Annotated in this window: 56 protein-coding genes and 1 pseudogene (2 of these 57 only partly in view); 27 read left to right on the top strand and 30 right to left on the bottom strand. The window is 59.2% G+C overall.

What is annotated here, in order from left to right; all coding sequences use genetic code 11:
* From AAE029_RS28080 to AAE029_RS28065, 4 genes are all read left to right on the top strand, one after another.
* A protein-coding gene (locus AAE029_RS28080) for a carbohydrate ABC transporter permease (protein WP_371076196.1) crosses the window boundary here: on the top strand, positions 1 to 118 show its final stretch. Its footprint begins 692 nt before the window's first position; 118 of the gene's 810 nt are visible here — the last part of the coding sequence; the start codon falls outside the window, past its left edge; the stop codon is at positions 116 to 118.
* A 23-nt stretch (positions 119 to 141) separates the two neighbouring features.
* Entirely contained in the window at positions 142 to 888 is a 747-nt protein-coding gene (locus AAE029_RS28075) for a glycerophosphodiester phosphodiesterase family protein (protein ID WP_371076195.1), read from the top strand.
* Positions 888 to 1,919, top strand: coding sequence for an ABC transporter ATP-binding protein (locus AAE029_RS28070; RefSeq protein WP_371076194.1), 1,032 nt, complete (start codon positions 888 to 890; stop codon positions 1,917 to 1,919). Before AAE029_RS28075 ends, AAE029_RS28070 begins: the two co-directional genes overlap by 1 nt.
* Positions 1,920 to 1,995: 76 nt before the next feature.
* Positions 1,996 to 2,883, top strand: coding sequence for a MurR/RpiR family transcriptional regulator (locus AAE029_RS28065; protein ID WP_371076193.1), 888 nt, complete (start codon positions 1,996 to 1,998; stop codon positions 2,881 to 2,883).
* Positions 2,884 to 2,909: 26 nt separating this feature from the next.
* Here the strand turns inward: AAE029_RS28065 and AAE029_RS28060 are convergent, their stop codons facing one another.
* The 10 genes from AAE029_RS28060 to AAE029_RS28015 form a co-directional block, all read right to left on the bottom strand.
* Positions 2,910 to 3,581 carry a Crp/Fnr family transcriptional regulator gene (locus AAE029_RS28060; protein ID WP_371076192.1) on the bottom strand — a complete coding sequence of 224 codons (672 nt, stop codon included), beginning with the start codon at positions 3,579 to 3,581 and terminating at the stop codon, positions 2,910 to 2,912.
* Between the two features lie 912 nt (positions 3,582 to 4,493).
* Entirely contained in the window at positions 4,494 to 5,375 is an 882-nt protein-coding gene (locus AAE029_RS28055) for an alpha/beta fold hydrolase (protein WP_371076191.1), read from the bottom strand.
* A gap of 521 nt (positions 5,376 to 5,896) precedes the next feature.
* Entirely contained in the window at positions 5,897 to 6,481 is a 585-nt protein-coding gene (locus tag AAE029_RS28050; protein WP_371076190.1) for a rhodanese-like domain-containing protein, read from the bottom strand.
* Positions 6,482 to 6,491: 10 nt separating this feature from the next.
* Entirely contained in the window at positions 6,492 to 7,307 is an 816-nt protein-coding gene (locus AAE029_RS28045) for a quinoprotein dehydrogenase-associated SoxYZ-like carrier (RefSeq protein ID WP_371076234.1), read from the bottom strand.
* 30 nt (positions 7,308 to 7,337) lie between these two features.
* Positions 7,338 to 8,240, bottom strand: a complete 903-nt coding sequence (locus AAE029_RS28040; protein WP_371076189.1) for a quinoprotein relay system zinc metallohydrolase 2 — start codon at positions 8,238 to 8,240, stop codon at positions 7,338 to 7,340.
* Positions 8,241 to 8,415: 175 nt separating this feature from the next.
* A complete protein-coding gene (locus tag AAE029_RS28035) occupies positions 8,416 to 9,459 on the bottom strand; it encodes an L-idonate 5-dehydrogenase (RefSeq protein WP_371076188.1) in 1,044 nt (347 codons plus the stop codon).
* A gap of 9 nt (positions 9,460 to 9,468) precedes the next feature.
* Positions 9,469 to 10,881, bottom strand: coding sequence for a TRAP transporter large permease (locus tag AAE029_RS28030; RefSeq protein WP_371076187.1), 1,413 nt, complete (start codon positions 10,879 to 10,881; stop codon positions 9,469 to 9,471).
* Positions 10,882 to 10,886: 5 nt separating this feature from the next.
* Positions 10,887 to 11,459 (bottom strand): TRAP transporter small permease, encoded by a 573-nt coding sequence (locus AAE029_RS28025; RefSeq protein ID WP_371076186.1) that lies wholly within the window; start codon positions 11,457 to 11,459, stop codon positions 10,887 to 10,889.
* Positions 11,460 to 11,525: 66 nt separating this feature from the next.
* The gene (locus AAE029_RS28020; RefSeq protein ID WP_371076185.1) at positions 11,526 to 12,500 is read right to left on the bottom strand and encodes a sialic acid TRAP transporter substrate-binding protein SiaP; all 975 of its coding nucleotides are present in this window, start codon (positions 12,498 to 12,500) and stop codon (positions 11,526 to 11,528) included.
* Between the two features lie 36 nt (positions 12,501 to 12,536).
* Positions 12,537 to 13,280, bottom strand: coding sequence for a FadR/GntR family transcriptional regulator (locus AAE029_RS28015; protein ID WP_371076184.1), 744 nt, complete (start codon positions 13,278 to 13,280; stop codon positions 12,537 to 12,539).
* 302 nt (positions 13,281 to 13,582) lie between these two features.
* On the opposite strand from AAE029_RS28015, the gene AAE029_RS28010 reads away from it, so the two are divergent.
* Both AAE029_RS28010 and AAE029_RS28005 read left to right on the top strand, forming a co-directional pair.
* The gene (locus AAE029_RS28010; RefSeq protein WP_371076183.1) at positions 13,583 to 13,783 is read left to right on the top strand and encodes a hypothetical protein; all 201 of its coding nucleotides are present in this window, start codon (positions 13,583 to 13,585) and stop codon (positions 13,781 to 13,783) included.
* A gap of 18 nt (positions 13,784 to 13,801) precedes the next feature.
* On the top strand, positions 13,802 to 15,250 hold the full coding sequence (locus AAE029_RS28005; protein WP_371076182.1) for a CHAD domain-containing protein: 1,449 nt from the start codon (positions 13,802 to 13,804) through the stop codon (positions 15,248 to 15,250).
* A 205-nt stretch (positions 15,251 to 15,455) separates the two neighbouring features.
* On the opposite strand, the gene AAE029_RS28000 is transcribed toward AAE029_RS28005, so the two are convergent.
* On the bottom strand, positions 15,456 to 15,620 hold the full coding sequence (locus tag AAE029_RS28000) for a hypothetical protein (protein WP_371076181.1): 165 nt from the start codon (positions 15,618 to 15,620) through the stop codon (positions 15,456 to 15,458).
* Positions 15,621 to 15,649: 29 nt separating this feature from the next.
* A complete protein-coding gene (locus tag AAE029_RS27995; protein WP_371076180.1) occupies positions 15,650 to 16,468 on the bottom strand; it encodes a hypothetical protein in 819 nt (272 codons plus the stop codon).
* Between the two features lie 320 nt (positions 16,469 to 16,788).
* Between AAE029_RS27995 and AAE029_RS27990 the strand changes: the two genes are divergently transcribed.
* Positions 16,789 to 17,034 (top strand): type II toxin-antitoxin system Phd/YefM family antitoxin, encoded by a 246-nt coding sequence (locus tag AAE029_RS27990; protein ID WP_371076179.1) that lies wholly within the window; start codon positions 16,789 to 16,791, stop codon positions 17,032 to 17,034.
* Positions 17,031 to 17,474: a PIN domain-containing protein gene (locus AAE029_RS27985; RefSeq protein ID WP_371076178.1), complete on the top strand. Its 444-nt coding sequence runs from the start codon at positions 17,031 to 17,033 to the stop codon at positions 17,472 to 17,474. The genes AAE029_RS27990 and AAE029_RS27985 overlap by 4 nt, the downstream gene beginning before the upstream one ends.
* Before the next feature lie 825 nt (positions 17,475 to 18,299).
* On the opposite strand, the gene AAE029_RS27980 is transcribed toward AAE029_RS27985, so the two are convergent.
* From AAE029_RS27980 to AAE029_RS27950, 7 genes are all read right to left on the bottom strand, one after another.
* Positions 18,300 to 18,692 carry a GFA family protein gene (locus tag AAE029_RS27980; protein WP_371076177.1) on the bottom strand — a complete coding sequence of 131 codons (393 nt, stop codon included), beginning with the start codon at positions 18,690 to 18,692 and terminating at the stop codon, positions 18,300 to 18,302.
* A 267-nt stretch (positions 18,693 to 18,959) separates the two neighbouring features.
* On the bottom strand, positions 18,960 to 21,500 hold the full coding sequence (locus AAE029_RS27975) for a vitamin K epoxide reductase family protein (protein WP_371076176.1): 2,541 nt from the start codon (positions 21,498 to 21,500) through the stop codon (positions 18,960 to 18,962).
* 458 nt (positions 21,501 to 21,958) lie between these two features.
* Positions 21,959 to 22,909, bottom strand: a complete 951-nt coding sequence (locus tag AAE029_RS27970; protein ID WP_371076175.1) for an NADP-dependent oxidoreductase — start codon at positions 22,907 to 22,909, stop codon at positions 21,959 to 21,961.
* Between the two features lie 212 nt (positions 22,910 to 23,121).
* Positions 23,122 to 23,763: an HD domain-containing protein gene (locus tag AAE029_RS27965; RefSeq protein ID WP_371076174.1), complete on the bottom strand. Its 642-nt coding sequence runs from the start codon at positions 23,761 to 23,763 to the stop codon at positions 23,122 to 23,124.
* Between the two features lie 19 nt (positions 23,764 to 23,782).
* Positions 23,783 to 24,460 (bottom strand): HD domain-containing protein, encoded by a 678-nt coding sequence (locus AAE029_RS27960; RefSeq protein ID WP_371076173.1) that lies wholly within the window; start codon positions 24,458 to 24,460, stop codon positions 23,783 to 23,785.
* Positions 24,461 to 24,512: 52 nt separating this feature from the next.
* Positions 24,513 to 24,968 carry a carboxymuconolactone decarboxylase family protein gene (locus AAE029_RS27955; RefSeq protein WP_371076172.1) on the bottom strand — a complete coding sequence of 152 codons (456 nt, stop codon included), beginning with the start codon at positions 24,966 to 24,968 and terminating at the stop codon, positions 24,513 to 24,515.
* A 19-nt stretch (positions 24,969 to 24,987) separates the two neighbouring features.
* Positions 24,988 to 25,407: a cupin domain-containing protein gene (locus AAE029_RS27950; protein ID WP_371076171.1), complete on the bottom strand. Its 420-nt coding sequence runs from the start codon at positions 25,405 to 25,407 to the stop codon at positions 24,988 to 24,990.
* A 92-nt stretch (positions 25,408 to 25,499) separates the two neighbouring features.
* Here AAE029_RS27950 and AAE029_RS27945 point away from each other — a divergent pair, with 92 nt between their 5' ends.
* A complete protein-coding gene (locus AAE029_RS27945; RefSeq protein ID WP_371076233.1) occupies positions 25,500 to 26,912 on the top strand; it encodes a PLP-dependent aminotransferase family protein in 1,413 nt (470 codons plus the stop codon).
* 76 nt (positions 26,913 to 26,988) lie between these two features.
* Here the strand turns inward: AAE029_RS27945 and AAE029_RS27940 are convergent.
* A pseudogene (locus AAE029_RS27940) lies at positions 26,989 to 27,153 on the bottom strand (NAD-dependent epimerase/dehydratase family protein); the annotation flags it as partial.
* A 258-nt stretch (positions 27,154 to 27,411) separates the two neighbouring features.
* Between AAE029_RS27940 and AAE029_RS27935 the strand changes: the two are divergent.
* Positions 27,412 to 27,840: a nuclear transport factor 2 family protein gene (locus AAE029_RS27935; RefSeq protein ID WP_371076170.1), complete on the top strand. Its 429-nt coding sequence runs from the start codon at positions 27,412 to 27,414 to the stop codon at positions 27,838 to 27,840.
* An 84-nt stretch (positions 27,841 to 27,924) separates the two neighbouring features.
* On the opposite strand, the gene AAE029_RS27930 is transcribed toward AAE029_RS27935, so the two are convergent.
* A complete protein-coding gene (locus AAE029_RS27930) occupies positions 27,925 to 28,365 on the bottom strand; it encodes a PIN domain-containing protein (RefSeq protein ID WP_371076169.1) in 441 nt (146 codons plus the stop codon).
* Between the two features lie 2 nt (positions 28,366 to 28,367).
* The gene (locus AAE029_RS27925; protein WP_371076168.1) at positions 28,368 to 28,619 is read right to left on the bottom strand and encodes a type II toxin-antitoxin system Phd/YefM family antitoxin; all 252 of its coding nucleotides are present in this window, start codon (positions 28,617 to 28,619) and stop codon (positions 28,368 to 28,370) included.
* Between the two features lie 194 nt (positions 28,620 to 28,813).
* Between AAE029_RS27925 and AAE029_RS27920 the strand changes: the two genes are divergently transcribed.
* The 4 genes from AAE029_RS27920 (at position 28,814) to AAE029_RS27905 (ending at position 31,608) form a co-directional block, all read left to right on the top strand.
* Entirely contained in the window at positions 28,814 to 29,386 is a 573-nt protein-coding gene (locus AAE029_RS27920) for a hypothetical protein (RefSeq protein WP_371076167.1), read from the top strand.
* The gene (locus AAE029_RS27915) at positions 29,387 to 29,734 is read left to right on the top strand and encodes a hypothetical protein (protein ID WP_371076166.1); all 348 of its coding nucleotides are present in this window, start codon (positions 29,387 to 29,389) and stop codon (positions 29,732 to 29,734) included.
* A 206-nt stretch (positions 29,735 to 29,940) separates the two neighbouring features.
* A complete protein-coding gene (locus AAE029_RS27910) occupies positions 29,941 to 30,834 on the top strand; it encodes a hypothetical protein (protein ID WP_371076165.1) in 894 nt (297 codons plus the stop codon).
* 135 nt (positions 30,835 to 30,969) lie between these two features.
* On the top strand, positions 30,970 to 31,608 hold the full coding sequence (locus AAE029_RS27905) for a hypothetical protein (RefSeq protein WP_371076164.1): 639 nt from the start codon (positions 30,970 to 30,972) through the stop codon (positions 31,606 to 31,608).
* A gap of 391 nt (positions 31,609 to 31,999) precedes the next feature.
* Here the strand turns inward: AAE029_RS27905 and hemA are convergent, their stop codons facing one another.
* From hemA to AAE029_RS27885, 4 genes are all read right to left on the bottom strand, one after another.
* Complete coding sequence (gene hemA / locus AAE029_RS27900) at positions 32,000 to 33,214, bottom strand: 5-aminolevulinate synthase (RefSeq protein WP_371076163.1); 1,215 nt, start codon at positions 33,212 to 33,214, stop codon at positions 32,000 to 32,002.
* Positions 33,215 to 33,443: 229 nt separating this feature from the next.
* The gene (locus tag AAE029_RS27895) at positions 33,444 to 34,241 is read right to left on the bottom strand and encodes a xanthine dehydrogenase family protein subunit M (RefSeq protein ID WP_371076162.1); all 798 of its coding nucleotides are present in this window, start codon (positions 34,239 to 34,241) and stop codon (positions 33,444 to 33,446) included.
* A gap of 13 nt (positions 34,242 to 34,254) precedes the next feature.
* Positions 34,255 to 36,603: a xanthine dehydrogenase family protein molybdopterin-binding subunit gene (locus AAE029_RS27890; RefSeq protein WP_371076161.1), complete on the bottom strand. Its 2,349-nt coding sequence runs from the start codon at positions 36,601 to 36,603 to the stop codon at positions 34,255 to 34,257.
* 82 nt (positions 36,604 to 36,685) lie between these two features.
* On the bottom strand, positions 36,686 to 37,174 hold the full coding sequence (locus tag AAE029_RS27885) for a (2Fe-2S)-binding protein (RefSeq protein ID WP_371076160.1): 489 nt from the start codon (positions 37,172 to 37,174) through the stop codon (positions 36,686 to 36,688).
* A gap of 304 nt (positions 37,175 to 37,478) precedes the next feature.
* Here AAE029_RS27885 and AAE029_RS27880 point away from each other — a divergent pair, with 304 nt between their 5' ends.
* From AAE029_RS27880 to AAE029_RS27870, 3 genes are all read left to right on the top strand, one after another.
* A complete protein-coding gene (locus AAE029_RS27880; RefSeq protein WP_371076159.1) occupies positions 37,479 to 37,742 on the top strand; it encodes a YMGG-like glycine zipper-containing protein in 264 nt (87 codons plus the stop codon).
* 200 nt (positions 37,743 to 37,942) lie between these two features.
* Complete coding sequence (locus AAE029_RS27875) at positions 37,943 to 39,871, top strand: autotransporter assembly complex family protein (RefSeq protein WP_371076158.1); 1,929 nt, start codon at positions 37,943 to 37,945, stop codon at positions 39,869 to 39,871.
* 63 nt (positions 39,872 to 39,934) lie between these two features.
* Positions 39,935 to 44,416 (top strand): translocation/assembly module TamB domain-containing protein, encoded by a 4,482-nt coding sequence (locus AAE029_RS27870; RefSeq protein ID WP_371076157.1) that lies wholly within the window; start codon positions 39,935 to 39,937, stop codon positions 44,414 to 44,416.
* A gap of 313 nt (positions 44,417 to 44,729) precedes the next feature.
* Here the strand turns inward: AAE029_RS27870 and AAE029_RS27865 are convergent, their stop codons facing one another.
* Positions 44,730 to 45,650, bottom strand: a complete 921-nt coding sequence (locus AAE029_RS27865) for a LysR substrate-binding domain-containing protein (protein ID WP_371076156.1) — start codon at positions 45,648 to 45,650, stop codon at positions 44,730 to 44,732.
* Positions 45,651 to 45,783: 133 nt separating this feature from the next.
* Between AAE029_RS27865 and AAE029_RS27860 the strand changes: the two genes are divergently transcribed.
* Both AAE029_RS27860 and AAE029_RS27855 read left to right on the top strand, forming a co-directional pair.
* A complete protein-coding gene (locus tag AAE029_RS27860; RefSeq protein WP_371076232.1) occupies positions 45,784 to 46,170 on the top strand; it encodes a RidA family protein in 387 nt (128 codons plus the stop codon).
* A complete protein-coding gene (locus tag AAE029_RS27855; RefSeq protein ID WP_371076155.1) occupies positions 46,167 to 46,337 on the top strand; it encodes a hypothetical protein in 171 nt (56 codons plus the stop codon). Before AAE029_RS27860 ends, AAE029_RS27855 begins: the two co-directional genes overlap by 4 nt.
* 48 nt (positions 46,338 to 46,385) lie before the next feature.
* Here AAE029_RS27855 and AAE029_RS27850 read toward each other — a convergent pair whose 3' ends face one another.
* Complete coding sequence (locus tag AAE029_RS27850) at positions 46,386 to 46,814, bottom strand: Lrp/AsnC family transcriptional regulator (RefSeq protein ID WP_371076231.1); 429 nt, start codon at positions 46,812 to 46,814, stop codon at positions 46,386 to 46,388.
* Positions 46,815 to 46,956: 142 nt separating this feature from the next.
* Here AAE029_RS27850 and rocF point away from each other — a divergent pair, with 142 nt between their 5' ends.
* The 4 genes from rocF (at position 46,957) to AAE029_RS27830 (ending at position 51,754) form a co-directional block, all read left to right on the top strand.
* Positions 46,957 to 47,892 (top strand): arginase, encoded by a 936-nt coding sequence (gene rocF, locus AAE029_RS27845; protein ID WP_371076154.1) that lies wholly within the window; start codon positions 46,957 to 46,959, stop codon positions 47,890 to 47,892.
* An 18-nt stretch (positions 47,893 to 47,910) separates the two neighbouring features.
* A complete protein-coding gene (rocD, locus tag AAE029_RS27840; RefSeq protein WP_371076153.1) occupies positions 47,911 to 49,110 on the top strand; it encodes an ornithine--oxo-acid transaminase in 1,200 nt (399 codons plus the stop codon).
* Between the two features lie 377 nt (positions 49,111 to 49,487).
* Positions 49,488 to 51,278 carry a methyl-accepting chemotaxis protein gene (locus tag AAE029_RS27835; RefSeq protein ID WP_371076152.1) on the top strand — a complete coding sequence of 597 codons (1,791 nt, stop codon included), beginning with the start codon at positions 49,488 to 49,490 and terminating at the stop codon, positions 51,276 to 51,278.
* Positions 51,278 to 51,754, top strand: coding sequence for a chemotaxis protein CheW (locus tag AAE029_RS27830; RefSeq protein ID WP_371076151.1), 477 nt, complete (start codon positions 51,278 to 51,280; stop codon positions 51,752 to 51,754). Before AAE029_RS27835 ends, AAE029_RS27830 begins: the two co-directional genes overlap by 1 nt.
* Positions 51,755 to 52,033: 279 nt before the next feature.
* On the opposite strand, the gene AAE029_RS27825 is transcribed toward AAE029_RS27830, so the two are convergent.
* On the bottom strand, positions 52,034 to 53,470 hold the full coding sequence (locus AAE029_RS27825) for a PLP-dependent aminotransferase family protein (protein ID WP_371076150.1): 1,437 nt from the start codon (positions 53,468 to 53,470) through the stop codon (positions 52,034 to 52,036).
* 205 nt (positions 53,471 to 53,675) lie between these two features.
* On the opposite strand from AAE029_RS27825, the gene AAE029_RS27820 reads away from it, so the two are divergent.
* The 4 genes from AAE029_RS27820 to AAE029_RS27805 all read left to right on the top strand — a co-directional run bounded on the left by AAE029_RS27820 (position 53,676) and on the right by AAE029_RS27805 (position 56,180).
* Complete coding sequence (locus AAE029_RS27820) at positions 53,676 to 53,834, top strand: hypothetical protein (protein WP_371076149.1); 159 nt, start codon at positions 53,676 to 53,678, stop codon at positions 53,832 to 53,834.
* Between the two features lie 11 nt (positions 53,835 to 53,845).
* Positions 53,846 to 54,898 (top strand): methyltransferase, encoded by a 1,053-nt coding sequence (locus AAE029_RS27815; RefSeq protein WP_371076148.1) that lies wholly within the window; start codon positions 53,846 to 53,848, stop codon positions 54,896 to 54,898.
* Between the two features lie 263 nt (positions 54,899 to 55,161).
* The gene (locus tag AAE029_RS27810; RefSeq protein WP_371076147.1) at positions 55,162 to 55,404 is read left to right on the top strand and encodes a DUF1127 domain-containing protein; all 243 of its coding nucleotides are present in this window, start codon (positions 55,162 to 55,164) and stop codon (positions 55,402 to 55,404) included.
* A 152-nt stretch (positions 55,405 to 55,556) separates the two neighbouring features.
* On the top strand, positions 55,557 to 56,180 hold the full coding sequence (locus AAE029_RS27805; protein ID WP_371076146.1) for a LysE family translocator: 624 nt from the start codon (positions 55,557 to 55,559) through the stop codon (positions 56,178 to 56,180).
* A gap of 237 nt (positions 56,181 to 56,417) precedes the next feature.
* Here AAE029_RS27805 and AAE029_RS27800 read toward each other — a convergent pair whose 3' ends face one another.
* Positions 56,418 to 56,914, bottom strand: partial view of an OFA family MFS transporter gene (locus tag AAE029_RS27800; RefSeq protein WP_371076145.1) — the 3' portion only. 1,159 nt of this gene lie beyond the right edge of the window; only the last 497 of its 1,656 coding nucleotides appear in the window; the start codon falls outside the window, past its right edge; it ends in the stop codon at positions 56,418 to 56,420.

Below are 56,914 nucleotides of genomic sequence, written 5' to 3'. Positions count from 1 at the left end.
GGTCGACTGGCCGCTGGTAATGGCCGCTTCGACGATCACGATCCTGCCGGTCCTCCTGGGCTTTCTGCTCGTCGAGCGGCATCTCGTGCGCGGCATCACCATGGGTGCGCTCAAGTAATTCGAGAAAAGGACAAACATAGAATGACACGCATCGCTTCACATCGCGGCGGCACTTTGGAATTCGGCGACAGCACGCCGCAAGGCTTCGCTGCAACGGCGAAAATGCCTCTGGAAGAGGTGGAATTCGACGTCCATCCGACCGCCGACGGGGCGATCATGGTGCATCACGATCCCACTCTCGACGGCACCACGGACCGCAGCGGTGCGATCGCCGCGATGACGGAAGCCGAAGTGCGCGCGGCCGTCATCAACTATGGCGCCGGCGGGAACCCGATCTCGCTCAACGAACTCTGCGCCATGTTCCTCGACAGCAAGGTCGACTTCCGATGCGAGATCAAACCCGGAGCCGACGGCCGCCCCTATCCGGATTTCGTGCCGCGGGTCGTTAAGCTCCTCGCCCGTTGCGGAATGTTGGAGCGGACCACCTTCTCCTCCTTCCTCGTCGAGTCGCTGGACGCGCTCGCCGCTGCAACCGACCGGCCGAGGCTCTGGCTCGTCAGCCCACCGGTGCTGCGCCAGCTCGGAACGACAGCCGTGCTTGAGCTGGCGCATGCCCACAAGATCCCCGAGATCGGCGTGCATGTGGATACGGCTGATGCCACGCTGACGGCGATGGCACGGGACGCCGGCATCGATTTTGGATGCTGGGCGGCGCATACCGCGGTGCAGATCGAAAAAGCACTCACCCTCGGTGTGAAAGTCTTCACCACCGATCGGCCGAGCCTTGCAATTTCGATACGTGACCGTCACCGCGGGGAGACCAACTGATGAGCGGGATTATCCTTCGCGACATCCGCAAGTCCTATCCTGGCGGGCCCGAAGTTCTGCATGGCGTTTCGATGGATATCAGGCCCGGCGAATTCGTCGTCATCGTCGGTCCGTCCGGCTGCGGCAAATCCACCCTGCTGCGCCTCATCGCCGGCCTCGAACGCTGCGAGCAGGGCGACATCGAGATCGCCGGCAAGCGGGCGAACGCCCTCGCACCCCAGGACCGCGATATCGCGATGATCTTCCAGAACTATGCGCTCTACCCGCACATGACGGTGCGCCAGAACATCGCTTTTGGTCTGGAACTGCGCGGTGTGCCGAAGACCGAGCGCAATGCGCGCGCCGAAAGCGTGGCAAAGACATTGCAGCTCGAAGCCTATCTCGACCGCAAGCCAGGCGCGCTTTCGGGCGGCCAGCGGCAGCGCGTGGCGATGGGGCGCGCCATGGCGCGCAACAGCTCGACCTTCCTGATGGACGAGCCGCTCTCGAATCTCGACAATGCGCTCCGCGTCGCGATGCGCACCGAAATCAAGGAGCTGCACCGCCAGCTCGGCGCTACCATCGTCTACGTCACCCACGACCAGACCGAGGCCCTGTCACTCGCCGACAGGATCGCCGTGATGAAGGATGGCGATCTCCTGCAATTCGACACGCCGGAGGCAATCTACGACCAGCCGCAGAACCGTTTTGTCGCGGGCTTCCTCGGTGTTCCGCCCATGAATTTCTTGCCGGTCGAACACCTGCCTGACTGGCAGGGCAGACAAGGCCTGCTTGCTGGTCTGCGGCCGGAATTCTTGTCCATCTGCGCCGAAAGACCGCATGAATCGGCGCTGCCTGTCAGGCTCATGCTGTCGGAAATGACCGGCTCCGAGATCATCCTGCATTGCGACAGCCCGGCTGGCCGCATTACGTTGACCAGTGCGCGTAAGGATGTGCCGCGCGATGCCGGCAGCTTATGGGTAGCATACGATCTTGACCGGGCTGTGTTTTTCGATAACCAGAGCGGCAACCGCGTCGATCTTTCATCCTGATGTGATGGAATTCAGAGGCCGGCGAGCGGGCGCCGAGTTTTCGCGAAAAGCGACATCGACAAGTGCAAAGAGTGTCATGGACAGGCAAAGTGAAATTCCGCAGCTTCTCGGCGATCTTATCAGCCGCAATTCGACGAGACTGACGGAGGCGGACACACGGCTCCTGGATGTACTGATGCAGGACCCGATACGCGCGGCAATGGAAAACGGCAAGGCAGTCTCCTTCCGCGCCGGCGTGCATCCGGCCTCGGCGGTACGGCTGGCGCGACGCCTCGGTTTCAAGGGCTATCCTGAATTGAGGAGCTTCCTCCAGGCCAATCTGATGGAAGGCGGCGGTGATTTTGAAAACCCGGCAGCCCGCATGGCGGCCCGCCTTGTTCGCGCAGAGGAAGGCGGGCTTTTGGCCTCGGTGCTCGATAGCGAGATCGCGGCTCTCCAGCAGGTTCGCAACAGCGTTTCCGACGCCGACATTCGCGCCTTCTCCGAAAGCCTGCGCGGTTGCCGACGGGTTTTCGTGTTCGGACGCGGCCATTCCGCAGCGCTATCCTCGCTGATCGCGCTGCGGCTGAACCGCTCGGGCTATGAGGCTGTCGATCTTGCCAGCCAGATGCACCAATTGGCCGAGGTTCTGACGACACTCTCGCAGGATGATGTCCTCTGGCTGCTCGCCTTCCGCAGGGCATCGCCACTCATCCATGAAGTGCGCAAGATCGCCGCCCAGAGAGGCGCTAAAACGCTTGCGCTAACGGACCTGCGCAGCGCACGCATGGATCCAGCGCCCGATCACCAGATTTCGGTCTCCCGCGGCGAAGCCGGGGAGTCCCAATCGCTCGTTGTGCCCATGACGATTGCCAATGCCGTGATCCTCGATCTTGCCGCTATCGATGACGGCCGCTCGCTGCGTGCACTTGGATCTTTCAAGTCCTTCCGGGCGACGTGTGGTCTGTCGCAGGCGCTCCTATGAATGCCAATGGGCACGGTGAGCCCCGCTTACTCCTCCTGCGTAATCAGCGCTTCGAGCGCAGCAAGATCACGAAAGATGAGCCTGCTGCCGTCCCGCGCGATCAGGCCGCACTTGGTGAAAGTGCTCATCTCCCGTGAGACCGCCTCTCTATGGGTGCTGATCGTCGCCGCAAGCTCAAAATGCGTTGGCGCCGGGCATATGGAGACTTGGCCGTCGACCTGTTCCAGGTCCTTCGCCCGGCGAAGCAACTCCAAAATGAGACGTTCGCGCACGAACAGCGTGCTGAACTCGTAGACACGGCTGGTCAGTCGCCTGACCAATGCCGACAGATGCTGAAGCAGGGCCCAGGCAAAGACAGGATGACTGACGACAAGATCTCGGAACGCCGCCTGCGACAGCCGCGCCGCGCGCGTTGGCTCCAGAGCTACGACGCTGGCTGAACGCGCCATTCCGTCTATGCCCGCTAATTCTCCGAAAATGTCGCCAGGCCCGATGTCGCCATACGAAACCTCCCGCCCATTCTCCGAGTAAAGGGTGACGCGGGCGCGTCCCTCTTGAATGAAGAAGACATCACGCGATGCGTCGCCATGCGCAATCATCAATTCGTCTTGCTGATAGCTGCGCAAGGCCCATTGCTTCGCCAGCGCGGCAAGCGCTGCATCATCCAACCTCGACAGAAAAGAAAGGGACGCGGTCATGGTCGTATTCTTCCGTTTGGTCGAATGTACTTCTTTCCTCTCTTCCGGCAAAAGAAAAATGAAGTCGCACCAGGGCGTATTGACCGACAGCTCTGCGAATATTTGGCTTCTTACTGCCTGTTTCCCTAAATCGGAACCGATTTAAGGATAAAAACATGCAACAAGTCAAAGTGCTACAGCGTCCTTTGTGCGTCTCGAAAAGGCGCACGGCACTGTAGAGTTTCTTTCCTTGGCTGTGTGAATTCTCACAAACGAAGAAACCCACCTCTGTTATCGTTGTCATGGGTTGAGCACGTCTGGAGAAATACGGTTGGGGAGGTGCACCATGTACAGGTATGTAGCTTTTGCAATGCTGTGCGGAATCGCGAGTTTTGCCTTCGCCGATGAACTCCATCCTTTTATAGTGGGACTGTCGATGTCGGCGCTTATCACGGCGTCATGTATTACCTGCAATCCGATGACGGCTATCAAGTGGTTACCACGATCGCAGAGTGCGAGACGGGACCGCAAAATCTCCCGCGCACACGGTAAGCTTCTCGTCGGAAAGATCGAATCCAGGCCGGAAGTCGCGCATATTGGCAGGTGAATCTAAGTCCATGCCGCACGGCGGCGAAGGCCATATCGAGGAGCGATACCACCGATAAGGATGGCGTCCTAAAGACGCCGATGGGCGATGCCTGGGGGACCTGGCGGGCACGCCCAACAGTCAGCCCGCGACGAAGTCTGTCATTGGTAATGGCCGTTGTCTTTCGTGCCCATCGCCGCGGGCTGACTACTCACCGATGATCTAAGGTTTTTTTGACAATGGCGGAGGCGGCCCGTGATGAAAGCGCGGCAGTATCGTTGTGACCGGAACCCGCCGTTTGACGCTCGACTTGGTAGATCATCCACACAATTCACGCTGCCGTCGCGTCAGGTCGTTGGCTTGCCGGGCGGGTGAACTCGGCCAAGAAAGTCACGGACGAATGAGAGCACCTCATCGAGGTTGGTCTCCAGAAGCCAATGACCGCCATCCAGCAGATGCAGTTCGGCGTCGGGGAGATCGCGGAGATAGGCACGCGCCGACTTCTCCGGCATGTACCCGTCCTGAGGTCCCCATAAGATCAGTGTCGGCGGACGGTGCTTGGCAAGGTAGTTCCGATGTTGCGGAAACCAGGCGCGGTTCTCTTTCAGGCCCGCGATCAGGTCAATCGCAACCTCCTTGCGCTTCGGCGTCATCAACGACCAATGCAGCTTCCAGAGATCGGGAGGAATCCGCTGGGCGAGCTCAGGCCTCACGTCATTCAGAAACTCCTCCATGAATGTCTCCTCTTTGATCGCCTCCGCCAATTTCCCCCTCATGTCGGACCGGGGCAGCCGCCAGGTCTTCTCGATCTCGGCATATTTCGATCCCAGCGCATCTTCGTAGGGAATATCTCCATTCTGGATGATGAGCGCTACGATGCGCTCCGGCGCTTTGATAGCCAGCCGCGCGCCAATGGGAGATCCGAAGTCATGCAGATAAAGGGCGAAGCGCTCCACGCCGACCGTCTTCACGAAGCCGTCCAGAAAGTCGGCATAGCCGTCGAAGCTGTAGTCGAAGTCTTCCGGTGTCGCACTGTAGCCGGCGCCGGGGAAGTCCGGCGCAAGCAGCCGCCAGCGATCTGCCAACCCTGGCATGAGATTGCGGAATCCGTACGAGGAGCATGGATAGCCGTGCGGCAACAGCACCACGGGTGCGCTTTCAAGCCCTGCCTCGCGATAAAAGATATCGATGCCGTTGACGGTCACATATCTATGGATCGTTGGTTGCATGGTGTACCTTTCGGCCGCTCAATTCCTGAAGATTGATCTTCAAACCCCTCGAACATCCGTTGGTTCCCTGTGATCCGGCAACGGCGCACCGGCGGCGATGATGTCGTCAGCACAAGGCGCGCGGCTGCCATGCTGCCGGCCCGGGCAGCCAACACCGACCGGGTTCTTACCCCAGAAGTCGATCTTTCAGGAGAAGCTCAAAACAGCGCCCTGCGTCTTATCAGACGCACAAAGGTAGCTGTAGCACTTTGAATTGCTGCATCTTTTATCCTTAAATCCATCCCGATTTAAGGAAACATGCAGCAGTCGCGGTAGCCTTGACGTTCCGGCAACTGCCCTCAGGCAGCTTCGCGCCCACCAACCGGCACCGGAAGCAACTTGCCTCCTTCGGCGTGGGCGCGATCGACCGCCGCCCCGCGGCCTTTGACCGGCAGAGGTTTCTTTCAGACTCAAATTGCGCAGATGCGCACGCCAAGTGCCCGCAATGGCAGGCTGGCGGACGGTTGAAGCAACTCTTGTAGCTATTTCGCCTGTTCTGCGCGCCAAGCCCCATCTGGCTTGACTTCCACCGTCTCGTGCACCTCCTGCCAACGGTTGATGCCACCAGGGAACCAATAAACACCGGTATAGCCCTTCATTACCAACCGTTTGCCGGCGTTCCAACTACCCCAGCACTCGGGCCGGCAGAAGGTGACGATGGGCTTTGAGCTGTCGCCATGTGTCAGTTCTTCCACGCGACGAAAAAACGTTTCCTCTTGCGCCGCCTCGAAGGACGCTGCTCCAGCGCCCGGAAGCCACACCGCGCCCGGGATGGAGCGATGGGTCGGCAGCCAAAGCCGATCCTGAGGAAAATCCTCCGGCTTCTTGTCGGCGGGGCCTACATCGAGAAGCACCGGTTTTTTCTGTATGAGCGCCTCAAGGCCTGCCAGATCGATGACGACGGCACCTCCGAGCGTCTTCGGCGTCTCCCCTCGCATCGGTCCGGTCCATAAGCCATCCGGCTCCTGCACTTCGGCCCAGGACAGTTGCGTGCCTGAGGCGGTCAGGAACAACGCAATCGCGAGTGAGATGGCAGCCCTCAGCAAGGTTCCAATCCGGCCAGACATGCCCACACCTTCAGTTCGTGGCCGGAGGCACCTTGAAACTCTGCTCCCAGTGGCCTCCCTTGGTGTCGGACGCGATCACCTTCATCGGCCCGTCGCCAGCCGGCACGAAATTAAAGCCGATTGCGGGATTTGTGGACATGGAAATATCGCCCGAGATCTCAAGGACGGTCTCGTCTCCATAGGAGACAGTCACCTTGTCGATGTAACGCGCAGGCGTGTAAAGTCGGGTAAGTTGGTTCATCTGCATTCCATTGAAATTCGGATGGCGGATCATTAGCGTTGCCTCGGCAGGTTTGCCTTCCTGCATGCTCTCCGCGAATTTCATCCTCATTTCCCCCATCCCCTTCATCGCTTCCGCGTCACTCGGTCCAGAAGGGGCCGAGCAGCCGCCTGATGCCTTTACGAAGGCGGCAGTCGAAAACAGCTTGCCGTCTTTCGTTTCGGCAACGGCGTGAACGTTGGTGTAGGTGTCGATCCGCACGCGCAGTTGCAGCGTGCCAGGATCCGCGGCCGACCCGAAGGTAACGTGAGCGGCAAGCGGCGCGGGGTTGTCATCGATCACAAGATAGACCGATTTGATCTTGTCCTTCTCCGGCATCGTCAGGGTGATCGGCACGAGCGCAGCATCCTGCGCGCGCTTTGGCGCATCAATCTTGATCAATGAGTCGGTCGGGAGAACCTCCCGGTCGTCGAAGAGGTAATCGGCAATCAACTGCCAGCGCTCCTCCCGCTGGGCATCAGCCGGAGAGGAACCTGCAGCGGAAACCGGCCCAGCGCAGATCGCCGTAACCAAAGCAGCCCCGAAGGCCGATCGCAGTATCTGCATCATGTTCTCCTCCTTGCTCCATCCCGTACACTACTCCCATTCAAGCTCCTTGTAAGCTTGAATGACGTTGCGGCCGTTATAGTCATCGAACAGCGTCCAGCCTTCGCCTTCTCCCGCGGCGACGATTCGGCTGGCCTCGTCTATCCCGAGGCCCTGCGCTATCGCCCTGCGTGTTTCATCGCGTAGAACCGTGAGATAGCGCATCTGTTTTGCCATGGCCGGTCCGAAGTCCACGATCGCCGGCCCATGACCCGGCACTGCACGGGCAGCACCGATGCCTTTGAGCCGCTCGGCTTCGTTCAACCATCCAGGCAGGCTTCCATCCAGCGAGGGGACGCGATCGACGAACAGCAAATCCGCTGCAAACAGCGTTCCCGTTGAGGTATCAAACATTGACAGATCACAATCGGTGTGTGCGGTGTCGTGCGCGGTAAGCCGGACAATACGGTCTCCGAGATCAACTTCGGCGACATCTTCTATCTCCCGTGTGGGATATACGATGCCACCCACGCTCTCTGCTCCGAGAATCTCGACGAGACGCTGGCGATAATAGCTCCCCCGGGCATCAAGCGCAGGTCTCAGAGCGTGATGACCAATAAATTCCGGCTGTCCTTCAGCAAAGGCGGCAGCACCAAAGCAATGATCGGGATGGACGTGGCTTATCACAACATACCGAATCGGTTTGCCGGTCCGCTTCCTGATTTCTGAGTGGAGCCATTGCCCGTCTGCTAAACTACCTCCGGGATCGATCACCAGCACGCTGTCGCGTCCGATGATGAAGCCTATGTTGGCAATGCCATCCTTGTTGGCCGGCGTCGCTTCCTCGTGCGGTCCCTCACGAACGAAGATTCCGTTCCCGACTTCTTTCAGCGAAAAAGATTCTATGGCAAAGCCACGCCTCGGCAGGCAACACAGACAGAGACCGAGCGCCAAGGCTTCACGCCGCCTGAAGCGAAGGCTATCGGCGGACCGTCCCGCATAATCGATCCAATTGAGCTCATCAATCGACATGCCCGAGGCTAGCACGTTTCGCCTTGCCCCGGTAGGATCGCATATCGGGGCGGGCTCGACGGCCAGGTTCCTTCATTCAAGGCCCCAGGCGAGGCCTTCAAACCAGAAATGTCAGTTGCACCTTGCAGGCCGCGGAGCGGTCGCCCGCCATGTCGAAAGCGGAAATCACATCTGTAATCGGAAATGTATGGGAGATGATCGGCCTGACATCGATCGTTTGTGACAAAATGAGTTTGACCGCCAGCGCGAATTCCGTGTCGAAGCGCTGCGAGCCGACCCAGTGCAGCTCCTTGCCGACCAGCGCGTTCACAGGAACCGTGAGGTCGCCGGTTACGCCGACCTGCACGATCGTGCCGCGCGGCCGGACGACAGCAATCGCATTGCGGACAGCCGAAGCGGCCGCCGAACATTCGAAGGCAACATCGAACTGGCCCTTATCCGCCTCAAGAGCCGAAAGCGCGCCGGCGTCCTTTAGAACGTTGATCGTCCGGCTCGCTCCCATGGCTGCGGCTCGTTCAAGTGCTGCCTCCGTGAGATCCGTGGCGATAATTTCCGCGGCGCCTGCATATCGAGCCGCCGCGATCACCAGACAGCCGATCGGTCCGGCTCCCGTCACCAGCACGCGCTTGCCGGAAAGATCGCCGGCCCGGGCGGCGGCATGCAGGCAGACCGCCAGAGGTTCGGCGCAGGCCGCTTCGCCGGCGCTGACCAGGTCACCTGCCGGCAGGCACTGGATCGCCGGCACGACAAGATAGTCGCGAAACATGCCCTGCGCATGGGGCAGGCGCATAGCGCTGCCCATAAACTGCATGTTCAAGCAGTGAATTGGCAAGCCCTCGGTGCAGAAGCGGCAACGACCACACGGCTGGCTTGGATTGATCGAGACCAGTTGTCCCGGCTTCAGGCCGGTTACACCGGAGCCAAGGGCCTCCACATATCCTGCGGCCTCATGGCCTGGAATGATCGGTTCCCGCACCCGGACAGGTCCGAAGCCGCCGTCCTGATAATAGTGCAAATCGGAGCCGCAGATGCCGCCGGCAGCCATCTTCAGCAACACCTCGCCGTCGCCGGGGGCTGCCACCGCCCCCTCCTCGATCTTGAGGTCCCCCTGCCCGTAAAGTCTGGCAAAACGTGTCCGCACGCCCGTTCCTCAGTTACCTCGGATCAGTCCAAGTTCCATGGGCAGCCAGAGAGTGACCGCTGGAATGAAGGTGATCAGGATCAAAGCGATGAACAATGGCGCCAACCACGGCAGGATCGCCATCGTCGTGCGCTCCACCGACAGTCTGGCGACGCGCGACAGCACGAAGAGCACCATGCCGAGCGGCGGATGGAGAAGCCCGATCATCAGGTTCAGCGTCATGATCAATCCGAAATGCACCGGATCGATGCCGAACTTGGCAACGATCGGCAGCAGGATCGGCACAAGGATGGTGATGGCGGCGATCGTATCCAGGAAACAACCGACGAAGAGCATCAGCAGGTTCACGAGGATCAGGAAAACCCATTTGTTATCGGTGATCGACAGGATGGCATCGGACAAGAGTTGCGCAGCCTGACTGACGGTCAGCAGCCAGGCGAAGATCGAGGCGGCGGTGACGATAAAGAGAACAGAAGCCGTTGTTTCGATCGTGTCGAACGTTGCGCGGGTGAGTGTTGAAAGCGTCATCGTACGATAGCGCACGAGCCCCAGAAACAGCGACCAGAGCACGGCGGCGACCGCCGCCTCGGTGGGGGTGAACCAGCCCATCGTCATACCCCCGATCAGGATGACAGGCGTCATCAGCGCCATGACGGCAGAGAAATCGAAAAACCAGTCAAGCGCCAGCAGAACCGCCAGCGCAATTCCGACTGCCAGATTCATGGAAAGGCCGGCCATCATCAGCAGATAGATCAGCACCGGGATTCCAAGGACCACCACCACTTCCAGTGATGCCGACCCGAGCTGGCGAAGATCGAACGGCGCATCGGATCCCCAGCCCCTGACATAGGCGAAGACGGCGACCGTCACCATCATCAGAAAGGTCATGACGACGCCGGGCAGAATGCCGGCCATAAACAGCGCGCCGATCGAGACATTCGCCATCATGCCGTAGATGACAAAGGGCAAGGATGGCGGAAAGATAGGTCCGAGCGTTGCCGAGGCGGCAGTTACACCGACTGCCGCTTCAACGGGGTAGCCATGGTCCTTCATGGCCTTGATTTCGATGGTGCCGATGCCGGCGGCATCAGCAAGTGCCGTTCCGGACATGCCGGAGAAGATCACCGAACCGATAATGTTAACCTGAGCGAGGCCGCCCTTCATCCAGCCGACCAGCGAGACGGCGAAGGAGTAGATGCGTCCGGTGACACCGGCGGAATTCATGAGATTGCCGGCGAGGATGAAGAACGGCACGGCGAGAAGCGGAAAGCTCTCAACACCCGCGATCATCCGCTGGGCGGCGATGATATCGGGCGCCACGCCATAAAGGATCAGATAGAGGACCGAGGCCACCGCCATCGAGATAGCGACCGGCACCCCAATGAGCATCAGGGCAAGGAAGGAACCAACGAGCAGCCACATGGCGATCAATCCTCGATCTTCTGGAACATTTCGGGTCGTTCGAGCACGGAATAGCCACGGCGCAGATTGCCGATGAAGACCTGAATGGAGCGGGCGAGCATCAGGACGAATGCGGCCATGACACTGTAGAAGACGATGCTCCGCGGGAGATCGATCGTGACCATTCGCTCATGGGCGACGACTTCGACGTAACGCCACATCAGCCAGCAGGCATAGGCAAAGAAGGCAATGCGAACGACATCGACGAAGACGGAAAGCGCGCGAGCCGCCCCGGACGGAAGATAATGATAGAGCACATCCACCTGGATATGCCGCGAAATGCGCACGCACATCGCTGAGCCCAGGAAGACCACTCCGATCAGGCAGTTGATGGCGATCTCCTCGGTCCAAGCATAGGAATCGTTGAGCACATAGCGGGTGAAGAACTGCAGGAAGACACACCCCGTCATCAGCCAAAAGATGATGAGCGTCAGCCAGTCTTCGAAGCCATAGTCGGTCGCATGTGCAGTCGGTGCCGTATCCTCGAAGGATTGCGCAATCTCTTCGGCCGTTATTTGAGTATGGATTTCTTTCGACATGATGGTCTTTCGGCAATGGTGGGGAAAGACCGGCCTCGCGATCGTGAGGCCGGCGGCGTCATCCAACTATTTGATGGCGCGAATGGCTTCCCAGTCTTCCTTTTTGTAGCCGAAGTCCTCGAGCTTGACCTTTTCCATGACGTTCTTCTCGAAATCCGCCTTGTCGACTTCGGCGACGGAGACGCCCATCCCCTTGAATTTATCGACCAGCGCCTTCTCGCGCTCCTCGATGATCTTCGTGGCACGTTCGGCAGCCTCCGACATGACCTCGGAGAAGATCTTCTTGTCCTCGTCCGAGAGGCTCGCCCAGCGGCTCCCGGAGACGACTGTGTTGAGGTGATCGACGATATGACCCGTCAGGACTATGTTCTTCTGAACTTCGAAGAATTTCTTGGCCTCAATGGTCGTTAGCGGATTTTCCTGCGCTTCGACGGTGCCATTCTGAAGGGCAAGATAGACTTCTGCAAAGGCAATCGGCGTGGTGTTGGCACCACAGGCTCGTGGCATGGCGAGATAGGCCGGGACATCAGGAACACGGATCTTCAGGCCCTTCATGTCGGCACATTTGGAGATCGGCTTATTTGAGGTGGTGTGGCGCGTGCCGTAGTAAGTGACAGCAGCGATATGGTTGCCGGAGGCCTTTTCATAACCCTCGGCCAGACGCTTGAACACGTCGCTCTTGGTATAGGCGATCAGATGGTTCGGATCGCGGAAGATGTAGGGGAAATAGGTGACCCCGATCGGGCGATATTCGCGGGCCGCGAAACTTGACCCCGAGATGATGATATCAACCGTTCCAAGCTTGAGGCCCTGGTTGATATCCGCTTCCTTGCCGAGCTGCGACGCTGGAAAGACGTCAATCTTGTAGCGGCCGTCAGTGCGTTTGTTGATCTCCTCCGCCGCCCATACGGATTCCGTATGGAACGGTTCGGATGTCTCGTAGACATGTGCCCATTTCAGCACGGTCTGTGCCTGCGCCGCGAAAGCCGAGGCCAGAACGACCGCGGCTGTGCCCAGGATTATTTTCACTTTCAACTTCATGGTTTCCTCCTCCCAGTTGAACCAGTGAATATGCGTCTAATGGTTAGCGATACGCCTCCATGCAGCGGGTATGCCGTTGCCCACCGATTCGCCCTCGAAGCTTTCCGACAGGCGAAGCTGTGACTGATCGAGATGGGCACGCATGGCGGCGCGCGCCGCAGCCGGATCGCCCGCGGCAATCGCATCCCTGATTGCGCGATGCTCCTCCATCGCCGCCCGCCAGGTCTGCGTATTTTCGAAATAGCTAGCGAGCTTTTCGAAATAGGGCGTCATGCGCATATCGTGAATGCTGCCGATGAAGCGATTGAGCGTCGCATTGGCAATGATACCCGAAACGATGACATGAAATTCGCGATCCAATGCCAACGCCCGCCGCTGATCATCAAGCGCCGACGCCATCTTGGCGAGATTATCGTCCATCAGCGCAACGTGCTCCTGACGGACCAGCCGGGCTGCCTCTTCGGCGACCGCACATTCGACGACTGCGCGCGCCCTTAGTAATTCGAATGGTCCTTCGAAATCTTCCGGCGGCGAGTCCGTGGAAAGCTGCTTGCGCGCCGTCACATAGATGCCGGACCCCATACGAATATCGATGAAACCTTCCACCTCCAGCACGATCAGCGCTTCACGGATCGTCGGACGGGATACGCCCAGCATATGCGCCAGCTCGCGTTCGGCTGGAAGGCGCGAACCGGCCGAAAGCTCCCCCTTCTCGATCAACGCACGCACCTGATCGGCCACTTGGCGATAAAGTCGCTGCGATTCCACGGCTGAAAACATCGTTTCTTCCTCACGCGCGATTGGAAGTGGTCAGGTGGCCATACCAATTCTCGGGAGATTAGCTCAGAAGTCGCTATTGTCAATGAGGTGTGGAAGGCGGACGACCTTCGTATCCAGCGGTGCCCCTGAGGGCGGCTGCGAATGCTAAGGTGGATCGACTGAAGTTGCGCCGCCTGATCCAAGACGCCGGACTTCGCTCATTGGGGGCGCTTGTTGGACTCCAGGTTCCATGCTCACGCATTTGACGCGCTGACGCCTGCACTTACATAATGACTGGCCTTATGCGGGGCGGAGGATGCCTCTTGGATCGATCGTTATTTCTCTCCAGACTTCTAGGGCCGACATTCGTCACGATCGCGCTTGGCATGCTGATCAATCTCAACATGTATGCAAGCATGATCGCGGAGGCGCTGAACGGCTGGCACCGCCTCAAATCAATAATGCCCTCGCGAATCAGTGGCATAACCAAACGATCTGCTCACGCCTTCGCAGTGCTGCTCTGAAGATTGGGAGATTTGCAATTGCCGTCCGAAATCGAAGTCAAGCTCGAACCCTCATCGGAAATCATCAAGAGGCTCACTCGTGCCGATCTTCTCGGAAAACCGGAAATCCTGAAGCAGACCTCGATCTATTTCGATACCGAAGATCGCAGGCTGTTCACCAGCGGTTTCACAGTCCGCATCCGGCGGACCGGCGAAGCTCGGATACAGACCGTGAAGGCGACAGGACAGAGTGCGTCGCTATTTACGCGATCGGAATGGGAGACGCCTCTCGAGGGAGATGCGCCCGTTCTCGATCACTCGAATCCGCTCACGAGCGAGTTCGGCTCCGACCTTGAGCTGAGGCCGATGTTTGACGTCGAGGTCGAGCGGCGGATCTGGAGCGTCGAGGAGTCCGGTTCAACGATCGAGGTCGCCCTTGACCAGGGCGTCGTCATATCCGGAGAGCGGAACACAGACGTGCGTGAGTTGGAACTGGAGCTGAAGGATGGCGAGCCGAAGGACCTGTTCGTCCTTGTCCGCAAGATCGAAGCGCTCGCGCCGGTTCGCTTCGGGATCCGATCCAAGGCGGAAAGAGGCTTCAGTCTTATCGAAGCGCAGAAGTTCTTCCACAAGGCAGAAAGCGTGCATCTCGACAAAAGCATGCATGCGGCCGCATCTTTTCAGGCGATCGCGGCGTCATGCTTCCGGCAGTTCCGAATGAACGAGGACATCCTTCTCCGCCATCGAAACGCAGAGGCCCTGCACCAGGCGCGGGTTGCGCTGCGCCGTCTGAGGTCCGCGTTTTCCCTGTACAAGCCGTTGCTGCAGGGCGAGGAGCCACAACGACTGAAGGACGAGCTTCGCTGGCTCGCGGGAGTTTTAGGCGAAGCACGCAATCTGGACGTCCTCCTCCCGAAGGCAATGGACGACGATCTTTGGCAACGATTGTCGGCCGCGCGTGAGGCGGCTTACGACGATGCCCTCGAAGCGCTGAGCTCTTCGCGCGCACGCGCACTCATGCTCGATTTCAACGAATGGCTCCATTGCGGCAACGACCTCCTCCTACCGGACACTGAAGAAGTCCATGAGATGAAAGCGTCGGATTTCGCGGGCGCAGCGCTCGATCGGATGCGCAAGAAACTGAAGAAGCATGGCCGCGCGCTCGCCGAGGTCGATGACCAGCAACGTCACGAGGCGCGCAAAGATGCAAAGAAGCTGCGATACGCGGGCGAGTTCTTCGCCTCGCTTTTCGACGACAGGCGAGGCGCCGGTCGCCATAAGCGGTTCATGGCTGCCATGGAGGATCTGCAGGATCACCTGGGAGCACTCAACGATCTGGCGAGCGGACCCGCGGTGCTCGAGAAGCATGATCTCGCCGATCACCCCGCGCGTGAGAGCGTGATCTCCCACGCCGACAAGGCAGAACTGATCGACGCGGCTCAGGCGGCTCTCGATGACGTGCTGGATTCGAAGCGGTTCTGGCGCTGAGGCTGGCGCTATGAGGATGATGGCCCCGCTCGATGCTCTCCGCGAAGTAGGTTCTTCTAGCCGCCGCTTGCTCGATTGTCCCCTCGCCCCGCTTGGGTGAGGGGCAAAACTCGAGGCGAATCCGATGGCTGCGAATAAAATTCGGGAGCTGCAACGACCTCTCATCCAGCGCATCGACACGGACAACCTCCCGAAAGCCCACATTCTAGCGCCATGCCGCCTCGTTCTTCTGTTTGTAGTCGCTGAAGGCTCTCCTTAGCCCGAGCAGCACTTCGGCCGCGGTCTCGAACATCGCCTTCAACTGCGGCTCTTCGACCTTTTCAATATCTCCACGCAGATGATCGACCATTTCCTGAAGGCGCGTCTGCATCGCGTGAATCTCTTTTCACGCGAGAGGCTTTAGATTTCCGCCAGCACCTCGGAAATGACGGAAAATTTCACGGCCTGCCACCGTCTATAGTCGAGCACCAGCTTGACCGAAACCCAGCAGTCTCCGCTCCTCTTGACAGTCTCCCATCCCAATAATTCCTTGGACTGGGCAGTTGCCAGCAACCTGCCGGCGTGACTGCGGGAAATGACGTAGTTGTCGGCGGCAAGTCGCGCGGAGACAGCGCCTATCCACAACCGCTCTCCCAGGTCTGCCGTTGCCGGCACGCGCGACATAAGGTCGTGCAATATATTGCTACCGGATTCCGACTTGACGAAGAGCGCGATGCTTTCGGGAGGGCTGTACCAGCCCGGATGATGGAAGAGCCGACGTGCGATTTGCGGCTGAGCGCGAAACAGTATCGTTGGATCGACCTGGGACCGGTGATATCGATCGCCCGCATCCATGCTGTCGAGCGAGCGCAGGTGTCCGTCGAGCCATCGCCGGATCAGCTGTTCCGCATGGGCGGCGGCCTGCATGGCGTTCGTGCGCCGGTCCCTGCTTTCCACCGGCTCAAATAGTTTATAGTGCGCCATCTCCTTCAGAAGCGATACCGCGGTGTTGTGACTGGCAACACGGTTCTCGACCAAGAATTTTGCGAGACTGGAGACCGTCACCGGCGGACAGCTTGGATTGATCTTGCGCTCGAAATGCATTGCCAATGCCGCCTGGCTGAGCAGCCACTTCTGCAGGTCGGCGACATAGCGCACTACTCTCGGCGCTGTATGGTGGATCGCCAGCAACTCCAACGCGGCATCGCGGAGAGCAGCGGCAAAGGAGGGATCTGCCATCAGATCATCAACACTGAAAGAGCGGCACCTGTTTTGCAATGGGGCTGAATCCGAGCGCATCGACATTATTTGGGGTGCGATAAAAGCTTCATCGAAATAAGAGAAGTAGCGAATAAATATAAAATAGCCAAATAGATAGCAAACCAGTGTGCCGGGGTAGATCGCAAGTCAACGATATCCTTGCCAGTGGCATGGACCTCCTGCTGTCGACCCCTCGAAAAGCGAGGTGAGAATCCTGTGCCCGCCAACAACGGCATACCCAGTTGCCAAATTGGAAAAGCCCCATTATGTAGGTATTATCACTACTTTATGGGTCCACCATGGAAAAAGCCATTTCCGCAGCAGACGCCAATCGTCATTTCTCCCTTATCCTGCGCGGCGTACGGGAGGGAAACAGCTATGTCGTGACCAGCCATGGCAGAGCCGTTGCTCGCATCCTTCCTGCCGATGCACGCGAGGATGTCGCAACGGGCGCACGTTCCGCCCTGCTCTCGCGGCTTGAGAAGCAGCCCATCGTCAATGCCGGTCCTTGGTCACGCGACGAGCTTTACGAGGACGATCAGTGAAGGTCGCGTTCGACACGAACGTCCTCGCCTATGCCGAAGGGGTTAACAGTATCGAGAAGCGCGATATCGTACTCGATCTCCTGCGGCGGATTCCACAAGCATCCGCCGTTATCCCGGTCCAGGTGCTCGGAGAACTTTTCAACGTTCTGGTGCGCAAGGCCGGAAGAAGCCGCAACGATGCGCGGAATGCCTTGCTGGGCTGGAAAGACACCTTTCCGGTCGTCGCGACGACGCCCGAGACGATGGTGACGGCCGTGGACCTCGTCACCGATCACCAGTTCAGCATATGGGATGCCGTCATCCTGGCCGCAGCCTCCCAAGCCGGTTGCCGTATCCTGTTGTCGGAGGATCTGCACGAGGGATTTACATGGGGAGGCGTCACGGTCGTGAATCCATTCGCAACCCCGCGACATGCTTTGTTGAGCAGTTTCCTCAGCTGAGTCCCCGATCTACAAGGTGCGAGGGTCCCACACCATGTCCAATCGCCCGCGCCGGCCGGCGCGGAGGAATATCCGGACGGGGATACAAGGCGGACCGATCGATCGGCAACGCGGCTGCGAATTACGGGCTCCCCGCGCAAATCCTCCGCCTAAGCTCGCCGAGATGACGCCGTAAGGTGATGTACTGCAGTCTAGGCGTGGTCCCGTAATAGAGTTCGGCAGCGCTGAGCGCTGAGACACTGATCCGCCCCACATCGTTGTTCAACCGCATATATTCCGCCTGCGAAATATAACCATGGACACGGTTCCAATATAGCTGTTGCTTGCCTGCTCGAAGTTCGCTGTACACCTCCGATAACCACCAGGGCCGCCGTATCATCCCGGGTAGCCAGAGAGGAACGAATTGGGTGCCAATGAACTCATACGGTGCACTCCAGCGATACGGCTGGGTCCGTCCATGAGTATAGCCACTGCAGTATGTTAAAGCACGTGATCCCGCCAACGCGTCGACTGCGGGATAAGACAGGATCAAGGCTGCGATTATCACACGAGAAAGTAAAGAGCGCACTTTCGGTCTCCCATCCATAGTGCCAGGCACAGGATCTCGCTTCGCGAGACTGGCTACGCACTTTGCTTCATCTTCATGAAAATGTCGGATCGACTAAACTTACCAATTACTCAGAGGCAACGACAAAATATAACATATCCTGATATCACCACGAAGACACATTACATGGACTATTTGTTCCGCTGAACTGAATACGCCTGCCGCCACCGCACCATCCTCCGTCGCGCCGCGCTGGCGATGTCTTCAAGAGTAACAAATCAAGATAGCTGCGATTGATCAATAATCGGGACATGCGGCAGATCGTAGTAGTCGCCGGCCGATTCCGTATGAATCTGGCTTTCAATTTTCAAACCGGTTGGCCCATCGATCGTTCCGGCCAAGATCGAGATGTAAGGATTGCCGTGCCTGCGCCAGAACAGATTGCTGCCGCAGGTGCCGCAAAAACCCCGCTCGGCGGTATCAGACGATTGAAACCAGTTGAGGGTGGTACCCGTGATCGCCACATTCGCCTGCAGGGCTTGAGTTGCTGCAACATAGTGTCCTGAGGTTTTTCGGCATTGATTGCAATGACACGCCACAACGTGCCGTAATTCTCCTTGAACCTCATAGGATACGCCGCCGCATAGGCAGCTGCCCGTTTTCTTCTGCATTTGAATGCTCCCCCGCCAGATTGACACCGTCTCGAAGCTGCCATGACCCTGGCGTTGCCATTACTCTGATCGCGACTGTTTCCTGTCAGTTCCATCCGACGACAGTCCGGCCGTCATGACCAAAAGCGCAGTGTCGTCCCTTGGTCGAAGAATGGCGCCATTCATGATACGGGGCATTTGGAAATTAGACTCAGATTGAAAACAGCGCAAAGCATCAAGTATCGGAACCCATATCCCTGGCTCGTCTGATGCGGCGGGGATGAAGCCTTAGACGATGATCCGGTCCCAGCCGCCATAGTGTTCTGCGCTCCGTGTGCCGCGCGGTATGCTGAGCCCGATCAGAAGAAGACCGGCAGCGCCGTTGAAGAATATTCCGGTACTGTTTCCGCCTTCCAGGATAAACGGCGATATCGCTATCCAGGCCCCCAGCACGATGTTGAGAAACCGGGCTGGGCGGGCAATCTCAGCCATGGCAGTCACCGCAACGAGGATCACCAGACAACCGACGACATGGTCGCTGAAATAGAGCGGCGGTTGAGAACCGATGACGAGCGGTGTTGCCATCAAAGCAGCTCCGAGGACGATACTGGCGGCCAAAGTCCAGGGGAAATTGACCCCGCCGGTCGCAAAGTCACGCAATAGAGCCACAGCCGACCGATCGAGGTCGGGTTCGGGCGTTTGATTTTCCGACAGCGCCGGTCCGCCGCGCCAGAAAGTCCGCCAGAACGGCTCGCCGGCGCGGTCGGCGCCGCGAAGATACTGACAGCTCGCCAGAACCTCGTCGATCGAGTAGGGAATCATCACCACGGTGACCGCGGCCTGCAGGATGCAGAGCGTGCAAAGCGCGCCGATGAGCGGAGGCTGTATGATGATGAAGCTTACGCTCACAACGCCGAGCGGAACGACCAGCAGGCCGAAGAGCAGCACCATCCAGGGCTTGGTGCGCCAGCGCCGTCGGTCACCGATGGCGCCGGTGAGAATATCGAGCGCATAGGCGAAAGCACCGAGGCCGGCGTCCGGTATGGGGAAGCCCTTCGATACCCATGAGGTCACGACGGCTTCGCTGCCATTGCGGGTCGGCGACGCGCCCGGCCCGAAGAACGGATCCCATAGGCTTTCGATGTGTCCGAGCTGATAAGCGGCAAGATAACGGGACACGAAGAGACCGACAAAGGCGAACGCGATGATTGGGATGCGCTGCGTGAAGGCGGACGGCGAATAACTCCATCCGAGCGGCCTGTCGTCATCGCCCGCAAGTGCGCGGCGGCTGATCCCCGGTGTCGGCGGAATCATGACGGCAAAGGCCACCACAAGCATGCCGACCAAAGTATCGCTGCCATAAGCGGCCGCGCTGGATGTCCAGAAGACCAGCGGTGCGAAAATCACCCAGACGCCGACTGCAGCCGTCAGCCACTGAAGCCACATGCGTTTCCGCGGCATGCCGGCGAGAGCCAGGCAAAGAATCAGCAGTCCGGAAAGGATTTCGCTCAATCCCATCCAGGCATTGCGAATTTCCGGTGGCGGAAGCTGATGGCCCAATGCCGGCGGCAGCGGAGCATTCACGGGGTCGAAAAGACCGTAGAGGAACGGCGAGGTGAGCAGCCAGAGCCCCAGCGCGACATTTGCCAGCGGCGCCCACAGCGTCATCCTTCGATGCCGTTCGATCGCCGCGTCGACCTCTTCCACCGGCCGCTCCAGCGGACCGCGCAAGCGCCTCGCCGCTTCATCAAGCTCAGGCGTGGAGGCGGCAACCACTGACGGCTCAAGCTTGTTCTTGGCATACCAGGCGGTCGGATCGGCCTTCAGCCGGGCAATCATTTCCGGCAATGTGCCGAGCAGGCTATGCCGAGGCTGCCAGCCGAGCAGCGCATCGGCGCGGGAAATATCGATTTCGAAGTGGTCGTCTGATGTCTCGATCATCCAGGAGCGGATATAAGTATCCTCGCCCAATACCTCGTCCTGGATCCAGGCACCAAGCTTTGTAGCGCTTTTCGGCAGCGCCAGGGTGCGCCAAGTCTCACCATGAACGAGTTTTCCGATATCCCGCTGCAGGTCCTGATAGGACGGCGTCTCCTCTTCGCCGATCAGCAGGGTCGTTTCATCCGGCAGCTCTGCACGGCGATCCACCGTCCGGCCGATGGCATCCGTCAGGTCGTCGCGATGCAGATAAGGCTGGCCATGCGTCATATCACCAGCAAATAGATAGGCCGTCGGCAGCCGTTCAAAGATTCGCGCGATCTGCTGCGCGATGAAGGCAGCGCGGCAATCCTCGTCGTAAACGCCCGCCAACCGCAGAATCACCGTCTTGATGCTACCCCGCCGCTCAGCGATCAGGGGCTCGGTCACAGCCTTGGACTTGGGATAGGCCCAGGAGGGATCCAGAGGTGAATCCTCCGTGATCTTCTCTCCTTTCTTCGGACTCGGCGCATGGACGAGCAGCGTGCTGGAAAAGATGAACTGCTCGGTCTCGAACTTTCGCAACGACTCTAGCAGCCGGCGTGTACCCTGGACCGTGACCGCGTCATATTTCGGGTTCTCTTCTCCGGTCGTATCGTAGTAAGCAGCCAGATGGATGACCGAGGCGATGCGGTCGCCGCTTCGCTTCCGGATCTCCGCCATCGCATGCTCAACACTCTTGTCGGAGGTCAGGTCGATCTCGATCGTGTCCATGCCGCTCAGCGGTTTTTTCGGCTGGACCACATCGAGTCCGATAACCCGATAGCGATCCAGAAGACTTTGCGCGATTGCCTGCCCGAGAAAACCGCTGGAGCCGGTGATAACGACGGTCGGAGCTCTCGTCTTCTGCATATCGGCCCTTTCCAGAAATTTCTCCTGCAAACTCCCCCTGCCCCGCAAGGTTCCCCGAATCTCGAAATGAAGTGGAGACATCGGCGAAATCACCGAGGCCCCCAAGCCATGAGCCAGGAGGACGTCACGGCAGACGTCGACGCCATTGACGTGCCCACCGTCGTCATCGTCGGCGAGCTCGATAGGGTCGACACGCCGGATCTGTTGTAAGCAGAGCTGCTTACCCGTGTCTCCCAGGCCGTCATGCATGTGCTACCCGGCACCGGACATCTGTCGATGCTGGAATTACCCGGTGCGCTACTCCCGCTCATAGGGGCCCTCTGCGCGTCGATGGCAAAATCGGAAGCTGGAGAGCTTACGTCGGTGGCTGCCGCTGCAAAGGTGTAATTTAGGCGCCGCTGGTACGACGGTGTTAAGCGATTGGACGTTCACTAAGCAGCGAAGATTCGGTGCCGGCCTCAGCTTGCAACATTGAGGACGATCTTCCCCTTGGGATGGCTCCGCTTGCCTTCGAGCATTTCGTGCGCTTCGATAGCCTTGCTCACCGGAAGGACGGTCCCGACATTGCTCTTCAGGTGGCCTCCGTCGATCAGTTTGGAGATCTCTTCAAGCTGCATAGTCGTCACGCTGACGAGGAAAAACGCGGCTGTGACACCGTGTCTCTCGGCTAGCTCCTGATCCGGCTGCGACACCGCTGATATCAGCTTGCCACCAGGTTTCAGGACAGCGAACGAGCGATTCTGCGTTTCACCACCAACTAAGTCGATGACGACGTCGGCGCCCGTCACTTTGAGCTCAAAACGCTGGCTGTGATAGTCAATTACCTCAGCAGCGCCGAGGCTGCGCACTGTTTCGATGTCTTCTGCACCTGCGGTCGCAATGACTCTCAGGCCGGCGCTGCGGGCAAACTGTACGGCATAGCCGCCAACATTGCCGCCTGCACCGTGGATCAGGACTGTCTGACCCGCGTTGAGACGAGCCTGATCGAAAAGCGCCTGCCGTGCGGTAACCGCGATCACTGGGATCGAGGCGGCGACGATGTCATCGATCCTCTTCGGCTTGTGTGCAATCATGGCGGCGCTGGCGACGGCATATTCGGCATAAGCGCCGATGAAGCGCGGGTTGGTCACCCCATAGACGGCGTCGCCGGGTTCGAAACCTCGAACATTTGGTCCTACCATTTCCACGATTCCCGCAAGGTCCGAGCCGAGCGTGAGCGGCAAGGGCTGCGGCAAAACGCTCTTGCCTGAGCGAATCCAGCCGTCCCAAGGTCCGACACCTGCCGCCTTTACCTTGATCAGCACCTCCCCTTCTCCAGGCACCGGCCGTTCTATCCTTTCCGCCCGGATTATCTCGGGCGGACCAAATTCATGCACGCGGTAAGCCATCATTGTGAGTTCGTTTGGCATCTTTGCTTCCTTTTTCATTGCCCGACCTGCTCTACTCCGCACCGGCGGCAAAAGGTCGTCCTTGCCCAGCGGTTGCCTATCTGGCGATGCACGCCCTCCGCTGTCACCAGCAAGAGGATGTTGGATGCAGCACTCCATACGCTGACCCCGCCAAGGCGGGGGCACATATCACAAGGCCGAAGCCTCGACGCTGAGCGAAAAGCTGCTTTAATTCAGCACTTCCAATTTGACGCAAGAATGATGCTGCACATGTCTATCCGCTGAAAGTCCGGATCCTTGAACGCCAGGACATCGTCGTTGAAGGTTCCGAATGTGCTGTGGGGACGGTGCCTCATGCCCTCATAGAAGGCATCGATGATCCCATGCTTGAAGTCGGCTTCTCGGGGAAAGGCGGCGATAACGGCCTCGCGCTGCGCGTCAGTAAATTCGTCATAACCGCGGCCGGCCACATCCATGCCGGCCCCGGCCTGCACCAGCGCGATCTCCGGACGCATAAATTCCGGTATGCCGGGCGTCGTGTGGAGAGCGACGGCGTTCCAGACCGTCTCGATATCGCTTTCGGAGATACTATGTCCCCGAAGAAAATCACGCGCGGCGTTCGCGCCATCCACCTCGAAGCGTAGCTGGCTGTTTTCGTAGCGTGCAGTGAGGCCGATGTCATGGAACATGGCGGCCGTATAGAGCAGTTCCGGGTCAAAGCTCAGGCCCCTCCGGTTCCCCGTCATGGCTCCCCAGAAATAGACCCGGACCGAGTGATAGAACAGCAAATGACTCTCGGTATCTCGAATAAACTCAGTCGCTTCACGCGCGATTTTACTGTCCGGGATGCGCACTCCCGATATTTTCTCAAGCATCCTGTATTCATCCTGATCGTTACTTGCTTCCTGCGGAATGCTCTCGGTCATTCCTGGCAACCCACCGTGAGTTCCGCATCAGGCTGCAAAAGTTCTGGCGATGGAAATGTGGTTCCTTGTCCGCAATTACATCGGCAAGGCCGGTGCGCTGGGTGGTTTCAGGCCGATGCTTGAGGCCGTCGTAGAGGCTCTGCAGGACGTCCTCTGCAAATTGTGGAGAATGCGGATAAGCCGCTTCCACCGCCCTCCGCTGGGCATCGGTAAATTCATCATAGCCAAGGCCAACGAGGTCCATCATCACCCCTTCGGCAGTGAGCGCGACGATTGGGTGCAGATGCGTGGAAATCCCTGGCGTCGTGTGCAGCGCGATCGCGAGCCAAACCTTCTCAATGTCGGCTTCCGAAACGCCGTGGCTCCGCAGGAAGTCGCGTGCGGCGTTTGCACCGTCCACCTCGAAGCGTAGGCGGCTTTCCCGAAAGCCGGCGGTCAAACCGACGTCGTGGAACATGGCGGCCGTGTAGAAGAGTTCCGGATCGAGCGTCAGGCCCTTGCGCCCTGCAGCCAAGGCACCCCAAAAATAGACGCGAGAAGAGTGCTCAAACAGAAACACACTCTCGGTGTCTCGAATGAACTGCGTCACGTCGCGCGCTAGTTTGCTGTCGGGAATTCTTACACCGGTAAGCTCGTCGACGGTCATGGTCTTTACTCCATCATAGCCTCGATGCTCAGGATTGGCGCGCCGCTCCGGCTCAATTTTCGAGAACTGCCTGCGGCGTGTTCCGGAAGCTGATGGCCATGCGATTGTAGCTGTTCATCAGGCTGATCGCGATCGTCAGATCGACGAGTTGCTTCTCGTCGAAAACCGCTCGCGCGGCTTTGTAGGCGCTGTCCGGCACGCCGGTCTCGGCAACGCGCGTCACGCTCTCGGCCCAGGCAAGCGCGGAGCGCTCGGTCTCGCTGAAGAGACTGCCGCCTTCTTCCCACGCCTGCACTAGCGCGAGCTTCTCGACCTTCACGCCCTTCTTGATGAGTTCGCGGGTGTGCATGTCAAGACAAAAGGCGCAGTTGTTGATCTGCGAGACCCGCAGATAGACAAGGTCCACCAGCTCGCCGGGCAGACCGCTCTGCATGACATAGCCATAGACGCCGCCGAGCGCCTTGGCGCCGTTGGGAGCGATTTGGTTGTAATCGAGCCTGTTGGTCATTGTTCAAGTTCCTTCCATCTCATTTGACGGGGGTGGTGAGCTTCTTGTCGTCGGAGTCGACGACAAAGACCGCAAGCAATTTCGCCGGTTTGGTCTTGCTCGCGTTGCGGCTGATTGAATGGATCGCACGCGGCGGTTCGGACCAGCTCTCGCCGGCCTTGTAGATGCGGGTTTCGCTGTCGTTTACCTTTGACTCGACCTCACCCGAAAGCACATAGGCGTAGATAAAGGCCGACTTGGCGTGCGTGTGCGGCGGGGAAGCCGCGCCCGGTGCATAGTCGACTTCCACAACGACGAGCGACTTGCCGGGGATGTTCGGAATCGCTTGATCGAATTGGGGCACGACCGTTTCGGCCTGATCGTCATGCGCCAGGGCAGGCCCGGCAACGGTTGAGGCGAGCGCGATCCAGATAGCAGGGATGGTGATGCGGATCTTCACGGGTTTTCTCCTTCTGACACCCCAAAAGATGGCGCATTGGTAGCCCATAAAAAAGGACCAAGAACGCGAAGAAATCGTGTACTATGGCGGGCATGAATAAGCCGCTGAACCTGAATCTCGATCGTACGGCCAAGATATCCTTGTCGGAGCAGATCCGAAGAGGAGTGACTATGGCCATCGAAGGCGGAGTGCTGGAGCCCGGGGCGCGCCTACCGTCATGGCAGGATCTGGCAGCCCAACTTGGTGTCGCGCGCGGAACGGTGCGGACCGCGTATGAGAAGCTTGCCGCCGCCCAATTGATCGACGCCTCGCGGGCGGCGGGCACGCGCGTCGCTCAACGCCCTCGCGCAGTCACAAAGAGCGAGCCGCCGCCAGACGTAGGCTCGTTCCTCGAGATCTATCTGGAAATGACGCAGGGACCTGCGTTCTTCCAAATGGGCGTGCCGGCAACCGAGACCTTCCCGGCAACCTTATTCGCGCGCATTCGCGCGCATGCGGTCCGTGCCGAGGCGAGCGCTCCCCCTCTTTATCCCGACCCTCGCGGAGAGCTTGAGTTGAGGCGCGAAATCGCGGCCTATCTTGCCGTCGCCCGCGGCATCAACTGCTCGCCATCGCAGGTCATCATCACTGGGGGGTTCGGCGCAGGGCTTGGCCTGGCGCTCAGCGTTCTTGGGCTGGGCGGACATACCGCCTGGATCGAGAATCCAAGCTTCCCCTGGTCCAGGAAAGGGCTTGAACTCGCACGCTTGTCCCTCGCTCCGATCCCCGTCGATGCAGACGGTATCGATGTCGATCATGGGCTACGCCATCATCCTGACGCAAAGCTCGTCGTCGTAACCCCCGGACAGCAGGCGCCGCTCGGTCCTACCTTGTCACTTGAACGACGCCTTCGTCTGCTCGAATGGGCGGCGGTGAACCAGGTGTGGGTGATCGAAGACGACTATCTGAGCGAACTGCAACTGGCAGGAAGGGCCGCGCCGGCGCTCGCATCGTTAGATCGAGACGGGCGCGTCATTCACATCGGTTCGTTCAGCAAGACGATCAGTCCAACTGTTCGGCTTGGCTTTCTGTTCGCGCCGGGCGAACTGATCTCTCGGTTCGCGGAGGTGGCAGCGTGCCTCGCGCCGCCACCTGGGCCCGCGGTGCAACTCGCGACTGCCGAGTTCATGCATGAGGGCCATTATATGCGCCACCTCCGACGCACTAAACGGGTCTATGCCGCCAAACGGCAGGCGCTGCTGGATTGTCTTCAGTCATCCGTTGGCGCGGATCGTGTTGCAGCGCCGGGATTGGCCGTGCTGCTTAAATTGCCGAAGGGAGCGCCGGACGTGGCCGTGGCGCGCGAAGCTTTGACGTTCGGCATGTTTCCGGCGCCGCTTTCCGCTTGGTATATGTCGCCTGACAGCGCCGAGTCCGGACTTCTGCTTGGTGTCGCGACGGCGCCGACGAAGAATCTTGGCCGATCCTGCGATCGTCTCCTCACAATAATCCATCGGTTCGGCTGATCAGCGACAAGGCTGAACCGCCGGCTATCGGACTGGGCGCATGGACGAGCAGCGTGCTGGAAAAGATGAACTGCTCGGTCAGATCGATCTCGATCGTGTCCATGCCGCTCAGCGGTTTTTTCGGCTGGACCACATCGAGTCCGATAACCCGATAGCGATCCAGAAGACTTTGCGCGATTGCCTGCCCGAGAAAACCGCTGGAGCCGGTGATAACGACGGTCGGAGCGCTCATCTTTTGCATATCGGCCCTTTCGAGAAATTCCTCCTGCAAACTCCCCCTGCCCCGCAAGGTTCCCCGAATCTCGAAATGAAGTGCAGACCTCGGCGAAATCACCGCGATGCGAGCAACTGGTTGGTCGTGCCGGCCTCATGAAGGCGGGGAACTTCAAATGACAATTAGCGTTGCTCGATGAGATTCATGTTCGTGGCAGCCGCCACCACGCTCCGCGGTGGTGCCTTGGCTGGTTACGCGGAATGGCCTCTAACAAAGGAGGACGCAATGGCTTCTACAGAGTCTGAGGTTAAAGTACTTTTGGATAGTCGGGTCGAGGCATGTCGGGCAAAGGACATTGATCGGCTCATGTCACTTTATTCTCCCGACATTGTCTATTTCGATGTTGTACCCCCACTCCGCTTCGTTGGATCCGATGCTGTCAGGGATAATTTTATGCGCTGGTTTGCCGAATATGAAGGGCCAATCGGCTTGGAAACCCAAGAGTTGAATGTAGCGATCAGCGGTGATGTCGCGTTCGCACATATGCTTCACTTAGACAAAGGAAACTCCAACTTACCGGAGGAGAAGAAGTTCTGGTTGCGCTCGACCGTTTGCTGCCAACGGTCAAATAGCAAATGGCTCATTACGCACGAACATATCTCGCTGCCCGTCGACTTCAGGAGTGGGACTGTACTCATGGACCTTGTCCCCTGACCCTTACCGGCGCAGATCAGCATAGTGAGGGCCGTCGTAAAAATACTGATGGGCTGCGGGGCCGGGCAATCACGGCATGGTCCGTTATTGAATCGCCGGCAACTCCTTCAAGGGATTGGCGAGCGGCACGCCAAGCGGCTCGAAATGACGCTCATTGGCCGTCAGAACGGTGAGACCATGCGCGGCAGCGGTGGCCGCTATGGCGATATCCTCAAAACCGGGATCGTGGGCACGCGCCCGGTCGAGGATCAGGCCGGCATGTCTCGCCTCCTCAATACCGAACGGCAGGATGCGATCGCCGTAGAGATGCTCAACGGCTGCTAGCCAGCGGCGCAGGTTCTCCACCTTCGTCGTCGCCTCCATCCTGACGGCGCGGGCAATACCCGCCTCGATCTCCGCAATTGTGATGGTGGAAAGATACAGCCGTTCGCTATGCGCGCGCAGCCAGGCCGCGAAGGCCTCGACGCCGATATGGCGCTTGATCGGCGCATCGAGCGACACCATGTTGGTGTCCAGGATATACAAGGTCAGAGACCGCTTTCACGCAATACACGGGCAGGCTTGCGAGAGCGTTCGGGAATGTCTGCCGGCTCGCCGGGAAAGGCCAAAAGCAGATCGGCAAAGTCCGGCACCTTGGAAACCCGCTCCCATTCCTCAAATGAAACGAGCACGGCTTCCTTGCGGCCATGACGGGTGATGACCGTCGGTTCGCCGGCGACGGCCCGATCGACCACCCCCGAGAGCGTCGCCTTCGCGTCCTTGAGCTGGATTTCCTTCATGGCATTTCTCCATATGACTACCTATAGTCATATATCATTCCGCTGCTTGAAATCAAGCGAGGTTGGAATTTCATTCACAACCATCGGTATCGCTGTGCAGAGGTGTCGGCACGAACCATTTGGAATGGTCGGGCTTGAAATGGAAGCACAAGTCAGCTATATCTCACTCGTGTAACGTGAGATAGGTAACGGAAATGATAATCGATATGGTCTTTGTCGGCGGCAGCGACGTTCTTTCCGGATCCGTCAACGGGAAACGGGCGTTCGCCGATCTTGTGAAGCTCCTGCATGAGGAGCCCGAAGAGCCATCCGCTGTCTATTTGGACTTTTGCGCAGTTACCGTTGCGACGGCAAGCTTCCTTCGCGACTCGGTATTCGCGTTCAAGAATTACCTCCGTGCCAGCGGTTCGAAGCACTATTCGGTCGTCTGCAATATCAATGCCTCCGTCTATGACGAACTTGCGCTTCTTGCGACCGCGCGAAACGACGTCATAGTTAATTGCCTTTGCGGGAAAGATGGTGAGATAGGACAGGGATCATTGATCGGCGAACTCGACCCCAAACAGCAGATGACATTCGATCTCGTCCAACGTCTTAAACAGGCAGACGCGAATACATTGATGACTTCTTTTGGCGAATCGGAGGGCACGAAGACTACAAACGCATGGAACAACCGCCTATCTAATCTTGCGCAGAGGGGTGTTATTAGAGAGTTTTCGAAAGGCAGAGCTAAGTACTATCGACCATTGCTGGAAAAGGTAAGCTAAATGGGTGTCGACTTTCTTCAAAATTCTCGGCAGACAATCATAAAGCATGTCGATAAGAATCGGGTAAGGCTCTCTACGCCCGATCTTTTCACGTCCTTTCCCGACCGTCGGCGGAAGGCGGTTGTCGCGACCGTCTTAACAGGCGGTTCGGTCGTGCTGGGTGAGGTGCTGATTGTGCAGGCCAAAGGATCCGTGCTCTCGCTGTCGAGGGGCAACACTGTGGTGGCGACACTTGACAAACCGCCGGCAGAATTGGTCTCCGAGATCCGCCGCACGGGCGGTCTGGCGGGTGGCAAGGTGCAACGTATCCATCGGCGATCCGGCAAGGCTGAAATCGAGTTGTCCTGATAATGAACAAACGCGATCACACGGCCCTGAAATCCATCTCGGATGATCCTTCCCGCTATCCGACCGCTATCGGATGTCCAACGTGCCCGCACTACGAAATATGCGGTGGCTTGGCGGTCCGATCGGCAATATTCGATTGTCTGGCATTCTGTTGCGGAGCTCCGTCCAACTGTACAAAGGCATGCCGCAACAACAGCGTTGGCTTTGTGGAAAAGTATCGGGAGATCGGTGGGTTCTCGTTCGATGATATCCTCTCTTCCGATCCGATTGAAGTTAGCCTGCCGGATGCCGACATCATCCCGCTCGTATATCATGGTAGCGCACGACAGACGGTGCTAGATTCCGCTGCCGTTGCGCTTCGCCTCGCCGACCTGATTGATTTCAAAAGCGCACGCCTTCGCTTTGAAAGCCGCGCGGCACTTTGCCAACATTTTAAGATCCCGCTTACCGCCTCGATAATCCTGACCGGCGTCAATCACGATCACAGGGTCGAGCCGTGGTGGACCCTCGGTGCCCGACGGCTCGATATTCTCGGCGCTCTGAAGCGTCTAGACATCGAGCTCATCACGACGCCGAATTTCAGCCTAGTTGCCGACAATCCTCGGACCGATGGCTTGCATTCCATGAAAAGGATCGCGATCTCTTTCGCAGAAATTCAAAATACTGGCATCGCTTGTGCACTTCACCCCAACGGCAGCACGTGGCGCGACTTCGATCGATGGGCAGCCTTCGTTCGCGGCCACGGAGAGATCGGTGTAATCGCCTACGAATTTGAGACTGGATCTGCCCATAATCACCGTAAGAAGGCGCATGTCGAGGGGCTTTGTCGAGTAGCAGGACTTGCCGGCCGCCCACTCGACATCGTCGTCAGGGGAGCCCCCGATGTCATCCCCGAGCTTAGACGCCATTTCAGGAGGGTCGTCTATATCGAGACTAGCGGTTTCCTAAAGACGATGATGCGAAAGAAAGCTATACGTGCAACGAATTCCCGCTTGACGTGGCAACCGGTGGTAACGGTCAAATCAGAACCAATCTGTTCGCTTTATGAGCACAACAATCGCGAACAGGCCGACTATCTTAGGGCGACTTACTACGGATAAGCATGGAAGCGACCGAACCCCTCGACGGCGATGTGCTTGACGATATCTGTCTCGGTTTGGAAGACGGTTCGTTCCAACTCGATGATGACGAGCGCTTTCGTGCTGAGGCTTTAGGGCCCATTATCGAGCTTATCCATGCTTATCCCGCGTTCTTTGCCGATCTTATTCGCGAAGACCGCCTTGATCTCGGCCACTACGCTTCGCTCGTTCGGGCCATACAGACCAGACGGAAGCCAGCAGGGCTTCGTTCCGGCCGCGCGCCTCGTCGGCAACAGCAATGATTGGACGGATTTCAATATTCGCACAAAAAAGGCGGCCTTGAATGCTGGTTTTCCGGAGAGCTTGGCGGGCCAGTTGCCGGCGGCCATGGGAGAGTTCTATTCGAACGTGCTGGACCACAGCCGTAGCAGTGAGAGCGGATACGTTGTGTTCTCTACAAGCCCCGGAACCTTTGAGTTTGTCGTTGCAGATCGTGGCGTAGGTGTTCTTGAAAGCCTTAGAACAAGTCCGGCCTTTGCGAATCTTTCCGATGAAGGCGAAGCGCTTGATCTAGCGCTAAGTGAAGGTGTCTCAAGATTTTATCACGAGGCGGGCCACGGCTATGGCTTTCGGCCGTTGTTGGTTGGCCTGGCGAATATCTCTCGTCACCTGCGTTTTCGATCGGGCGACTATAGCCACAACATCACCCGCGAGAACAATGGCTCGATCCACCAGCAGACCGTGCAAATCTATCGCTTGAAAGGGTTTCTCTGTTCAGCGCTCTGTAAACTTTAGAAATCTGGACCTAGACAATAGCAGATCGTATGAGTCAAGCGTCAGTCGCACGCGAATCGGCCCAAACGAATGGTTGCTAATGCAGAACCTAGATGTTTTTAAACAGGACTTTGTCCTAGGTATAAAGCCGGAATGCGCGACAAAGATCGTTGATGGCCCTCAAGAAGTGGAACTGTGGCGACGGCACAGCATAGCTGGGATGCCGTCGGCATTCTCTGATAGCCTATTCTGCCGAAGGAGGATATGCGGCGCCGAGAATTGAAAGCCGGCGCAGATAGGATCCCTAGCCTTGAGGCTCAACCCGACGGAACGGATGTCGAAGAAAGACGCCCTGTGCCCCAGAAACAAAGCTGAACCGCTCCCGGGTTCAATTCCTTCCGCCGCTATCCCCTCAGGCCACAGCCCGTGCCAACGCGCAACGCGCCCAAAGCGAATGCAGCGCTCCAACCAATTGCTCAACATCCGCATCGCTGTGCAGCGGCGTCGGCGTGATGCGCAGCCGCTCGGTCTTCTTCGGCACGGTCGGGTAGTTGATCGGCTGCACATAGACGCCGAAGCTGTCGAGCAGGATGTCCGAAATCCATTTGCACTTCGCAGCGTCGCCGACCATGACCGGGACGATATGGCTCGGATTGGCCATATGCGGAATGCCGCGGGCATCAAGCGCCGAGCGCAGCTTGCGCACCCGGTCCTGATGGCGGGCGCGTTCGAACTGGCTGACCTTGAGGTGCTGGATCGAAGCGATAGCGCCGGCGGCGAGCGACGGCGGCAGTGAGGTCGTGAAGATGAAGCCCGAAGCAAACGAGCGGACGAAATCGCAAAGGGCGGCCGATGCGGCGATATAGCCGCCCATGACACCGAAAGCCTTGCCGAGCGTGCCTTCGATCACCGTCAGCCGGTCCATCAGGCCTTCGCGCTCGGCAATGCCGCCGCCGCGCGCGCCGTACATGCCGACCGCGTGCACTTCGTCGAGATAGGTCATCGCACCGTATTTGTCGGCGAGATCGCAGATCTCCTTGATCGGGGCAATGTCGCCGTCCATCGAATAGACGGATTCGAAAGCGATCAGCTTCGGCGCCTTCGGATCGGCGGCAGCGAGCTTTGCTTCCAGATCCTGCAGGTCATTGTGCTTCCAGATCACCTTTTCGCACTTGGCGTAGCGGATGCCTTCGATCATCGATGCATGGTTGAGCGCATCGGAGAAGATGATCAATCCCGGGATCTTCGCGCCGAGCGTGCCGAGTGCCGCCCAGTTCGAGACGTAACCCGAGGTGAAGATCAGTGCTGCTTCCTTGCCGTGGAGATCGGCAAGTTCGCGTTCGAGCAGAACGTGATAGTGGGTGGTGCCAGAGATATTCCGGGTGCCTCCCGCACCCGCGCCACAGTGATCGATGGCATTTTTCATCGCCTCGATCACCTTGGGATGCTGGCCCATGCCGAGATAGTCGTTGGAACACCAGACCGTGACTTCTTTCGGACCTTCTGCCGTATGACAGAGAGCGCGCGGAAAATTGCCCCTGCTGCGCTCAAGATCGGCAAAAACGCGATAGCGGCCTTCCTGGCGAAGCCCGTCCAGTTCGTTTTTGAAAAAAGCCTCGAAATCCATCCATCAGTCTCCAAAACCGTGCAATCGTTTTTTATTTCCAGTCGTCCGCACGTCAACCCTAAGCTTTCGCTTTACCATCAACTGCGGCAAAAGGCCCATTTTTTTGAATCATTCCAGATAAAAATATAGCGATCACGAGAGATCGGAATTTGATCTGCGACAAATCTGGAATGATGAAAAATGGGAAAGGGCGATAAAATCGCCCCTTCAACACCCTTCTGGAAAAAGGCTAGCCTGCTGCAGCCACGGCGCGCTTTGCCATGACCTTCACGAGGTTCGCCCGATATTCCGCACTCGCGTGCAGATCGGACATAAGGCCTGACGGATCGACGTTGACGCCGGCAACCGCATCCGGTGCCCACTGCGCGGAAAGGGCCGCTTCCATCTCTTTCTGGCGGAAGACGCCCTCAGCACCCGCGCCGGTCACGGCAACCCGCACCCCCTGTGCCCCCTGGCTTACGAAAACGCCCGTCATGGCGTAACGCGAAGCAGGATTCCGGAATTTGGCATAGCCCGCCTTTTCCGGCGCCTCGAAGGTGATTGCGGTGATGAGCTCGCCGTCTTCGAGTGCTGTTTCGAAGAGACCGGTGAAGAAGTCATCGGCTGCGATCTCGCGTTTGCTGGTGACGATCGTCGCCCCCAACCCCAGCATGGCGGAGGGATAGTCGGCCGCCGGGTCGTTATTGGCGATGGAGCCGCCGATCGTGCCCATATGACGGACATGCGGATCACCGATCATGCCGGCGAGATCGCAGATCGCTGGACATAGCGCCCTCAGCTGAGATGAGGACTCGACTTCGGCATGGGTGGTTGCCGCACCGATCGTGACCTTGCGGCCGTCGATGCGGATGCCCTGCAGCGCGGGGATATGCCTGAGATCCACCAGATCGCTGGGTGCAGCGAGCCGCTGCTTCATCGTTGCGATCAGCGTCATGCCGCCGGACACATATTTGGCTTCCGACTTCCCGGACAAAAGCTTCACCGCTTCGTCGACGGAGGAAGCGCGATGGTAGTTCGTTGCGTACATGATACGTCTCCTCCTAGTGAACCGCATGCATGGCTTGCCACACCTTTTGCGGCGTGGCCGGCATGGTCAGCATGTTATTGCCGATCGCATCGGTGATCGCATTGATCAGCGCCGGCGGCGAACCAATGGCGCCCGCCTCGCCGCAGCCCTTGATGCCAAGCGGATTGCCCGGGCACGGCGTGTTCTGATGCGACAGCTGGAAGGAGGGCAGATCGTCGGCGCGCGGCATGGCGTAATCCATGTAACTCGCGGTCAGGAGCTGGCCGGTGTCCTGATCGTAATGGACGCCTTCGAGCAGCGCCTGGCCGATACCCTGAGCTATCCCGCCATGGACCTGGCCCTCGACAATCATGGGGTTGATGATGTTGCCGAAATCATCCGCCGCCACAAACTGCAGGATTTCGGTCTTGCCGGTTTCGGGATCGATCTCGACCTCGCAGATGTAGCAGCCCGCCGGGAAGGTGAAGTTCGACGGGTCGTAGAACGCCGTTTCCTTCAATCCCGGCTCCATGCCGGCCGGCAGATTGTGCGCGGTGTAGGAGGCAAGCGCCACCTGGAACCAGGGCAATGCCTTGTCCGTTCCCGCCACCTTCAACTCACCGTTTTCGACGACGATATCGCTTTCATCGGCCTCCATCAGATGCGCGGCGATCTTCTTGGCCTTTGCCTCGACCTTGTCGAGCGCCTTTACGACCGCCGACATGCCGACGGCGCCGGAACGTGAGCCATAGGTGCCCATGCCCATCTGCACCTTGTCGGTGTCGCCATGCAGTACGGAAACAGTGTCGATCGGCACGCCGAGCCGATCGGCGACCAGCTGGGCGAAAGTCGTCTCGTGTCCCTGGCCATGGCTGTGGGAGCCTGTCAGGATCTCCACCGTTCCGACGGCATTGACGCGCACCTCGGCCGATTCCCAGAGGCCTACGCCGGCGCCGAGCGCGCCGACCGCCTGCGACGGCGCGATGCCGCAGGCTTCGATATAGCAGCTCATGCCGATGCCGCGCTTCATTCCCCGCTTCTCGGCCTCGGCCTTGCGAGCGGCAAAACCGTTCCAGTCGGACGCCTGCATGGCGGCGTCGAGCGAAGCCTCGTAGTTGCCGGCATCATAATTCATGATGACGGGGGTCTGGTGCGGGAACGAGCGAATGAAGTTTTTCCGCCGGAGCTCGGCCGGCGAGACCCCAAGCTCGCGTGCTGCCGTCTCCATGGTCCGTTCCAGGAGATAGGTCGCTTCGGGACGCCCTGCCCCGCGATAGGCATCCACCGGCACCGTATTGCTGTAGACAGCGCGGACATTGGCGTGAATTGCCGGAATGTCATATTGGCCGGAGAGCAGCGTCGCATAGAGATAGGTCGGCACGGAGGAAGAAAAGAGCGACATGTAGGCGCCGAAATTGGCGATCGTGTCCACTTTCAGCCCCGTGATGCGATTGTCCGCGTCGAAGGCCATCTTGACCTTGGAGACATGATCGCGGCCATGCGCGTCAGTCTGGAAGGCCTCGGTGCGATCGGCGGTCCATTTGACCGGGACCCCCGTCTTTTTCGAAGCCCAGAGGCAGACGACCTCCTCGGGATAGATGAAGATCTTCGAACCGAATCCGCCGCCGACATCCGGTGCGATGACGCGCAGCTTGTTTTCCGGCGCGACATTGTAGAAGGCGCTCATTACCAGCCGCGCGACATGCGGATTCTGGCTCGTCGTGTAGCAGGTATAGTGATCCTCCCCCGCATCGTAGATCCCGAGGGTGGCGCGCGGTTCCATGGCATTGGGCGAGAGACGGTTGTTGACGATCTCGACCTCGGTCACATGCGCGGCATCGGCGATCGCCTTGTCGGCAGCGGCAGCATCGCCCAATTCCCAGTCGAAGATCAGGTTGCTTTCCGCTTCGGGGTGGAGCCGGGGCGCTCCGGCCTTCAATGCCTCGACAGCTTCGATCACGGCCGGCAGGACATCATAGTCGACGACGACGGCCTCGGCTGCATCGCGTGCCTCGTTGAGGCTATCGGCGACCACGATCGCCACGGCATCGCCAACATAGCGCACCGTCTCGACCGCAAGCGGTCGCCAGGCGCCCATCTTCATCGGCGAACCGTCCCTGGAGTGAATCATCCAGCCGCAGATGAGATTGCCGATACCGTCGGCCTGCAACTGCTTGCCATCAAGCACGCCTATGACGCCGGGCATCGACGCGGCAGCGGATGTATCGATGCTCTTGATCTTCGCATGTGCATGCGGGCTGCGGATGAAACAGGCATATTTCATGCCCGGGACGACCATGTCGTCCGTATAGCGGCCCTTGCCCGTCAGGAACCTCTTGTCTTCCTTGCGTGCGACACGCGCACCAATTCCTTCGACTCCCATGATTTCCTCCCAATGGGGTTTCGCGGGGCCTGGCTATCCGCCGGAAATCGATATCGGCGGTCACCCTGCCGGCGTCAGTGAGTTATTCGGCAGCCTGCTTCGCGGAGTGCATTTCCGCATTCGCGGAAAGGATTGCTCTCACGATATTATGGTAACCGGTGCAGCGACAGATATTGCCGTCAAGCTCCGAACGGACCGTCTTCTCGTCGAGATCGCCGCCGTGACGGGCAATCATATCGACTGCGGTCATAACCATGCCCGGCGTGCAGAAGCCGCATTGCAGGCCATGATGTTCCTTGAAGGCGGCCTGAACCGGATGCAGGGTACCCTGCGCGGCAAGGCCTTCGATCGTCGTTACCTCAGAACCCGAAGCCTGGACGGCCAGAATGGTGCAACTCTTCACGGACTTGCCATCCATATGGATGACGCAGGCGCCGCATTGGGTCGTATCACACCCGACGTGAGTCCCCGTCAGGCCAAGCTTTTCCCTGATGAAATGGACAAGCAGCGTGCGTTCCTCACACTCGCCGCTCACGGTCCGCCCGTTCACCGTCAAAGTCACTTTTGCCATTCTTTCCTCCTCGCATCTCCTCCAGACGCGTGAGGCTATCATTTGACTTTTTTTGAGCAGGATCAACCACTACTTTCGCGGACTTCCTCAGATTTACGTTAGAAGAGGCGGATATTTTCCTGCGGCTACATCGCTGATTGGAGAAAGTGTGATCTCAAGAAAAAAAGCCTAAGACGGCGGTGGACAATAGTATTTTGCGCTATATTTTCTTCACGCAGCGATGCTGCAAACAGCGTGAGCTGGATTGAAGTTTTGGGGACGGCATATGCCGGGAAACCGGCCCATCTACCTTGGAGAGAGCAAAATGAAAAAAGCCCTTGTGCTTGTACTGATCGGCCTGTCGGCGGCAAGCTGCACGCCCACCGAGCAGGGTGCCGGCATCGGCGCTGCCTCCGGCGCAATTATCGGCGGTGCCGTCACCGGTAATGTCCGTGGCGCAGCGGTCGGCGGGGCCATCGGTGGCGTCTCGGGCGCGCTCATCGGCAGCGTCGCCCAGCAGCCTGGCCAGTGCTACTACCGCGATCGCTATGGCCGTCGCTATATCGACGATTGCCCTCGCCGCTACTAAGACATTCTTTCTTGGGATCACGGAGCCCCGGCGTAAAATCCGGGGCTTTTTTGTCTCATCCACGTCCCAAAAAGACGCAGATTTGGCATTTGCGCCCTTAAAATGATACACGCGACCGGTTTTTGACGTTAAGGTCCGTTGTCGTTAACGGCTGGGTAACGCAAAAATGAGACGTGTCTAATATAATTGAATAATGGCGGATGCGAACCAGAAGGACCGGCCCGACGAACATAGGTATTGCGTATCGGAGAGCAGGCACCGTTATCGCGGTCGCAGCAATGGCGGCGCTCGGGCCGCTGTTTTCTCGCGATGCATTCGCCCTGCGGATTTTCGGGATTACGATCTTCGGAAAGGACGAACCGGAGGAACAGGTCCCCGACCCCGTGCGCTATAGCGTCGACTTTCAGACCGGCAGCGCGGACAAGGCGCTGAGGGAAGCGTTCGAGAATTCGTCTCGGCTGTTCACCGACAGGGAAAGACCGGCATCCGGCGACCTCGGTGTGGTTATCAAGGCTCGTGACGATCGCGACCGGTTGTTGGCCACGCTCTATGAGAACGCCCGCTACGGCGGCGTTGTCACCATTACCGTCAACGGCACGAACATCGATGACTTGCCGCCCAATCCGACTTTCAGCCGCACCCGACCGGTGCCGGTGACCGTTCGCATCGATCCGGGCCCGATTTTCACGCTCGGGCACATAAGGCTCAAGGGTGATGCCGCAGCCCTCAATCCGGCAAATTATGATCTGGTCCCGGGCGGAAATGCCGGATCGCTGATCATCCTGCGTGCGGGCGACAAGATCGTTGAGGACCTGAAGAGCCAGGGTCGTCCGTTGGCCAGGCAGACGGAACGCGAAGTCGTGGCCGACCATCGGACCAATACCGTCGATGTTACCATTGCGGCCGAAGGTGGACCCATCGCACCGATCGGGCAGGTCAGCGTTGCCGGAGAAAGAGCCGTCGACCCGGACTTCATCCGGCGCTATTCGCGCCTCAACGAAGGCAGGCCCTATTCGCCGGAAGCGCTCAAGAAAGCGAGCGAGCGGCTGCGCCAACTCGGCGTATTTTCCAGTGTCACGATCCGGGAAGCCACGCAGCTGGCGCCGAACGGCACGATCCCCATGACGATCGAGGTCGCAGAAGGAAAGATGCGCTATTTCGGCTTCGGCGCCCAATATTCGACCATCGACGGTTTCGGCATCCAGGGCTACTGGGGTCACCGCAATCTCTTCGGAGAGGCCGAATCTCTGCGCATAGAAGGTGGTATCGGCCGCCTCGGAGAGGCGAGCGATCTTGGAAATCTCGACTATTCGGCTGGCATTCTCTTCTCCAAGCCAGGCGCGTTCTTCCCGGCGGCCACCCTGAATGCAAGGCTGCAGGCCAGGACCGAGAACCCCGACGCCTACAACGCCAAGCTGGTGACAGCGGCCGTGGGTCTCTCCTACGAGCTGACCGACCAGGACACGATCTCGGGCGGGACGGAAATAAGCTGGGAGAACGACGATGACGCCTTCGGGGACAATCGCTATCTGACCTTTGCGCTGCCGTTTGAATACATCCGCGACGCACGCGACAACAAGCTCAATCCGACGTCGGGATACCGCGGCAGCCTCACCGTTAAGCCGAGCTATGAGGCGCTCGGCGGCACGGTATTCTCCTCGTTCGAGGGATCGATTTCCGGCTATCAGCCCCTGGGAGCGGAAGACAGGGTCGTCCTTGCGGGCCGGATCGGCGCCGGCATCCTTCTCGGAGCCGACGAGATCCAGAACATACCGGCGACGCGGCGTTTCTATCTCGGCGGCGGCGGCACCGTGCGCGGCTATGGCTATCAGGAGATTTCGCCCTATAATTCCGAGAACGAGGCGCTCGGGGGCCAATCCTATGTGCTCGGAAACTTCGAGGCACGTGTAATGATCACCGAGAAGATTGGTATCGTGCCGTTCCTCGATGTCGGCACCGTATCTGACACCACCTTCCCGGACTTTTCCGATATAAGGGCAGGTGCAGGCATAGGGGTCCGATATGCGACGCCGTTCGGGCCGCTTCGGCTCGATTTCGCCATGCCGCTGAATAGATACGATGGCGGCACCGAATATGGTATCTACGCGGGTATCGGGCAATCCTTCTGACCTTACGGTCTTGCCGCATGGGGATATCTGCAAGGACTACAGGGACAGGACAATGTCGCAGCCATGAACATCCTGATTGGTCTTTTGAGATGGATGACTCGCGCCCTCGCCTATGTCCTTGGGGCGGTGCTGGTCGTCGCCATTGCCGCAGTTCTGATAGCCGGCTTCACATCCTTCGGAACGGGTTTGATCGTCGACAAGGTGGCCGATCTTGCCTCGACACGCGACCGTGTCATTACCGTTGCAGGACCAAGCGGCCTTCTGACCGGTGAGACGAAAGCCGATGTCATCACGCTTGCCGATACGAAAGGCGTCTTTGCGGAAATTCGCGGACTGACGATCGACTGGTCTCCTCTCTCCCTGCTTCGAGGCCGTTTCAGCGCCGATCGGGTTGCCGTTCAGTCGATCGATTTTCGCCGTCTTCCGGTCAAGACGATTCCAGATCGGCCAACTGAGCCCGGCAGTGGCGGATTTTCACTTCCGATCGCCATTGATATCAGCAGCGTCGCTTTGCCAGACATTCGTCTCGGCGAGGCGATTGCAGGCAGAGCCTTCGCTCTCGCCGCCAGCGGCAACGTGCATGCCGACAGCAATAGCATCGCGTTGCGCCTTGATGCCAATCGTCAGGACGTGCCGGAAGCCAAGCTTGCGGCGGACGTTGCTTTCGCGCCCCTGGAGAACCGGCTGACCCTCAAGGGGCAGCTCGCCGAGCCTAAAGGGGGACTGCTCGCGGGACTGCTGCTCCTGCCGAACGACCCGGCGGTCAATATCGACGTCAGTGGCGAAGGCCCTCTTTCCGAATGGGCCGGCAAGTTGCAGGCTTCGCTCGACGGCCAGCCGAGAATGAACATCGAAGGGCGCCATTCGCTTTCGCCGGATGGCTTGCACCACATCGACATCAAGGGCGGCGGTCAGTTCGACTCGCTTCTGCCTCCCAACTTCCGTCCGCTCTTTGCCGGCCAGACAAACATAGCCCTCTCGGCGACCTTCAACGGCAATGGCAAGATCGATATCCAGACGGGCAATCTTGCCACCGGCAGCGTCGTCCTTGCCGCCTCCGGCACGCTCGATCCGGCCGGCAACAACAGCCTGAACGCCAATCTGCTCGGTACCTCGGGACCGGTGGATTTCCGTTGGCCCCTGAACGGGGATGATGCCCGTTTCCTGATTTCCGGCGTCAATCTGACGCTGACCGGTGCAGCGAACGCGGCAAAGCTCAACCTCGATGCCTCGCTCGTTTCCGCTACCCTGCCGCAGGGCGCGGCAAGCGATGTGAAACTGACGGCAAAAAGCGATGCCTTCGATCTTGCCAATCGGGCCGGACCAGTACAGGTTCGCCTTGTTGTCGGCGATACCTCCTTCGTCAATCCCGACCTTCAACGCCTGATCCGCGGTCCGATCACGCTCGCTGCCCCGCTGCAGCTCTCGAAAGATGCGGTCGGCTTCAACGGCACGACACTTGAAAGCGGCAGCGTCGGCGGCAGCGTCAACGGCGCCTATACGATGAGCACCCAATCGCTGACGGGCAATTTCCGGCTTTTTGCCCTTCCGTCCGTTCTTCCGGATAACCTCGCTGCCAAATTCGATACGACCATCGCGGCCGAGGGCCAGGTGGCCGGAACGCTGCCGGACAGGATCAATCTTTCCAATCTCAACGTAAAATCTGGAACGCTGGATGCGAGCGGGAGTGTGGCGCTGGACGAAGATACGCTTAGCGCGGACCTTTCCGGACGGATCCTCAATCTTTCGAAGCTCATCGAGAATGCGGCCGGACAGGCAGACTACAAGATCTCTGCCAGTGGACCGCTCTCTGCGCTTGCCATCAATGCCAATCTGACGACAAGCGGCATCAATATGGTGGGCCGCGCGATCAGCGGTCTGGACATCACCGTTACGGGCACGGCCGATCGCAATGCGCCGCAGGGAAACCTCAAGGCGACCGGCGCAATCGACGGCCAGCCGATCAGCATCGATGCCGATATCCGCTCGCAGGAGGGTCGAACGAGCATTCCGACGCTGCTTGCCCAGGTCGGCCCCAACAAGCTGCAAGGCAAGCTCGATTTCTCACCGAGCCTCGAACCGGTCGGCGACCTCACCTTCGATTTTCCCGACATTAGCCTTCTTGCAGCGCTTGGCGGTCAAAAGGCGAACGGCGATCTGACAGGCTCGATCAACCTTTCCAGCGACAATGGCAAGATCGGTCTCAACGTGACGGCCGCAGGCAACGGGATTCATCGCGATACGCTTTCGATCCAGAAGCCAGTCATCAATCTCACCGTCACCGATCTGATGGCGTTTTCGGCACGCGGCAGCATCCGGGCAGGCGAAATTGCATCGGGTGCAAATCGCCTCAGCGGCCTTTCGCTTGATTTCGATCAGAGCGGCAACCGCACGGGGTTCTACCTCAGGGGCGATTACGATAACGCGCCCTTGCTTGCCATGGGCTATGTTCAAAGCGGCGCCGATCAGATGGTCGTCGGTCTCGACAGTTTTTCCGCGGCACCGCGGGCTATTCCCGTCAAGCTGACGGCGCCGACGCGGATCACGATCGCGGGCGGAACGGCGATCCTCGATGGTCTTACGATCAACACCGGCGCCGGCTCGGTTTCGGTCAGCGGATCAGCGGGTGAGACCCTGAAAATCGACGCGACATTGTCGAACCTGCCGGCAAGTCTTGCCAACAGCTTCGTGCCGAATCTTTCTGCCGAAGGGGCGATCTCGGGTACGATTGCGGTCACCGGCACGCCGGCGGCCCCCGTCGCGAATTTCAAGACGAACTGGAACGGCGCAGCGACCAGCCAGACGAAAGCCGCCAGGCTTGCGCCCCTTGGCATTACCGCCAATGGTCAGTTTGCCAATAACACGGTGACGATCGACGCAACCGCCGTGGGAAGCAACGGCCTGTCCCTGAAGGCACGCGGCTCGGCCGGTCAGACGTTGAAGATCGATGCAACGCTATCGAATGTGCCGGCAAGTCTTGCCAACAGCTTCGTGCCTGATCTCGCCGCGGAAGGTATCATTTCGGGTACGGTCGCGGTTACCGGTACGCCGGCAGCCCCCGCCGTGGACTTCAAGGCGAATTGGTCAGGCGCGGCCACCAGCCACACGAAAGCGGCCGGACTGGCACCACTCGGTATTGCCGCCAATGGCCAATTCGCCAATAACAGGATTACGATCGACACGACCGCTACGGGAGGGGGCGGTCTCTCGTTGAGGGCTAACGGCAGCGTTTCGATCGCCGGCAATCGCGCGATCGACCTGAATGTAGCCGGCACCCTGCCCTTTGCCGCCCTCGCAGCGCAACTCGCTGACCAGGGTCTGGCGATGGAGGGGACGGCAAATATCAATCTCAGGATTGGCGGCACGACTGCGGCGCCGACCGTCAACGGCAGCATCACCACCGATGGTGCGCGCCTGGTCGACGTCCGCCGCAACCTCGCGGTGAACAACCTGGCCGTCACGGTCACCCTCAATGGCCAGCAGGCCGTCATTTCGCGCTTCAGCGGCAGATTTGCCAGCGGCGGCAGCATCACGGCAAGCGGCACGATCGGCATCCGGCCCGACAGCGGCTTCCCCGTGGATATCTCCGTCAGGCTGGACAATGCCACCTATGTCGACGGCACGCTCGTGGTGGCAACGGTCAACGGCACACTTGGCCTGCGTGGCCCGATCCTCTCCAATCCGACCCTCAGCGGAGCACTGCGACTGGAAAGGGCGTCGATCACGGTTCCCGAGAGGCTGCCGGCCTCGCTTGAAGAGATCAATGTCCAGCACCGGAACGCACCGGTCGCCGTCAAGGCGCAATTGCGCAACATTGGCCCGCAGCAGGTGAGAGAGAAGTCGACAACCATTGCCCTCGACCTGAGGTTAGATGCGCCGTCGCAGATCTTCGTCCGCGGCCGCGGCATCGATGCGGAACTCGGCGGCAGCGTCACCATTCGCGGAACCGCCTCTGCTCCTCAGGTTTCCGGCGGGTTTACCATGCGTCGGGGCCGGCTGACCATTCTCAACAGAAGGCTCGACTTTGCCGACCGGAGCAAGATCACCTTCGGCGGCGACCTTGTTCCGGCCCTCGACCTGGAAGCGACGTCGACGTCCGGCTCGACGACCCTGATCGTCGATGTCACGGGCCTTGCGACCGATCCGTCGATCACATTTTCCTCCTCGCCCATGCTGCCCCAGGACGAGGTTCTGGCTCAGCTCATTTTCGGTCAGTCGCTGTCGAGGCTGTCGCCCCTGCAGATCGCCCAACTCGCCGACGCCGTCGGCCAGCTTGCAGGAGGCCGATCGACCTCGCTCTTCAACAGCCTGCGCAGCCAGCTCGGCGTGGACAATCTGGATATTTCCACGAATGCAAGGGGGCAGACGCAGGTGAGCGCCGGTCGTTATCTCAACGACCGGACCTATATCGAGCTGCAGCAGACGACCGGCTCCGGAAGCAAGGCGGTGATCAACCTCGACGTCGGGCGCGGTGTCAAGCTGCGCGGCGCGGCTGGCGCCAACGGCGCGGGTGAGGTGGGTGTCGTCTATGAGCACGAATACTGAGTCCGGCCTTCACCTGATCAGACAGGCGTAAACGCATTTCGAAAGACACGCACGCCGCTCCGTGAGGTCCTTCAACCCGCGCCTTGATTGCGCGGGCAAAGCCGGGACGCATCGATTCGATTTGCGCCTGCAGGGCTCCGCAACGCGAGACCATCGATCGACTTCGATGGCTCGGCTTTCGTCGGCACATCGCAATAATCCCAGACCGTGCCACGGAGGGTGAGCAGCTTGCGCCCGCCTCGCCAAGAGCTTTGACGCGTCTGCCGGCGCTCGTTTGAACCTCGCCGACATTCGCTCTATCCAAAGCATTGGTTTAATCGGCTTGGGCGTCAAATGGGAGGTTCGACGCCGCGGTGGCCTCGGCTCGAAGCCAATCGATAGCCGCAGACAGCCCTTCGCTGCCGGTCGCGATGCCTCCGTCAACTGTCAGCAGATGGTACACCCGCCCCTCGATGATCGGTCCGAAGGGCTGGACGAGCTGCCCCGTTGCAATCTCGCGCGCCAGCAAGCGCCGACTTAGAAGTGCAAGCCCCTGGCCCGCGAGGGCCGCCTGTACAGCATGACTCTCATCATTGAAGCGAAGCCGTCCGAACGATGGAATGGCTCGTCCCGCTTCCTCAAACCATCTCTCCCATGTGGGATTGCGCGGGGATTTAATCTTCCATTCGAAATGGATCAGCGGCACTCGTTCCAGATCGGAGATAGAACTGATCGCGAGCGCCGGGCTCGCCAACGGAGCGAAATCGTCCCCGAATAAAGGTTCGGCTTTCAATCCCGGGTATTGGCCGTCGCCATAGCGGATCGCAATATCGACCCGATTTTCGGGTAGGTCCAGCGGCTCATCCGATGCCAAAAGCTGCAAATCGATTTCCGGGTGCAGTGCGTGGAACCTCGAAACGCGAGGTACAATCCAGCGAGCCGTGAACGCATTCGTAGCCGAGATCGTAACCTTGGTACGGGAAGCAGGAGGTAGCAGACTTCTGAATGTCCGTTCGAACCCGTCGAAGCCATCGCGGATCGCCGGGTAGAGGCGAGCCCCAGCTTCGGTCAGGGAAACCTTCCGCACCTTACGATCGAAAAGAACGAGTCCGGTGTATTCCTCAAGTGCGCGTATCTGATGGCTGATGGCGGTCGGCGTTACGCCCAGTTCACTAGCGGCTTTCTTGAAACTGCCATGCCGCGCAGCAGCCTCGAAGGCACGTAGCGAGGATAAGGGAGGCAAGCGTCGCATCATATTCCGACGATAGATGAGGTCAGCTCATCTGATGGCTGATAATTTGGAGTTTGTCCATTCGCGGCCCTACGACCATCTTCTTTCCGGTCAGCGCAACAGCCTGATCACCTCATTCAACCGCGAGGAAAGAACGATGTTTGAACGCGTCCACACGACCCCTGACAACTACGAACCCTACCTGCTTTCCCAAGGCATAAAGTTCGGCAACCTGCTCTTCATCTCAGGACAAGCCGGAGCGGCGGAGGACGGAAAGATCGTCGACGGCGGATTCAAGGCCCAGGGCGAGCAGGCTTTCGCCAATCTGCGCCGCGCGCTCGAGGCGGGAGGGTCCACTCTGGAAAAGGTGATGAAGGTGACGATTTTCGTCACGGACATGGCGCACTTCTCCGACGTCGTCGAGCTTCGCCGCAAGTTCTTCTCTGCCCCCTACCCCGCCGACACGATCGCCGAGATCAAGGCGCTCTACGATCCGAAGGCGATGATCGAAATCGAAGCGATCGCCGCCACGACCGAGGCTTGACCACAATGAATGCAGGTCATGACAAGCAGTTCTCGTCGGCTTCCGCAACTCTCTTCGAGCGGTTCAAGATAGGCTCGATGCTGTTGAGCAACCGAATCGTCGTCTCGCCGATGACGCGCGTCTGCGGCACCGAGGACGGCCGTGCCACCCAGATGGCGGATTCCTAAAGCGAGAGATTAGAGCGGTTCCGCGTTTCCATGAGCGCTGAACCGCTCTTAGAACCCCATCTTGCTGGTCTTCAGCAGGATATTGGTTTCCGTCGAATGGATGCCGTTGATCAACCGGATGCGGCGCAGCGTTTCGTCGAAGGAGACGAGATCGCGATCCTCCAGCTCGGCAATGAAGTCCCATTTGCCATTGGTGCTGTGCAATGCGCGGACCTGCGGCAAACCGCGGAGCTGTTCGGCGACCCTGTCCGCCAGCTTGCCGATCACCTCGATCAGCACGATGGCACGCACACCTGCCGCCCTCGCTTCGTGGCCGGTGCGGATGGTGAAGCCGGTGATCGTACCCGCGGCGACCAGCCGCTCGATGCGCGCGGCGACCGTCGCGCGTGAGGCACCCGTCATCGCCGCGAGCGAAGAGACGGGCGTGCGGGCGTTGTGTCGTAGTGCACTTAGCAGATCGCGGTCGAGGTCATCCATCGGGCTGGCATTTTGTAAAATCGCTATTAGCAAACTGCCAAAATTCCGGCAGATTTCAAGCAATTTTCTATCTTTTTGCTGTCATGGGCACGACGGATAATCGCTTTCAAAGAGATTCTCCAAAACAGCGGGGACGACGGCCATGAACATCCAATCCACATCGATCACGCTCATCGGGGTGCCGCTCGAGGAGGGTTCCGGACGCCGCGGCGCCGCAATGGGACCGACTGCCCTGCGTATCGCCGGCCTCGACAGGACATTGGCCGATCTGGGTCATCGTGTAAGGGACAGCGGCGATCTCCGCCCCGAGCCAGCCGTTGACTTGCCCGAGCATCCCAGGGCCCATAACCTGAGGATTGTCGGCGCCTTCACGCGCGCCCTGGAGGCAAGAACCTATGATGTCGCCGCCGCTGGCGGATTTCCGTTGATCCTTGGCGGCGACCACAGTCTTTCGATGGGCAGTGTATCCGGAATGGCGCGCTACGCCGCCAAGATCGGCCGGCCGCTCTTCGTTCTCTGGCTCGACGCTCATGCCGATTTCAATTCTCCTGCGACATCGCCTTCCGGCAATATTCATGGCATGCCGGTCGCCTTTTTCTGCGGCGAGGCGGAGATCGCCGGCATCCTGCCGGAGGAACGTCCTTTCGTGGACCCGAAGAGGGTCTTCCAGATGGGCATTCGCTCGGTCGATCCGCACGAGCGCGAAAAAGTTCAGGAGCATGGGGTCAACGTCTTCGATATGCGCTCCATCGATGAGCAGGGTGTGGCGGCGATCATGCGCCACATTCTCAAGACCGTGAGCGAAGCGAACGGCCTTCTGCATGTCAGTTTCGACGTCGATTTCCTCGATCCGGATATGGCTCCCGGGGTCGGGACCACTGTGCCGGGGGGAGCCACGCTTCGCGAGGCCCATCTCGTCATGGAAATGCTGTCCGATAGCGGCCTAGTCTCATCCCTGGATCTGGTGGAGCTCAATCCCTTTCTCGACGACCGCGGCAAGAGCGCCCGCATTCTGGTGGAATTGACGGCGAGTTTGTTCGGCCGGCGCATCTTCGACCGCCCGACGCGTGCAGCTTGAAGAATGGGGGGAACGACAATGAGCTTATCCGCAGAACTGATCGACACCGAACAGCGCCTGGGCGCCCATAACTACAAACCGCTGGACGTGGTTCTGAACCGCGGCGAAGGCGTCTATGTCTGGGATACCGATGGCAAGCGCTATCTCGATTGTCTTTCGGCCTATTCGGCGGTGAACCAGGGCCACTGCCACCCGAAGATCCGCGAGGCGATGATTGAGCAGGCGAGCAAGCTGACGCTGACCTCCCGCGCTTTCCGCAACGATCAGCTCGCCCATCTCTATGAGGAACTGGCGGCGCTGACCGGATCGCACAAGATCCTGCCGATGAATTCCGGCGCCGAAGCGGTCGAGACCGCAATCAAGGCGGTGCGCAAATGGGGCTACGAGATCAAGGGCGTAGCTGAAAACAGAGCGGAGATCATCGTCTGCTCCAACAATTTCCATGGCCGCACGCTCAGCATCATCAGCTTCTCGACAGACCCGGATGCCCGCACCGGCTTCGGGCCTTATACGCCCGGCTTCAGGATCGTGCCGTTTGGCGATGCGCAGGCCTTCGCCGCCGCAATCAACGAGAATACGGTGGCTGCCCTGATCGAGCCGATCCAGGGAGAAGCCGGGGTCGTCATTCCGCCCGCCGGCTATTTCACGGAAGTTCGCGCGCTCTGCACCCGACACAACGTCACCTTGATCCTGGACGAGATCCAGACCGGCCTCGGTCGAACCGGCAGGCTCCTCGCCGAAGAGCATGAGGGGATCGAGGCCGACGTGACGCTGATCGGCAAGGCGCTGTCCGGTGGCTACTATCCGGTCTCCGCGGTCCTTTCCAATTCCGAGGTTCTGGGTGTCCTCAAGCCCGGCCAGCACGGCTCGACGTTCGGCGGCAATCCGCTCGCCTGCGCTGTTGCCCGCGCCGCGCTAAAGGTATTGGTCGAGGAAGGCATGATCGAGAATGCCGCCGTCATGGGGGAATACTTCATGGAGGGCCTGCGTTCCATCCGTTCCAATATCGTCAAGGAGGTGCGCGGTCGCGGCTTGATGATGGCTGTCGAGCTGGAGCCCGAGGCCGGCGGCGCACGGCAATACTGCTATGCGCTGAAGGATCTCGGCCTTCTTGCCAAGGACACGCACGACCATACGATCCGCCTGGCGCCGCCGCTCGTCATCACGCGCGACCAGGTCGATTGGGCCGTGGAAAGCATTGCCAAAACTCTTGCCTAGATCCGGGGATTTCAGGGCGGATCGACCTGAAATCTGAAGCCTCTCAATCAAAAAGTGAGAGCGGGACATCGCCCGCCTCAGCCTCCAAGCCGCAAACGTATAATGATTGACCTTTTGCGACTCATTTGATTCAGCGCAAAGATACCAAATAATATTAATAAAAAAGTTAGAAAATTTTAATAGATTCGTTAATAAGCAAACAGCGGAGAGCAAAGAATACTTGCTGCACAATAATGCAGTTCCCGATGTCGCATGAAGTGACATAGTAAATCAAGCATGTATTGGCGGCACATCGATTCCGTTTTGTTCTGAACATTTTCCCAGGCGGCGGGAGTTCGTTCGGACGAGGGAACATCTCAGCTCTCGGCAGGGTAAGAATGTCAATTGTTTCTTTGGGCCTGGTTTCTGATGCCAAAGCAATCAGCGCGGCCCTGGCTAAGTCCCAGGCGATGATCGAGTTCGATCTCAAGGGCACCGTCCTCAATGCAAACCAGAATTTCTGCGACGCGCTCGGCTTCACGCTTCCCGAAATAATCGGAAAACATCACCGCATCTTCTGCGACCCGGACTATGTGGCGTCCCCCGCCTACCGTCAGTTCTGGGAACGCCTCGCTCGCGGTCAGTTTGACTCCGGCGAATACAAACGCATCGGCAAGGGTGGACGCGAAGTCTGGATACGGGCGACGTACAATCCGCTTCTTTCGGGCGGAAAGCCCTACAAAGTGGTCAAATTCGCCAGCGTGGTCACGGACGCAAAGCTCCAAGCAGCCGACGCACAGGGCAAACTCGACGCGTTGTCGCGCGCGCAAGCAGTGATCGAATTTACCCCCGACGGCGAGATCCTGACCGCAAATGCCAACTTCCTCGCCGTCATGGGCTACCGGCTGGAGGAGATCCATGGCGGTCACCATCGCATGTTTTGCGATCCGGACTATGCGCGTTCCGAGGAATACCTTGCCTTCTGGCGCAAGCTCGCCGGTGGTGAATTCATTGCCCAGGAGTTCAAGCGTATCGGCAAAGGCGGCAAAATCGTCTGGATCCAGGCCTCCTACAATCCGATCTTCGATATGAACGGCCGCGTCTTCAAGGTCGTCAAATTCGCCACCGATATTACGGAGCGCGTCCGCGCCGTGGATGATCTCGCCACAGGACTTGCGGCACTTTCGGCGGGCGATCTCGTCTCGCGGATCGATACGCCTTTCGCGCCGGCTCTCGAGAAGGTCCGTGTGGACTTCAACAGCTCCATCGACAAGCTGGAGATGGCTATGCGCATCGTCTCCGAGAACGCAGGGGCGATCGCGGCAGGATCGAGCGAGACCCGCAATGCATCGGACCAGCTTGCGGCCCGCACCGAGCAACAGGCAGCGGCGGTGGAAGAGACGGCTGCCGCTCTCGACGAGATTACGCAGACCGTCGCCGACAGTGCGCGCCGTGCGGAGGAGGCAGCGTCTTTGGTGGCCAAGACCAGGCGCGACGCAGAGCATTCCGGCAATGTCGTCCAGAATGCCGTGGACGCAATGGGCCGGATCGACAAATCATCCCACGAAATCAGCAATATCATTGGCGTCATCGACGACATCGCCTTCCAGACAAATCTGCTGGCGCTGAACGCCGGCGTGGAGGCAGCGCGCGCCGGTGAAGCCGGCAAGGGATTTGCCGTCGTTGCGCAGGAGGTCAGAGAGCTGGCCCAGCGCTCTGCCAAGGCCGCACGGGAGATCAAGGCGCTCATCAATTCCTCGACCGAGCAGGTCAAGCATGGCGTCTCGCTCGTTGACGAAACCGGCCGCGCATTGGAGGCGATCGTCCGTCAGGTCGGTGACATCGATACCAATATCGCTGCAATTGTCACCGCCTCACGAGAACAGGCAACGGGGCTGGCGGAGGTCAACAGGGCCGTGAACGCGATAGACCAGGGCACCCAGCAAAATGCCGCCATGGTCGAGGAAACGACCGCGGCAAGTCGCGGTCTTGCGCGCGAAGCCGAAAACCTTCGAAATCTTCTTTCCCAATTTAGGTTTGGGCAACATTCTTCGGCTACCATTACAGAAAGACGACCTGATGCCCGCGTAACCGCGTCGTCGGCGTTGCGTCCGAAGGCAAAGGTCGTCCGCGCCAATGGTGGCGCTGCCGCCGCTGCCCAAGCTCTGGATAGTTGGGAAGAATTCTAATGGCTACGATCAATTCCACCAGTTTCAGCGGCGACACGCTGGAGATCATCGCCTTCCGGCTGCATGATCAGGAGTTCTGCGTCAAGACGACGACCATTCGCGAGATCCGCGGCTGGGCGCCTTCGACACCCATCCCGCATGCGCCGGCCGACGTTATCGGCGTCATGAACCTGCGCGGATCCGTCATTCCGATCATCGATCTCGCCTACAAGCTCGGCATGAAGAGCACGGTTGCCAACGAGCGCAGCGCCATCGTCGTTGCGGAAGTGCACAACATGGTTGTCGGCATGCTCGTCGATCGCGTGTCCGACATTCTCACCATCTCCTCCAGCCAGGTCCAGCCGGTGCCGGAAGTCACGGCCTCCTTCGACCGCGCCTATTGCGAAGGCATCATCGCAACCGAAAGCGGCATGATCTGCTTCCTGAACCTTGCCAAGATGTTCAAGGAAAACGAAACCGACGAACTGGCCGCCTGATCACCGCCATTCCTTCGTCCTCTGCAGCCGTCCGGACCTTGTCGGGCGGCTTTCCTTTACGAGATCGAGAATGCACATTGCATAGCAAATGCCGCCGGGCTCCTTCGGAGGCATGAGCCAGTGACAGACTTGCGTACCAATTGCGGACATCATTCAACCACCAGCTGTACGTCACGACCCGAGTCTTCTCGGACATCCGGCCGGAGAAATTAACGGTCAAGTTCCGGCCGATCTCTGGTCCCCCCATCGCCCAGGCCGTAATCTTCAATACTCTTGGCTTCAGTGCGTTCCACTGTCGAAACAGGCGCGGAGCAAATGTACTCCTTCTTCGATGTGGGCCGCTGGAATAGCGCCATATCCCAGCATAATCCCAGCTCGTGGGATCGCATCCACGGCGAAATGTGACAGGACCTGAACCGCGACGCCGCAGTCGGCAGCGCGGCGCGCGATGTCGGCGATCTGGTCCGCCGACATCTTCCGGGCGAGGGCGGTGACATGGAGCCCCATAGTCGATGGGATGAGCTCGAGATGCTCCGCAAACTCATGGGTGATCGCGTCCGCGAGGATCTGGTGCCGTTCCCGGTAGATTGAGCTCACCCGGCGAACGTGACGCCCAAACGCGCCCTGATCAATGAAACGCGCGAGTGCCATTTGCACGAGGGTCGGTGAATGCCAGTCGCTGACGAATTTCGCCTTGTGCAAGGCCGCTCGCAGCGATGGCGGCGTCACCAGGAAGCCTAGCCGAAGCGTCGGCAGCATTGTCTTTGAGAAGGAGCCAACGTAGACAACCAGACCTTTCGCGTCGAGTGTCTGCAATGGCTCGAGAGGACGGCCGCCGAAACGAAACTCGCTGTCGTAGTCGTCTTCGATGATGGCCGCGTTGTTTCGTTCGGCCCAGGCCAGCAGCGCCTGCCGGCGCGATAGCGTCATCGTTACCGAGAGCGGATATTGATGAGAAGGCGTGACATAAACGGCTCGAATTCCGCGCGGCAGCGCGTCAACGATTAGCCCCTGGCGATCCACGGACACGCCGACCACGCGAATGCCCAACGTCTTAAACAGCTGCCTCGGAGGGCCGTAGCCTGGATCTTCAACGGCAATGCCGTCGCCCGGCGCCAGCAGGACGCGTGCCAGAATATCGAGCGCCTGCTGCGTACCGTTCGTGATGACGATGTCGTCCGCTGAAGCCCTGATCCCTCGAGAGACGCCTATCTGCCGGGTGATTGCGACCCTGAGATCGCGGCACCCAGCAGGGTGCTCATAAAAGCCCGGATTCGATTCGCCCGAACGCAGCGCCCAGGTCACCGACCGCCGCCATGATCTGTGCGGAAATAGCGAAGCATCGCAACGCCCGGTGCGAAAGTCGAACCGGACCGTGTCGAATGCGGACGGCAGTGCCATCGCTTCCCAGATCGGCCGCGGTCTAAGCGCACCAATGGATTGGCGTCTCGTGTTTTCGCGCCCGACCGGCGTGACGAATTCGCTGACGAATGTCCCAGCCCCCTGCCGGGATGTCACGAACCCTTCCGCGGCGAGCCGTTCATAAGCGACCGTCACGGTCCCACGAGACACGGCCAGCGCCCGCGCCAGTTCGCGGCCAGGCGGCAAAGGGTCTCCGGGGCGCAGCTGCCGATCCAGAATAGCTCGCCGGATCTGACGATAGATCTCACCGCTGAGATCTTTGCGCCCGACCAGGCTGACGTGAAAGTCCGTCATGATCTTAGAGTAAGCGAAATTGGTCTGCCCGCAAATGCATGAATTGGCACTTCTGCCAGTCCTCATGGTCGCCTACGATACGCTGGCAAGCAGTAAGGACCGAGTTGGCGCCGCGACGAGGCAGGTCACGCCCACAATCCGGCTGTAAATGCTGGGAGATCCCGACAAGGAGATCGCCGGTCGGGTGATGCAGGTAGTGTGCGAGATGAAGAAGATCATCATCGCGGACCTCGAGCGCCGATTGAAGTTAGAGAGTGCACATGCCGCTTTGGAAGCTCGGAAGGCCACGATTTCAAATGTAACCGAATTTCTCGACCCTGCCACGGCGCTTCTTGACGATGTGCATGCCGCCGAATCAATTTAGGGGAGATTATCATGGGAACGACGATCCCGGTAAGGCGCACAGCGATCGCGGCAGAGCTTCCTTCCGCCGTCCCGCTGATGGCGCTTTCCACCGGCTTTTGGGCCTTCAAGACTCTGGCCGCTGCGCACGAATTGGACCTCTTCAGCCGCCTTGCAGGCGGCGCCGGCATCACGGTTGCCGGGCTGGTGGAAACGCTCGGGCTGCATCCACGCCCGGCCGAGATGCTGTTGACCGGCTGCACTGCACTCGGGCTTCTGGAGAAAACAGACGGCCGTTATCGCAATACGCCGTTAAGCGAAACCTATCTCGTGCGCGGGAAACCGTATTACTTCGGTGGCTTCGTGCAGATGGCCGACAAGCGGCTCTACGCGGGCTGGGGCAAACTTACCGAAGCGCTGCGCACGAACCGGCCAACCACATGGGACCCGGCAGTGCAATCCTCGATATTCGACGGCGAGGATCCGACGATGCTGGCACTCTTCTGGGAGGCGATGCATTCGCTCTCCACGATGACCGCGCGCAAGCTCGGGGAAGCCGTGGATCTCAGTCATTTCCGCCGCCTTCTGGATATCGGCGGCGGATCGGGCGCGTACGACATCGAGCTTTGCAAACAGTATGGCAAGCTGCGCGCGACCGTGTTTGATCTGCCGCATGTGGCCGCGATCGCCGCGGAGAAAATTACCGAGGCCGGCTTGACCGACCGCATCGAGACCGCCGGCGGCAACTTCTTCGAACAGCTCCCCGGGGACCACGACGTGCATCTCCTGTCGATGATCCTGCACGACTGGGACGAGGCGAAGAACCGCGCCCTACTGCGCCGGTCCTTCGAAGCTTTGCCCAGCGGCGGCGCAGTCGTCATCAGCGAGCTTCTCGTCAATGACGAAAAGACCGGGCCGGCGCCGGCTGCGCTGATGAGCCTCAACATGCTGATCGAGACGGAAGGGCGAAACTACACGCCGGCCGAATATTCGGCGTGGCTCGAGGAAGCCGGATTCCGGCACATCGAGACGGCCTGGTTCGACGCACCCGCCGCGAACGGCGTCGTGATCGGCCGCAAACCGTAAGGGCGCTGCACAATATTTAAGAAAAAATTGGACTGGCGGAGAATGCATGGATTGGCACTTCAATCAGTCCTTTAGTTTCCTTACGATGCCGGGGACGGATGTGACGGAGCGGGCAGGCCTAACGCTGAAAACGCTTGCGGAGACCTTAACCTGATTACCTGACGATTTGGTTTCGCGAGGCAGTTCGTCATTGCCTGGAACCACGCCATTCACGCGCAACTGAACGTCCGCCGTTGCCGTAGTTTGAAAAATGGGAGGCCGAAATGCCTCACACGGAAACTTGCCCCCGACATCACTCGTCGAGAGTGCACCTGCTTGGATTTGTGCTGAAAACCACAGCAACTGCAATCGCAGCTCTCAAGGTTTGGCAACGAACCATCTCAAGACGCCGGGCAATCGCGGATTTGAGCCCAGATCAGTTAAGGGACATCGGTCATGCCGAGGCCCCCATGCCTGTGCTTGAAGTCAAAGCAGGTCTAATCACGAACTTGATGTCGATGAGATAGGCGAACCGAACTCGACAGCTGATAACCGACAATCGAACGTTCGCTTTAAGCGCGAATTATGTCGTACGGCTGCGCCCCGTTCAAGCGTGTCTCGAACCGATGGCGAGCTGTGAGCGGCGGCGGTGATTCACTCATAGCGGAGCTCCCAAGACGTGGATTGGAACACTCTTGCCCAATTCTCGGCCGCAACACTTTTGATTCTGATTGCGCCCGGCCCCATCATGGCGATCATTGCCCATAATACGTTGCGAAACGGGATGATGGCAGGTCTCTCAACTGCGATTGGCGTAGCGCTGGGAGAGGTGTGCCTGCTCGGGGCAATGTTTGCGGGCTTGTCCCTTTCCGGGGAGCTCTTGCCAGTTCTGTTTCGATGGCTTTCGCTCGCCGCAGCTCTTTATCTCATCTGGCTCGCTGCCGACGCGCTGCATCTCCGCCACCGCTTCTCGCGGTCTCCAAACTTGTCTCGCGCTCGTACGCCGCTCCTCGACGGGCTGACGATCGCCTTCGCAAATCCTGCGGCGCTTATGTTCTACGCCGCCTTTTTCCCGCAATTCATAGATCCGGATCATTCGATCTCTAAGCAGATAGCCTTGCTGAGCGCGATGTATTTTTGCATGCGCTCGGTCTCCGCCTCTGCTTGCATCTTTACAGTCACACGCCTCCGGCTACCGATCCGCTGTGCCCGGGTCGGCAGATTTGCGAGTCTGGGCAGCGCCGCAGTCTATCTCTCGATTGCAGTCGTCACCGTCCTCAGATTCATGGAGCCGTCCGGTTGATCTGCGATGAAACAGCGGTGCAGGTCCGCAACGTGGCGCTCCTTGTTCGTTCCAATGGACACCCGGAGCAATTCCAGGAAAAGTGCGAAGCGGTTTTCCGTTCGGAATTACGTGAAAACGAAGGACAGGCGGGATGCCGAAAAGTATGTGCGGTTTTCGGGCGACATCCCGCTACTGATTTTTTGATGTAGAGGCGGATTCAGATTTCAGGTCGATTCGACCTGAAATCATCCGGCTCTAGCCGAACAGGACGAAAGTCGCCCGCAGCGTCACCCAGATGCCCCAGAGCAGCGGAATGCCGACAACGGCCCAGGCGAGCAGTGCTTTGCCGTCAAAGCCTCCCGTTCCGATGCCGAAGGATCCCGTCGGACCGAAATTGGCGGCCGCCGACTTCGCCTGCAGGGCCGCGACCTCCTCGTCGGACATGAACCACTTGTCCGAAAGAGGCCTGACCAGCGAGTTTGCGATCAGCCCAAGGACGAGCATTCCGGCGAGGATATACATGGTGCTGGTATAGAGCGCCGGTCCGGGCGAAACGCCGGCAGCAATCTGCCATTCCCGGATATAGCTGATGACCGTAGGGCCTACGACGCCGGCCGTTGCCCATGCCGTCAGAAGGCGACCATGGATGGCGCCGACGAATTGCGTACCGAATATATCGGCGAGATAGGCCGGAACGGTGGAGAAGCCGCCGCCATACATCGAGAGAATGATGCCGAAGGCGAGAACGAAAA

It is taken from the genome of Sinorhizobium sp. CB7 (genome assembly GCF_041357635.1).
Taxonomy (GTDB): Bacteria; Pseudomonadota; Alphaproteobacteria; order Rhizobiales; family Rhizobiaceae; genus Rhizobium.
The sequence above is the reverse complement of the archived record's forward strand: the minus strand, read 5'-3'. Positions and strand labels throughout refer to the sequence as shown.

Bases quoted from the DNA above. Each gene is read 5' to 3' on its own strand.
- AAE029_RS28075 (WP_371076195.1), top strand. From the start codon at position 142: ATGACACGCATCGCTTCACATCGCGGCGGCACTTTGGAATTCGGCGAC.
- AAE029_RS28070 (WP_371076194.1), top strand. From the start codon at position 888: ATGAGCGGGATTATCCTTCGCGACATCCGCAAGTCCTATCCTGGCGGG.
- AAE029_RS28065 (WP_371076193.1), top strand. From the start codon at position 1,996: ATGGACAGGCAAAGTGAAATTCCGCAGCTTCTCGGCGATCTTATCAGC.
- AAE029_RS28060 (WP_371076192.1), bottom strand. From the start codon at position 3,581: ATGACCGCGTCCCTTTCTTTTCTGTCGAGGTTGGATGATGCAGCGCTT.
- AAE029_RS28055 (WP_371076191.1), bottom strand. From the start codon at position 5,375: ATGCAACCAACGATCCATAGATATGTGACCGTCAACGGCATCGATATC.
- AAE029_RS28050 (WP_371076190.1), bottom strand. From the start codon at position 6,481: ATGTCTGGCCGGATTGGAACCTTGCTGAGGGCTGCCATCTCACTCGCG.
- AAE029_RS28045 (WP_371076234.1), bottom strand. From the start codon at position 7,307: ATGCAGATACTGCGATCGGCCTTCGGGGCTGCTTTGGTTACGGCGATC.
- AAE029_RS28030 (WP_371076187.1), bottom strand. From the start codon at position 10,881: ATGTGGCTGCTCGTTGGTTCCTTCCTTGCCCTGATGCTCATTGGGGTG.
- AAE029_RS28025 (WP_371076186.1), bottom strand. From the start codon at position 11,459: ATGTCGAAAGAAATCCATACTCAAATAACGGCCGAAGAGATTGCGCAA.
- AAE029_RS28020 (WP_371076185.1), bottom strand. From the start codon at position 12,500: ATGAAGTTGAAAGTGAAAATAATCCTGGGCACAGCCGCGGTCGTTCTG.
- AAE029_RS28015 (WP_371076184.1), bottom strand. From the start codon at position 13,280: ATGTTTTCAGCCGTGGAATCGCAGCGACTTTATCGCCAAGTGGCCGAT.
- AAE029_RS28000 (WP_371076181.1), bottom strand. From the start codon at position 15,620: ATGCAGACGCGCCTTCAGGAAATGGTCGATCATCTGCGTGGAGATATT.
- AAE029_RS27995 (WP_371076180.1), bottom strand. From the start codon at position 16,468: ATGGCAGATCCCTCCTTTGCCGCTGCTCTCCGCGATGCCGCGTTGGAG.
- AAE029_RS27990 (WP_371076179.1), top strand. From the start codon at position 16,789: ATGGAAAAAGCCATTTCCGCAGCAGACGCCAATCGTCATTTCTCCCTT.
- AAE029_RS27980 (WP_371076177.1), bottom strand. From the start codon at position 18,692: ATGCAGAAGAAAACGGGCAGCTGCCTATGCGGCGGCGTATCCTATGAG.
- AAE029_RS27975 (WP_371076176.1), bottom strand. From the start codon at position 21,500: ATGCAGAAGACGAGAGCTCCGACCGTCGTTATCACCGGCTCCAGCGGT.
- AAE029_RS27970 (WP_371076175.1), bottom strand. From the start codon at position 22,909: ATGCCAAACGAACTCACAATGATGGCTTACCGCGTGCATGAATTTGGT.
- AAE029_RS27965 (WP_371076174.1), bottom strand. From the start codon at position 23,763: ATGCTTGAGAAAATATCGGGAGTGCGCATCCCGGACAGTAAAATCGCG.
- AAE029_RS27960 (WP_371076173.1), bottom strand. From the start codon at position 24,460: ATGACCGTCGACGAGCTTACCGGTGTAAGAATTCCCGACAGCAAACTA.
- AAE029_RS27955 (WP_371076172.1), bottom strand. From the start codon at position 24,968: ATGACCAACAGGCTCGATTACAACCAAATCGCTCCCAACGGCGCCAAG.
- AAE029_RS27945 (WP_371076233.1), top strand. From the start codon at position 25,500: ATGAATAAGCCGCTGAACCTGAATCTCGATCGTACGGCCAAGATATCC.
- AAE029_RS27935 (WP_371076170.1), top strand. From the start codon at position 27,412: ATGGCTTCTACAGAGTCTGAGGTTAAAGTACTTTTGGATAGTCGGGTC.
- AAE029_RS27925 (WP_371076168.1), bottom strand. From the start codon at position 28,619: ATGAAGGAAATCCAGCTCAAGGACGCGAAGGCGACGCTCTCGGGGGTG.
- AAE029_RS27920 (WP_371076167.1), top strand. From the start codon at position 28,814: ATGATAATCGATATGGTCTTTGTCGGCGGCAGCGACGTTCTTTCCGGA.
- AAE029_RS27915 (WP_371076166.1), top strand. From the start codon at position 29,387: ATGGGTGTCGACTTTCTTCAAAATTCTCGGCAGACAATCATAAAGCAT.
- AAE029_RS27905 (WP_371076164.1), top strand. From the start codon at position 30,970: ATGCTTATCCCGCGTTCTTTGCCGATCTTATTCGCGAAGACCGCCTTG.
- hemA (WP_371076163.1), bottom strand. From the start codon at position 33,214: ATGGATTTCGAGGCTTTTTTCAAAAACGAACTGGACGGGCTTCGCCAG.
- AAE029_RS27895 (WP_371076162.1), bottom strand. From the start codon at position 34,241: ATGTACGCAACGAACTACCATCGCGCTTCCTCCGTCGACGAAGCGGTG.
- AAE029_RS27890 (WP_371076161.1), bottom strand. From the start codon at position 36,603: ATGGGAGTCGAAGGAATTGGTGCGCGTGTCGCACGCAAGGAAGACAAG.
- AAE029_RS27885 (WP_371076160.1), bottom strand. From the start codon at position 37,174: ATGGCAAAAGTGACTTTGACGGTGAACGGGCGGACCGTGAGCGGCGAG.
- AAE029_RS27880 (WP_371076159.1), top strand. From the start codon at position 37,479: ATGAAAAAAGCCCTTGTGCTTGTACTGATCGGCCTGTCGGCGGCAAGC.
- AAE029_RS27875 (WP_371076158.1), top strand. From the start codon at position 37,943: ATGCGAACCAGAAGGACCGGCCCGACGAACATAGGTATTGCGTATCGG.
- AAE029_RS27870 (WP_371076157.1), top strand. From the start codon at position 39,935: ATGAACATCCTGATTGGTCTTTTGAGATGGATGACTCGCGCCCTCGCC.
- AAE029_RS27865 (WP_371076156.1), bottom strand. From the start codon at position 45,650: ATGATGCGACGCTTGCCTCCCTTATCCTCGCTACGTGCCTTCGAGGCT.
- AAE029_RS27860 (WP_371076232.1), top strand. From the start codon at position 45,784: ATGTTTGAACGCGTCCACACGACCCCTGACAACTACGAACCCTACCTG.
- AAE029_RS27850 (WP_371076231.1), bottom strand. From the start codon at position 46,814: ATGGATGACCTCGACCGCGATCTGCTAAGTGCACTACGACACAACGCC.
- rocF (WP_371076154.1), top strand. From the start codon at position 46,957: ATGAACATCCAATCCACATCGATCACGCTCATCGGGGTGCCGCTCGAG.
- rocD (WP_371076153.1), top strand. From the start codon at position 47,911: ATGAGCTTATCCGCAGAACTGATCGACACCGAACAGCGCCTGGGCGCC.
- AAE029_RS27835 (WP_371076152.1), top strand. From the start codon at position 49,488: ATGTCAATTGTTTCTTTGGGCCTGGTTTCTGATGCCAAAGCAATCAGC.
- AAE029_RS27830 (WP_371076151.1), top strand. From the start codon at position 51,278: ATGGCTACGATCAATTCCACCAGTTTCAGCGGCGACACGCTGGAGATC.
- AAE029_RS27825 (WP_371076150.1), bottom strand. From the start codon at position 53,470: ATGACGGACTTTCACGTCAGCCTGGTCGGGCGCAAAGATCTCAGCGGT.
- AAE029_RS27820 (WP_371076149.1), top strand. From the start codon at position 53,676: ATGAAGAAGATCATCATCGCGGACCTCGAGCGCCGATTGAAGTTAGAG.
- AAE029_RS27815 (WP_371076148.1), top strand. From the start codon at position 53,846: ATGGGAACGACGATCCCGGTAAGGCGCACAGCGATCGCGGCAGAGCTT.
- AAE029_RS27810 (WP_371076147.1), top strand. From the start codon at position 55,162: ATGCCTCACACGGAAACTTGCCCCCGACATCACTCGTCGAGAGTGCAC.